The organism is Pseudobutyrivibrio ruminis DSM 9787 (assembly GCF_900218035.1).
GTDB classification, from domain to species: Bacteria; Bacillota; Clostridia; order Lachnospirales; family Lachnospiraceae; genus Pseudobutyrivibrio; species Pseudobutyrivibrio ruminis.
Genome location: NZ_OBMR01000002.1, coordinates 230,685 through 288,355, shown reverse-complemented (window position 1 = coordinate 288,355; position 57,671 = coordinate 230,685). Strand labels below are relative to the sequence as shown.

Genomic DNA, 57,671 nt, shown 5'->3' with positions numbered 1-57,671 from the left:
TAGAATCTATCGATGATAGAGCATCAGAATTTCTTTCAATGCTCAATGATGCAGATAGCATTATTTCGGATTTCAACAGAGAGCTTTCAAGCTACATGTCTGATGCATCCTTTGATGCTGGTAGATTCAACGAGGTGGAGCTTCGTCTCAATGAAATCAACAGACTCAAGGACAAATACGGTACCACAATCGAGGCTGTATTAGAGGAGCTTGCTGCTCGTCAGGAAAAGAAAGCAAAATTCGAATCCTTTGACGAGTATCTTGCAGAATTAAAGAAGAAGGTTGATGTTGCTACAAAGGAGCTTGATGATCTTTGCCAGAAGCTTTCTGATATTCGAAGAAAGAGCGCAACAGATCTTTCTAAAAAGATGCAGGAAGCCATGAGCGATTTGAACTTCCTCAATTCCGAATTCGAAATGCATCTTACAAAGCTTGATCACTACACAGCAGATGGTTTTGATAGTGGTGAGTTTATGATTTGCACAAACCCAGGTGAGCCACTTCGTCCGCTTAAGGATATTGCTTCAGGCGGTGAAATGAGCCGTATCATGCTTGCAATCAAGACTGTTCTTGCTTCAGGAGGCGGAATCGATACTCTTATTTTCGATGAGATTGATGCGGGTATTTCAGGAAGAACAGCTCAGGCTGTTTCTGAGAAGCTTTCTACTGTAGCAGACAAGCATCAGGTTATTTGTATCACTCATTTGCCACAGATTGCGGCAATGGCAGATACGCATTTCCTCATTGAAAAGAACGTCGAGCAGGGCCATACCATTTCCGGTATTAAAAAGCTCTACGACAACGACACTATCGAAGAGCTTGCTAGAATGCTTGGTGGTAGCGCTATTACAGAGGCTGTGCTTACAAACGCCAGGGAAATGAAAGAGTTGGCAAACAGCTATAAAAATAAAGCTTGATTTTAAAAATGAATCTTGATATATTAGTATCCGCATGGAAACATGCGGATCATTTTTTCTTTATTTAAATCCCAATACTTTTTATATCATTTAAATATGATTACTGAAAAAATTAATATTGAACGAATTGATTTTGCCCTTATGTTTAAGGATATTGAGGAGGCTAAAACTCGTATTATATATAAGCTCATGAACAAGGAGAAAAATCAGGAGCTTTTAGAAACTGTACCGCACGTGGAATATCTGGACTTGGCTATTGTTTTTTATTATTTATTTCCAAGTGACAATGAGGATCAGTTTAAGGGGTTCATGCTTAATAATGAGCACATGCTTATGCTTGGTCTTAGTGTTACTGATTTGATGAATGCTGCCAGTGCAAATACTCAGCGTATCTTAGGTCTTAAATATCAGGGGATTTTCTCTACAATTGCAGAGATTACAGGAGCAGAAGATATGTATGATGCTGCCGCAATAGAGGATGGTTTCATTCCACTCCAGGTGTTATCTAATCGTTTGGGGACCTATGGTGCATCAGCGATTTTATACAAGGATGTGATTAAAGATATTGCAGAAAAAATGAATTCAAATCTATTTATAATTCCATGCTCAATTCATGAAGTGTTGATTTATAGAGAAATGAAAAACTGCCAGATAGGAATTGATGACCTAAAGGAAATGATTTCGATGGTTAATCAAAATGAAGTTCCTGAAGGAGATATTCTATCTGACAGTTTGTATTATTATTCTTTAGAGAACAACGCTATTTGCATAATCTAATATGCCTTAAGCTTTTTCCAAAGAGTAGTGGTGTAGTCTAATGTTTCGTCATCGTAGGCGTTGTACAAATCGCAGCGTTCCAGTGTTTCTTTTGTAGGGAATACTGTTTCATCTGCAAGTGTTTCAGCGTCTTCGTTGCCGGCTACTGTGAGATTAGGGGTAGCATACCAAACATATTCAAAGTTTTCAGTGGCTGCCTCTTCCTCACACATGAAATCTATCCATTTCATTGCTGCATCGTAGTGCTTGCAGGTACGTGGAACGAACCATGAATCAATCCAAAGGTTGCCACCTTCTTTTGGAACGGTGTAAGCAAGCTTGTCATTGTATTCCATACCCATAGCAGCTTCACCAGAGTAGCATACAGCCATTGCAGCATCTTCTGAAACCATACATTCGTATGTCTCATCCATTAGATAAGCGTAAACATACTGCTTTTCTTTGCAAAGCATATCGAATGCTTCGTCAAGCTCAGCCTTGCTAGTGGTGTTGATGTTGTACTGAAGAAGCTTAAGTGGAACCATAAATGCATCACGCTGTGAGTTAATCATAACGATTTGATTTTTGTATGCTGGGTCCCAAAGACAATTCCAACTGCTAACTGTTTCTTCATCAACCTTTTCAGTGTTGTAAAGAATACCTACCGTACCGTAGAAGTAAGGGACAGTGTATTTGTGAGTTGGGTCGAAAGCTTCTGATGCTTCGATGATGGTTGGGTCAATGTTTTCGTAGTATTCAAGAGAGTTGTAATCGATTGGGATAAGCTCACCTTCCTTACGAAGTGTCTCAATCATGTAATCGGAAGTGCAGATTACATCGTAATTGATTGAGCCGGCCTTGTATTTAGCGTACATATCCTCAACTGATTCGTATTCTTCATATTTAACAGTGATTCCTGTTTCCTTCTGGAAACGCTTCAAAACATCAGCCTCAATGTATTTACCGTAATTTAAAACAACTAATGTGTCATCGCTGGCTGCATCATTGCCACAAGCTGTAAATGAAAAGCAACTTGTAAAAGTGAGACACAGGAGGCTACAGATAATAATAAGCTTTTTCTTCATCGTCTAGCTGATACCTCCTTTTTAGAACCTTTAAAGTTTGTTGCTATAAGCATAACAAATGCCAAAAGGAAGAGGAGAGTTGAAAGGGCGTAAAGCTCTGGCTGAATACCTTTTCTAAGCTCTGTGTAAAGCATAGTTGAAAGGGTGTTGACTCCGGCTCCCTTTGTGAAGTATGTGATTGTGAAATCATCAAGCGACATTGTAAATGCCATCAAAAATCCTGAAAGCACTCCAGGGAAGATTTCTGGCCAAATTACTTTACAAAATGCATACCAAGGTGTAGCTCCTAAGTCCATAGCAGCTTCGTAGCAGGCATCAGACATAGATTGAAGCTTTGGCAAAACGTTGAAAATAACGTATGGAACTGAAAATGCTATATGAGCAAGTACAACTGAAAACTCTCCAAGTGATGAAAATCGTGTAAACAGAAGCATAAGTGAAATACCTGTAACGATATCTGCATTTAAAAGAGGTATATTTGTAGCTCCAAGCATAATAGCCGCATGACGCTTTTTCATTCGGTTGATACCGATGGCTGCTGATGTACCAAGGACAGTAGCAAGGATGCTGGAAGAAAGTGTGATTCTAAGTGTAGTAAATAAGGCATCCATGATAGTGTCGTTAGAAGGAAGATTAAGGTACCACTGAATGGTAAATCCTCCCCATACTGTTCGCGACATAGAATTATTAAATGATAAAACTATGAGAACAAGTATTGGTGCATATAAGAATAAAAATATTAATGCTAAGTATAGAGTAGAGGCGCCTTTTTTGATTTTTTTCATAGAAGCATACCTCCATTCTCGGAATCATCAAGCTTGTTCATGATGCTCATTGATGCAAGAACGAAAAGCATAAGGATGATTGATAATCCCGATCCTAAGTTCCAGTTTCTAGCTAGAGTGAATTCCTGCTCAATTACATTTCCGATTAATAATACCTTTCCTCCACCAAGTAAGTTGGAAACAACGAAAGATGAGAGGGCTGGTACGAATACCATAATAATTCCTGATATAATTCCGTCTCGTGAGAGAGGGACTGTGATTTTGATAAATGTGTTTAACCAGTTTGAACCAAGGTCGGCAGCTGCTTCAATAACATCATCACTGATTTTTGAAAGTGAGTTGTAAATTGGCAAAATCATGTATGGTAAAAAGTCGTATACCATACCAAGGATAACTGCGGCCTTTGTATAAAGGATGTGGACTGTTGGAAGCCCAAGTGCTGTAAGTATGCTGTTTAGAATTCCGTTGTTTGAAAGGATGTTTTGCCATGCAAGAATACGAAGCATGAAATTCATCCACATTGGAAGAATAAACAAAAATACGATGAATCCTTTATTAGTGATTTTTAGGTTGTGAAGTATCAAAGCTACTGGATAGGCCATAATGAGACAAATCACTGTAGTGATAAACGCAACCTGAATAGACAGACCAAGTGACTTTAAGTGGACTGGATCTGCTATAGCAGTAAGGTTATAAATTGTTAAGCCTCCATCGCCATTTGTGATGGCATAGCCAAGGATGTAAAACAAAGGAAGGATGGTGCAAATCAACACCCATATTGCATAAGGCATGGCGAGAAAGCTAGTGCGTAGCTTATTAATCATCCTCCTTAAGTACCTCCTCATCCTCAGACTCAGGCTTGTTCATGATTTGAATGTTGAATGGAATAACATTTAATGAAACATGCTGGCCAACTTCAAAGTATTTTGTAGTGTGAACTAACCATTCGTACTGGCCACACTGCACATCTAATTCGTAGTGAACGCCCTTGAAGAGGCAATCTGTGATGACGCCATCCATGAATCCTTCGCCTGGCTTGCCAAGCTCAACATCCTCTGGACGGATTACAACATCGACAGGCTTCATTGTTCCGAATCCCTTATCAACGCAAGGAACCTGAACTCCAAGGAATGAAACAAGCTCATCCTTGATCATGATTCCTTCTATAATATTACTTTCTCCGATGAAGTCAGCAACGAATGCGTTTTCTGGCTCGTTGTAGATATCTTCTGGAGTGCCAATCTGCTGGATGTAGCCCTGGTTCATAACAACGATCGTATCTGACATTGTAAGGGCTTCTTCCTGGTCGTGTGTTACATATATGAAAGTGATACCAAGCTCCTGCTTGATTTTCATAAGCTCGTACTGCATACTCTGGCGGAGTTTTAAATCGAGAGCACCAAGTGGCTCATCTAATAGAAGAACCTTTGGTTCGTTAACGATAGCTCGTGCAATGGCAATACGTTGTTGCTGACCACCAGAAAGAGAATCAATTGAACGATTTTCAAATCCATCAAGGTTAACAAGCTTTAATGCATACTTGATTTTGTCGTCGATATATTCTTTTGATTTCTTTTGGATTTTCAATCCGAAGGCAATGTTTTCCTCAATAGTCATATGAGGGAAGAGTGCGTACTTCTGGAAAACCGTGTTGATTGGACGAAGGTTTGCTGGAAGTGCAGTGATATCATTACCATTTAAATAGATTTTGCCTGAATCAGGCTTTTCAAAACCACCTAATAGACGAAGAGTGGTTGTTTTACCGCAGCCAGATGGACCTAAAAGAGTGACGAAAGAGTTCTCTTTAACGTAGAGGTCTAGCTCATCAAGAACCAGCTGCTTACCGTAGCTTTTTGATACGTGATCGAATTGAATAAATTCCAATTAATCATCCTCCTTATACATTCATAACATTTACTTTACCCATAGTTGTGTAGGTAAAATAAAAGCTCCGAATCAGACTCGAACTGACGACCCCCTCATTACGAGTGAGGTGCTCTACCAACTGAGCTATCGGAGCTTATGAAAAAAGCCTATATAGCCTTAATCCATGCGAAATTAAGTGTAATATAATGGTTGCAAAAAATCAATTAAAAACTCAATTAAAATGTTGAGAAAATCAATATGTTTTATTATAATGACACATGTACCAAAATTTATTATTAGTGGGGATTTAAAATGGAAACTAAAAAGAAAAATTTACCTGCATTTAACATTAAGGAGTTCTTCACAAAAGAAAATCTTCCTTTAATTACACTTATAGCCCTTGGAATATTCGCAATTGTTGCTATCGTAGTTTCAATCGTTGCTTTCAAAATCAACGTGGTAGTAGCTTGCGTGATGGTTATTTTGGAGGCTGGTCTTGCTGCTTGCCTCAATAAAATTCCTATTTGGATTCATGGACTTGTCATCATTGCTCAGATTGTCTGCGGCATCATGGCATCTCAGGTACCTTTCATGATCCTTATGGCATGTGTTTATATATTTGCAATTGTTTTTTTATATATTTGGTCAAGTTATGATTCGTCAAAATTATCAAAATAAGCTAGATAAATTAATAGAGAACTTAGAAAAAGAAGGCCAAGTGCCTTCTTTATTGTTACATAGCTGTTGTGGGCCTTGTAGTAGCTATTGCATTGAGTATCTTTCACAGTATTTCGATGTTACTGTCTTTTACTACAACCCAAACATTTATCCAGATGAAGAGTATTATCATCGTGTAAAGGAGCAACAGCGTTTTATCAACGAATTTCCTACTAAGCATCCAGTTGCTTTTATCGAGGGTGATTACGACAAGGACAGCTTCTACGAAATCGCCAAAGGCCTTGAAAATGAGCCGGAAAAAGGTGCTAGATGCCACAAGTGTTATGATCTTCGTTTGAGACGTACTGCAATGGTTGCAAAAGAAAAAGGCTTTGACTTTTTCACAACAACGCTTACAATATCACCAATGAAAGATTCCCAGGTGCTTAATGAAATCGGCATGAAAATTGCTGAAGAGCTTGAGATACCTTGGCTTCCAAGTGATTTTAAAAAGAGGGAAGGGTATAAGCGAAGCACTGAGCTTTCAAAGGAATACGACATGTATAGGCAGGATTACTGCGGATGCGTCTATTCCTATAGAGACAGACAGTTACAGAAACAACAGGCAAGTATGGAGGATTAGTTATGGCGCAGTTATGGGGTGGAAGATTCACCAAGGCTACAGATCAAATTGTTTACGATTTCAATGCTTCTATCAATTTTGATAAAAAGCTTTTTGAGCAGGATGTAAGAGGCAGCAGAGCACATGTTACTATGTTGGCTTCTGTTGGTGTTATCACATATGATGAGAAAAATCAGATTCTTGCTGGTCTTGATGGAATCGAAGCTGATGTTAAGTCTGGTGCACTTCAGATAACATCTGAGTACGAGGATGTACACAGTTTTGTTGAAGCAAATCTGATTGATAGAATCGGAGATGCTGGAAAGAAGCTCCATACTGGACGTTCCAGAAATGACCAGGTTGCACTTGATATGAAGCTCTACACAAGAGAGCAGGTCAACTCTACAGCCAAAGCTTTGGAACACCTTTTAAATACAATTCTTGGCATCATGGAAGAAAACATTGACACTATCATGCCAGGCTTCACGCATCTTCAAAAGGCTCAGCCAATTACAGTTGCCCATCATATGGGAGCCTATTTCGAGATGTTTAAAAGAGATGTTATGCGCTTAGCTTTCATCAACTCATCAATGTACACTTGTCCATTGGGCTCTGGAGCCTTGGCGGGCACCACATATCCTCTTGATAGAGATATGACTGCAAAGCTCCTTGGTTTTGAAATCCCTACACTTAATTCGATGGACGGTGTTTCTGACAGAGATTATCTTATCGAGTTTTTATCAGCACTTTGTACTATCCAGATGCATCTTTCTCGTTTTTCAGAGGAAATCATTATCTGGAATAGTAATGAATATCGATTCATCGAAATCGACGATGCCTTCTCTACAGGAAGCTCTATCATGCCTCAGAAGAAGAACCCTGATATTGCTGAGCTTGTACGTGGAAAGACAGGTCGTGTTTATGGCGCTTTGATGTCCCTTCTTACTACAATGAAGGGCATACCTCTTGCTTACAACAAGGACATGCAGGAGGACAAGGAAATGTCCTTCGACGCTATGAAGACAGTTCAGGATTGCATAATACTTTTCGATGGTATGCTTTCTACAATCAAGTTCAATAAGGACGTGATGGCGAAGAGCGCTAGAAACGGCTTTACAAATGCCACAGATGCGGCAGATTACCTTGTAAATAAGGGCGTACCTTTCAGAGATGCCCACGGCATAATCGGTCAAATCGTTTTGGCTTGCATCGACAAAGGGATTGCCATTGATGATATGTCTTTAGAGGAGCTTAGAAGCTATTCTGAAGCTTTCGATGAAGATATTTTCGATGCGATTTCTATGGAGACTTGCGTAAATAAGCGCCTTACAGTTGGTGCTCCAGGTCATGATGTTATGCTAGATGAAATCCAGTTATGTAAGGATTTTATGAAGAATATTCCAGAACATTTTAGTTTTGAGTAATAATTATGCAAGGAGTTGTTAAATTTGTTTAATTTCTCCTTGCATTTATTATATAGTTTGATTATAATCTAGTCTAATGACGGACATTTGTCCGCGACACAAATACAAAAGTAAGGAGAAGTTTGAAATGAGCGAGAAATTAAGAGTCGGAATTCTTGGTGGTACTGGTATGGTTGGTCAGAGATTTATTTCTCTACTTGAGAATCATCCATGGTTCGAGGTTACAACTATTGCAGCTTCACCACGTTCTGCGGGACAGCGTTATGAGGATGCAGTAGGCGGTAGATGGAAGATGGATACTCCAATGCCTGCAGCTGTAAAGGACATCATTGTAAAGAACGTTAATGAGGTTGAAGAAGTAGCTAAAGAAGTAGACTTCGTATTCTCTGCAGTTGATATGTCTAAGGATGAAATCAAGGCAATCGAAGAAGCTTACGCTAAAACTGAGACTCCAGTAGTTTCAAACAACTCAGCACATAGATGGACTCCAGATGTACCTATGGTTGTTCCAGAAATTAATCCTCAGCACATGGATGTTATCAAGTATCAGAGACAGAGACTTGGTACAACTAGAGGATTCGTTGCAGTTAAGCCTAACTGCTCAATTCAGTCATATGCTCCAGTTCTTACAGCTTGGAAGGAATTTGAGCCATATGAGGTAGTTGTTACAACATATCAGGCTATTTCCGGTGCAGGTAAGACTTTCAAGGATTGGCCAGAGATGGAGCACAACATCATCCCATTTATCTCAGGAGAGGAAGAGAAGTCTGAGAAGGAGCCACTTAGAATTTGGGGCGAAATCAAGGACGGCGTTATCGTTCCAGCTGACGATGTAAAGATTACTAGCCAATGTATCCGTGTTCCAGTTCTTAACGGACATACAGCAGCTGTATTTGTTAAATTCAAGAAACAGCCTACAAAGCAGCAGCTTATTGATGCAATCAACAACTTCTCTGGTGTTCCACAGGAGCTCAAGCTTCCATCAGCACCAAAGCAGTTCATCCGTTACATGGAAGAGGACAACAGACCTCAGGTAGCACTTGATGTAGATTACGAAAATGGTATGGGCATCAATGTTGGCCGTCTTCGTGAGGATAGCATCTATGATTGGAAGTTCGTTGGATTGTCACACAACACAGTACGTGGTGCTGCAGGTGGTGCAGTTCTTTGTGCAGAGCTTCTTAAGGCACAGGGCTATATCACAGCTAAATAAGAAAATCCTGATTTTAAGGTAAGCGCAGTAGGTTGTGCTTACCTTTTTTATTGCTATAAATATATTTTATAAATTAAATTCAAATAAAATACTTTTTTAGTGTAGTCTGCTAAAGTGAATTGTGTTATTATAGTACTCGTACTTAGTGAATTGACGTTTTTTTGGGAGAATAATATGACACGAACCAACGAACTTAAGAAGCTAGAAACTATTTACCAAGAGAATAAAAGCAACATTGTGCTTTTATATGGCAGACGTGGCTGCGGCTGTGAGTCCGTTCTAGACGAATTCACCACTGGCAAGGATTATCTTTATTACCGTAGTCGTCAATGCTCAGACAACAAGCAGCTAAAGTATCTTAATGATCAGATGGCATCTGCTTATGATAAAAAGATGGAATCTGAATCTTTTGACGAGTGTTTCAAGAACTTCAAATCTAAAGATGGCTCAAAGCTTGTATTTATTATTGATGAAGCTCAGTTTGCTATCAAGAAGAATAACGATTTGCTTTCAAGCCTTGTTTCTTTAAAGAATAGAAAGCTTTATCCAGGCAAGATTATGATTATTATTGCTAGTTCTTCGATAGTATGGTCTGAAAACACGTTTGTAGAATTCGCTGGAAATTCCATTAATGAAATCGATGAGACTATCAAGCTTGAGAATCATTCATTCCTTGATATTGTAAGGGCATTTCCTAATTACACTGTTGCTCAGTGCGTTAGCACATACGGTATCATCGGTGGTGTTTCTGATTACCTTGACAGATGGAATGGTAAAAAGAGCATTAAGGCAAATGTCTGTGAAAATATATTATCTCCAACAGGATTTCTTTACTCGGAGGCTGAGGGGTATATTTCTTCAGAGCTTAGAGAATTATCTTGCTACAACACAATCTTAGGCTCAATTGCGGCAGGCAATGAAAAGCTTAATGATTTGTTTGAGGATACAGGATATTCAAGAGCAAAGATTTCTGTATATATGAAAAATCTGGCAGCATTTGATGTTATAGATAAGGTTGTTTCCTTTGAGACAGGCGGATGGGACAACACTAAAAAGGGTATTTATAGAATTGTTGAGCCTTACACAAATTTCTGGTTCACATTTGTATATCCTCATTTATCAGAGCTGATTTCACACACACCGGAAGCTTTCTATGACAAGTTCATTGCTCCAAGCCTGGATGAATACTTACAGAATTACTTCGTGGATGTATGTAGAGAATATTTACATCTATTAAATATGGTAGGGCAGCTACCAATCAAGCTTGTAAAAATTGGTACATGGCTTGGTAAAGAAGGAACAATTGATGTAATCGGACAAAGTACTAACCGAGAAAATGTGGTTGGTATTTGCAACTGGACAGAGAAGACTATGGGATACGAAACATACGAAAAGCTTCTCGATTCTATGAAGCAAGCTCGTATCACTGCAAACACCATATTCCTTTTCTCAGCAACTAAGTTTGACAACAAATTAGTTGAGCTTTCAAAAGAAAATAAATCTGTTGTGTTGGTGGACATGACGGAGCTATAAAGTTATAATATTTAGAGCCCCTTGCCTATGGCTAGGGGCTCTAAATATTATTAAAACTAAAATTAATTTTTACAAGGGAGTAATAAGTTTGGGCAAAAAATTGATTATCACTGAGAAACCATCTGTTGCAAGAGACTTTGCAAGAGTGCTGAAGGTTTCCGGAAATCAAAACGGATTTATTGAGAATAATGAATATGTCATTAGCTGGTGCTATGGCCATTTGGTTCAGATGGTTTATCCAGAGGAGTATGACATTAAATATAAAAACTGGAATCTTGAGGATTTGCCATTTTTGCCTACTGAGTACAAGTACGGTGTTGTTGAATCTGCAAAGGACCAATACAAAGTAGTTAATGGCCTTTTGCACAGAGAGGATATTGATACTGTATATTGGGCAGGTGACTCGGGAAAAGAAGGACAGACAATCGAGGAAAACATCCGTAATTATGGTGGAGTTCGTGATGGCATGACAGAGCTTCGTGTTTGGATTGATTCACAGACTGATGATGAAATCCTGCGCGGCATTAATGAAGCAAAGCCAATGAGCGATTATGCAAAGCTCGGAGCTTCTGGTATTATGCGTACCATCGAGGATTATAGTCTTGGTATTAATTTTTCCCGTGCATTATCTGTTAAATACGGCCGTTTGATAAACGATGCGGCAGCTACCACAAGCTATGCAGCAATTGCTATTGGTCGAGTTATGACTTGTGTGCTTGGTATGGTAGTTGAGAGAGAAAGAGAGATTCGTAATTTCAACGAGGATCCTTTCTTCAAAGTAGTTGGTAAGTTCTCAGATGTTAATTTCCCGGCTGAGTGGAAAGCTGTTGACGGATCCAAGTATTTTGAATCTCCTTTGTTGTATGGCGACAAAGGTAACGGCTTTAAAACAAAGGATAGCGCTCAAAAGTTAATAGACGATTTAACAAATTCGGAAGCCCAGGTTTCAGATAAGGAAACAGGTATTTCAAAGAAAAAAGCACCTTTGCTTTTCAACCTGGCTGAGCTTCAATCGGAGTGCTCTAAGCGTTTCAAGATTTCTCCGGCTCAAACCCTTGATATTATTCAGGAACTTTACGAGAAAAAGTACACCACATATCCTCGTACAGACGCCAGAGTCCTTACAACAGCAGTTGCAAAGGAAATCAATAAAAACCTTAACAAGCTTCAGTCTTACGGACCTACTGCAAAGTATGTTCATGAGATTCTTGCAGATAGAAAATACATCGGCATTGAAAAGACCAGCTATACAGACGATAGCAAGGTTACTGACCACTATGCGATTATTCCTACCGGTCAATGCAATGGAATAGAAAACCTTTCTCCTCTTAGTCAAAAGGTTTACGAGCTTATTGTTCGTCGTTTCCTTTCTATTTTCTATCCACCTGCAGAATACAAAAATGTAAAAATCACAGTTAAGATAGATTCTGAATGCTTCTTTGCAGGAGCAAAGCTGTTAGTAAAGCCAGGATACCTTGAAATCGCTGGCATCCCTAAGAATAAAAAGGATGATACAGGAGAATCTGATGATGAAAACGAAGATGCAGAGGATGATTTTTCTAAGGAGAAGTTTGCTGCATTTGTAGAGCAGGTCAATATTGGTGATGCTATTAATGTAAATGGCTTCGAATTAAAAGAGGGAAAAACATCACCTCCAAAGAGATATACATCTGGTTCTTTGATTCTTGCAATGGAAAATGCAGGAAAGCTTATTGAGGACGAGGAGCTTCGAGAACAGATTAAGACTACTGGTATTGGAACATCTGCTACACGAGGCGAAATACTTGAAAAGCTGGTTCGAATCGGATATCTCAATCAAAATAACAAAACTCAGGTCATTACGCCAGAGCGACTTGGCGAGATGATTTACGAGGTAGTTCTTTTGACTACACCATCTCTTTTAAAGCCAGAGCAGACAGCTAACTGGGAAAAGGGATTGGAAGGAATTATCAATGGTTCGGTAGAGTTTGATGATTACCGCAAAGAACTAGAGGATTACATTCGCACAGAGACAAAGAGCATGATAGATTCCGACCTGACTCAGACTATCGCTCTTAATATTAATCAGTTCACTGGTAAGGATTCTAAAGGTCTTGCTACAAGAAAGCCTCTTGGAATTAATTGTCCAGCATGTGGTGGCGAGCTTACCACTACATCCTTTGGATATGGCTGCAGTAACTACACTAACGATGAAATTAAATGTAGATTTAGTATCGGCCAGATTGCTGGAGTAGACTTACCAGAAGAGCAGTTTAGAAAGCTCATCCTTGAGGGTAAGACAGATTTAATAGAAGGATTTAAGAGTAAATCTAACAAGCCTTTTAAATCTGTGCTTAAGCTAGGCAAAAACGAAGATGGTGAATTCAACGTTAGCTTCGATTTCTCTGAAACACCTACTGAGTATGTTGAGGATTTGAAATGTCCTGTTTGTGGTGGAAGAATCGCAAAGACTGGTTATGGATTTGCATGTGAGCATCGTTTCCAGGAGGAAAATCAGTGCTATTTCTCTGTTGGTGAAATCGCTGGCAGAAAAATCTCATTAGAAGAGCTTGCCGCACTTCTTAATAATGGAATCACTGATGTGCTCACTGGCTTCAAATCAAAGACTAACCAGAAGTTCAGCGCCAAGATTCAATTAAAAGAAAACGAAGAGGGCAAGAAGGTTCTTAGCTTCAACTTCGATGGCATTGAGGCGGAAAAACTTCCAGATGTTAAATGCCCTGATTGTGGCGGAGATATTCTTGTCCGTCCTAGTGGATATGGCTGTGCTAATTTTAACGCACAGGATGAAAACTCCTGCAAGTTTTATATAGGTAAGACAATTGCAGGAAAGAATATCAGCCCGCAGGTTGTTACTGAAATTCTTAAAGAAGGAAAGTCAGATACACTTAGAGGTTTTAAAGGCAAGACTGGAAAGAAGTTTGATGCAAGGCTTGTTCTTAAAAAGAACGAAGAAACAGGTCGTACAGAGCTTGTATTTGATTTCGATGATGTGGCTCCTAACTATTTGGCAGATGTGGTTTGTCCTGATTGCGGCAATAAAATCATAAAGACAAACTTCGGTTTTGCTTGTGAAAAATACTTTGATAAAGAGAATAAATGTAATTTTGTTATAGGAGAGATCGCTTCTAAAAAGATTGGCGATGGTGATGTGAAAGAGCTTCTTACAGAAGGACACACCAAAACTATTCGTGGTTTCAAAGGCAAATCAGGTAAAAAGTTTGATGCCTGCCTTGTCCTTAAGAAAAACGAAGAAGGCAAATCAGAGATAACCTTCGATTTTGACAATGTAGAGGCCAAGGATATTAAGGACGTGGTTTGCCCTGTATGTGGTGGCAAAGTTGTTGTTACTCCATTTGGTTATGGATGCAGCAATTACAAAAAGGATGATCCTGAGAATTCTTGCGGATTTAATATTGGCCAGATTGCAGGAGTTAAGCTTAAAGAAGCGCAAGTAAAAGAACTTTTAAAGGATGGTATCACATCTACAATATCCGGATTTAAGTCTAAGAAGGGAACAAAGTTTGATGCAAAGCTTGCTTTGAACAAAGATGAGACTGGCAAGGTATCAGGAATAAAGTTTGTTTTTGAAGACGAAGAAAAGGTTATGGAAGGCTTGAAGTGCCCTAAATGTGGAGAGCCTATTTTAAAGAATCACTTTGGCTACAGATGTAAGAATAACATAAGGGACAATGTAGATAGCTGTCAGTTCTATGTAGGCAAGGTTGCTGGCGTGGACATTCCGGAGGACCAATTCAGAAAGCTTATCCTTGAAAAGAAAACTGATGTTATATCTGGCTTTTTAAGTAAAAAAGGTTTATTCTTTGATGCGAGACTTAAGCTCAATGATGAATGTAGAACAGAGTTTGAGTTCGATAATTATTCAGATGCAAAGTAATTTACATAAAGAAAGGGAACATTATGGAACAGACAAAAATTAAATCTATGTATAATTTGGACGAAACTATCGCTAAAGACTTGTTTGATGGAAAGGAATATCCATGGGAGGTTCTTCCAGAGATTTCTGAGTTTATCAAAAAGCTTGGCCCAACACTTGATCCTGAAAAGTTCGAGAAAAGAGGAGAGGATGTTTGGGTAGCCAAGTCAGCTAAGATTTTTGATTCTGCATATTTAAACGGACCTCTTATCATTGATGAGGATGCTGAGGTTCGTCAGTGTGCTTTTATCAGAGGTTCAGCTATTGTTGGAAAGAACTGCGTAGTTGGTAACTCTACAGAGCTTAAAAATGTTGTTCTTTTTAACAACGTACAGGTACCTCATTACAACTATGTTGGTGATTCAGTTCTTGGTTACAAGTCTCATATGGGTGCTGGTTCAATCACATCAAATGTAAAGCAGGACAAGACTCTTGTTGTTGTAAAATCACGCGATGGAGAAAATATTGAAACAGGATTAAAGAAATTCGGAGCTATGCTTGGAGACAATGTAGAGGTTGGATGTAACTCAGTTCTCAACCCTGGCACAGTAGTTTGCCCTCGTTCAAATGTTTATCCACTTTCTTCTGTAAGAGGAGTGGTTGAGGCAGATAGCATTTTTAAGAGCCAGGACAACATCGTTAAGAAAAACTAAAAAAGTTAAATTTTTTAAGACCCGTTCTTTAAAGAATGGGTCTTTTTTGTTAAACTAAATAAAGATTATTTTTATTAGGGAGGATTTATAAAAATGGGACTTATTCAAGCAGTTAAAGGCTCAGTGTCTGGTGAACTTGCAAATCAGTGGAAAGAATTATTCGTATCTGATTCAATGGCATCAGATGTACTTGTTAAAAGAGCTGTTCACAAGATGACTGGCCGCGGTACAAACACTCAGGGAGATGTTGATGTTATTTCACATGGCTCTGCAATCATTGTAAACGAAGGTCAATGTGCTCTTTTAGTTGATAGCGGAAGAATTATCGATGTTGCTGCAGAGGCAGGTGCATATGAATGGGAGGATAATGGTTCTGCTTCTATTTTTGCAGGTGACTTTATCGATGTATTTAAGGAATTCGGACGTAGATTTACATTCGCCGGCGAGAAGCCAGTTCAGCAGAGAGTGTATTTCGTTAATACAAAGGATATTGTTGGTTTGAAGTTCGGCACACCATCACCAATTCCTTTCAGAATTCTTGATAACAACATTGGATTAGATTTAGATACAACACTTAAGCTTAACGGTAACTACAGCATGAGAGTATCTGATCCTACTCAGCTTTATGTTAACCTTGCAGGTAACGTAAAGAACGAATACACAGTTGATGATATTCAGGATCAGCTTCGTGCTACATTTATCCAGGCTCTTCAGCCAGCACTTGGCAAGCTTACAGCGCTTGGCGTTAGACCTTCAGGTATTCCAGCTTATACAAAGGAAATATCTGAGGCTATGAGCGATGAGCTTGATCAGGAGTGGACTGATAAGTACGGTCTTGCAATTACATCTGTTCAGATTCTTACAACAGTTATTCCTGATAAGGACGCTGATTTACTTAGAGAACTTCAGAAGTCTGGTGCACTTCGCTCACAGGCTATGGCAGGTGCAACACTTGTACAGGCTCAGGCAGAGGCAATGAAGACAGCAGCTGGCAATGCAAACGGTGCAGCTATGGGATTCTTTGGCATGAACATGGCTATGCAGGCTGGTGGTGCAAACGCAGCTGATTTATTAAATGCAGGTGCTGCAGGTATGGCAGCAGGTCAGCAGTTTGCTGGACAGCCAGGTCAGCCAGTACAGCCTCAGGCTGCTCCAGTTCAGGACGCAGCTGCAGCACAGCCAGGTAGATGGTTCTGTCCAAATTGTGGTAATGAAAACTACGGCAATTTCTGCGTAAATTGCGGAACTAAGAGACCATAGGAAGGAAGTTAAAAAATGGCTACAATGTTCCCTTGCCCAAGTTGTGGAGGGCAACTGAAGTTTTCGCCAGAACGTATGCAAATGCTTTGTAGCTCTTGCGGTCAGTATACAGATCCAAGAGCATACAAAGGTAATGATATTGAAAATGAGGCAGGTATAAATACTACAATTTATACCTGTCCTAATTGTGCTGGGGAAATTCAGGTAATAGATAACGATGGTATGGAATTTTGTCCATACTGTGGTACTCAGACTACCATGCAGGAACACTTTTCTAAAAGTGGTGTTCCTAAATATATTCTTCCTTTTAATCTCACAAAAAAGGAAGCTCGTGAAAAATATCTAGAGGAAGTTAAACATATTCATTTTGTCCCTGATGGATTAAATATCGATGACAATATTGATAAGCTTGTTGGACTTTATACTCCATATTATCTCTATGATTATTCGTCAGATGGTGATGTTTCATTTGTTGGTAAACAGACATCTACAAGTGGAGATTATGAGGTTACAAAAGAAACCCAGTTTAATGTTAGGGTTGACGTGGATGATATGAAGGTTCCATTTGATGCATCACAGACATTCGACGACAATGTTTCTGGCTCAATCAATCCATTTCCGCTTAATGAATTGGAAAAGTTTAATCCAAACTTTTTAGCAGGATTTTTCGTTGAAAATTCTACTGTTGATAAGGAAATCTATGTTGAGGACGCATTAGAGGAAGCTAAGAACTCACTTTGTAACAAAGTTAAAGCTAAAGCGGATGGATATGATTTGACTAGCAGAGAAGATGAAAGAATTCATAATGATGTTGCTTCGAAGCTACAGTATAAGGGATGCGAAGGAGCATATCTTCCTGTCTATTTCATGACTACACGTAATTACGATAGAGTTTCATATTCTGTAATCAATGGCGCTTCAGGTGCTGTTTATTCTGATATGCCTATCGATAAAAGAAAGATGTATGCCACGGCAATTGCTGCTTCTATTGTTATATTTTTAGTTCTTTTTGTTTTGAGCTTAACTTTTAGCTTTACTTATCGCATAAAGAATCTTTGTGGGTTTGCTGCACTTGTTTCTTCATTTATAGCTTACTATGGTGCAAAGATTGCAGATGGTGTCTATAGACGTGACAATCATCTTGATGATAAGGGGTATTTTAAGAGCAAGGATGTTGTTACTAGCAATAATATAAAGCCAATCAAAAAGAAAGCTAAGAAGAAGATTAATAAAAAATCTACAAAGGCAGCTCTTTCTGGTGCTGGAGCAGTTGTTTTATTTTTGCTTTTAAAGGGCGGATATGCATTTATCATAGCAGGTATACTTTATGTTATTGAGAATGGTAGAGTTGTTGCAAATGTTCTTAATGTTATTTTGATGTTAGCTATGTATATTTTTAGTTTTGCATTCATTATTACAGGCTTTAATGCAGTTAAAAAGGGACAGAAGACAGTTCTTTTGCTAGGCACATTTGGATGGATTGCCGCAATTCTCATAAGAATAATCAACCTTCCAAACGACATAATCTATTACATAGCTTTAGCTATCGTGTTTGCGATTATCGTCTTTACTATTGACTGTACTGTTAGAGAGTACAACAGACTTGCAACACGCCCATCACCACAGTTTATGAAGAAGGGAGGAAAGCTAGAAAATGCGAAAGGCTAAATATTTCATTTTCTTATTTTTAGTATGTTTGCTACTTCCTATTCGTGCTGAAGCTAAATCAAATGTAACTATTATCGATGATGCTTATTTGCTTAGCGATGATGAATATGATGAGCTTGAAGAATATCTGGATTCTTTGGATAGCAGCTATAATTATGTGGTTGCTACTACAGATGAGTCTAATTATGGGCAAGATGAAGATTCTATTCTTTTTGATTTCTATACTGAAAATTACAACTCAAGAGAGGATGGAGTCGCTTTCTTGATTGATATGTACCATCGAGAGTTGTACTTATCAGGATATGGAAAGGCCCAATACGAGATAAAAAATGCAGATGCATATGATATTACAGATAATGTTTATAGATATGCGTCAGATGGAGAGTACTACGAATGTATTTATTCTGTTTTTGAGCAGTGCAATACATTGATTAATGATGGAATAATCCTTAGACCAATGAGACTTATAGTTACAGCTCTAGTTTCTATAATTCTCGGATTCTTACTTGTATTCTTAAAAGCAGTAAGAGAGAGAGCAAGGGTTCAGACATTTACTCCTGCAGAATTGCTTCTAATTGGAGCTTCCATTGCAGGAACATCTACAGTACTAAATACAACTCGTAGAAAAATCGCATCAGCTGGAAGTTCATACCACGGTGGTGGCGGTGGATTCTCTGGTGGCGGCGGATTTTCCGGCGGTGGCGGCGGTGGCCATTCAGGCGGAGGTCACAGCTTCTAAATATTTAGATAATTTTTTAACGAAAATACAAAAGAATACTTTACTAAAGCCACAGAAAGTGAGAAAATGTAATCAATAACGCGTTTCTATGCGTTTATATAATTAGGTCATTAATGTAGGTAGCAGTATATTAATGGAATTATAGAAAGGAGTTCTACAATGATTTACACAAAAGAAGTAGAAAACATGTGTCCTGTAGCAAAGGGCGCAAAGCATGAACCAGCTCCTATCCCTGAAGAGGGAAAATGGGTACACGCTAAGCAGATTTCTGATATTAGCGGTTTCACACACGGTGTTGGCTGGTGTGCTCCACAGCAGGGTGCCTGCAAATTATCTTTAAATGTTAAGAATGGTGTTATTGAGGAAGCACTTGTTGAGACAATTGGTTGCTCAGGTATGACACATTCAGCAGCTATGGCTGCAGAGATTCTTCAGGGAAAGACAATCCTTGAGGCTCTTAATACAGACCTTGTTTGCGACGCTATCAACACAGCTATGAGAGAGCTTTTCCTTCAGATCGTTTACGGACGTACACAGTCTGCATTCTCTGATGACGGACTTGCAATCGGTGCTGGTCTTGAGGATCTTGGAAAGGGTCTTCGTTCACAGGTTGGTACAATGTACGCAACAAAGGAAAAGGGTGTTCGTTACCTTGAAATGGCTGAAGGCTATGTAACAGGTATCGCACTTGATGATGATAACGAAGTTATCGGATATCAGTTTGTTTCTCTTGGAAAGATGACAGACTTCATTAAGAAGGGTGATGATCCTAACACAGCATGGGAAAAGGCAAAGGGCCAGTACGGTCGTGTTGACGATGCTGCTAAGATTATCGATCCACGTCAGGAATAATATAGGAAAGGAGAAACAAAAATGGCTTTATTTGAATCATATGAGAGAAGAATTGATCAGATTAACGCAGTTCTTAATAAGTATGGTATCAGCTCAATCGAAGAAGCTGAGAAGATTACTAAGGACGCAGGTCTTGATGTATACGAGCAGGTAAAGAAGATTCAGCCTATCTGCTTCGAGAACGCTTGCTGGGCTTACACTGTAGGTGCTGCAATCGCTATTAAGAAGAATTGCCGCAAGGCTGCTGATGCAGCTGCAGCAATCGGAGAGGGACTTCAGTCTTTCTGTATTCCAGGTTCTGTTGCTGATCACCGTAAGGTAGGTCTTGGACATGGTAACCTTGGAAAGATGCTCCTTGAGGAGGAGACAGAGTGCTTCTGTTTCTTAGCAGGTCACGAGTCATTCGCTGCTGCTGAAGGTGCTATCGGTATCGCTGAGAAGGCTAACAAGGTTCGTCAGAAGCCTCTTAGAGTAATCCTTAACGGTCTTGGAAAGGATGCTGCTCAGATTATTTCTCGTATCAATGGTTTCACATTTGTTGAGACAAAGTACGATTACAAGGAAGCTAAGCTTAACATCGTATCAGAGAAGGCATACTCAAACGGTCTTCGTGCTACAGTTAAGTGCTATGGCGCTGATGATGTTCAGGAAGGTGTTGCTATCATGCATCATGAGAACGTAGGTGTATCTATCACAGGTAACTCTACAAACCCAACACGTTTCCAGCATCCAGTAGCTGGTACATACAAGAAGGAGTGCGTTGACCTCGGCAAGAAGTACTTCTCAGTTGCTTCAGGCGGTGGTACAGGACGTACACTTCACCCAGATAACATGGCAGCAGGTCCTGCTTCATACGGTATGACAGATACTCTTGGACGTATGCACTCAGATGCTCAGTTCGCTGGTTCATCTTCAGTTCCTGCACACGTTGAGATGATGGGTCTTATCGGTATGGGTAACAACCCAATGGTAGGTGCAACAGTTGCTGTTGCTGTTTCTGTTGAGGAAGCTGCTACTGCTGGTAAGTTTTAATTAAATCGAGCGTAGCGTTATATTAAAGAGCTCTTAGGTTTTGCCTAAGGGCTCTTTTTTGATGAATATTTTAAAATAATATGTTTTTTTTGTGCATTGTATTACACATTATAAAATTCATACTATAATATTTTAAGAGAATTAATGGACGTTTATTTATATAGGGGGTAGTTCTATGGGCAGAGAAGAAAGAAAAGAGGCTATTAGAGAGAGATTAGACCAAAATCTTTCAGAAGAGCAAAAGGAAAACATTGCAGGAGTAGTAAAGATTGCGGAACACAATAAAGGCAATTTTTTCCAATCAATTACATTTCAAAATATTATTGTTAATGTAGTAATATTAGTTGCATTTATCGTATATGCGATAATATCAAATACTGCAATGCAAAGTGTGAAGTCACAAGCTTTAGTGGCAAGTGAGAATGAGTTGATATGTGCTGAGGAATCAGCTCAATTAAGACAGGATATTATACACATATCTGCAGAAATAAATCGCACTTTAGGTCAATGTGAAGCAGGTACTATAATGAGTGCTTCAGAATTTGATGATATGAACTCATATATAGATGACTTAGAAAATCATCTTACTTATATGGAATCATCAATAATAGTTAGCAATGTATCAGATGGTGAGCAAATAGTTGCGGATTTAAGAACAAATACAGAAGCTTTTGCATCATCTGCTGAAACATTAAAGGGATATATAGCAGCTTCGGATATGGCTGGAGCTATTGGATATGTTTCAACTGAATATGGTACCAATCTGGAGGCTGCTTATGCATCACTTGATGCTGTAGATGCTGCTATTACTTCATTGAGTGAAGGTTTTTCAGGGTATTTAGATAGCTACATTTCGCAAGTATCAATGAAGGGCTACTTTGTAATGGGAATAGTTGTGGTTCTTATTATAGTTAGCTTCCTGCTTTCATTTATTAGAATTAACAAAACTATTCTTGGTATTTCTTATGAATTACAATCAATTATAAATAATATTAATAGAGGAAAAGGAGACCTTACAGCTCGTATTAATACGAAGACAAAAACTGAACTAGCTATGATATCTGATGGAATCAATGAGTTTCTTGGAACACTTCAAGGTGTTATTAAGGATGTTAAAGAGGGCGCTAGCGTTCTTAGTACATCTTCAGACAGTATGGTTGTTAAGATTCAAAGTGCATCTGATAATGTCACTAATACTTCAGCAGCAATGGAAGAGTTGGCAGCGTCAATGGAGAATGTTTCTACTACAGCAATTGATTTAAATGACAAGGTATTTGAAGTTAGAGAGGCTACGAATGCTATAGATGCCGAGGCAAAAGAAGGCGCTTCTAAAGCAAATGAGATCAAAATGGCAGCTGATGAAATCAAGAAAGAAGCAACTGAGAAGAAGGATAACACTGGAGCTAAGATGGAAGAGTTATCTAGAGTTCTCGAGGTTTCTGTAAAAGAATCTGAGCAGGTCAACCAAATTGGTGATTTGACAAACGAGATTCTTGACATTGCCAGCCAGACAAACTTGCTTGCTCTTAATGCATCTATCGAAGCTGCCAGAGCTGGTGAGGCTGGAAAGGGATTCGCTGTTGTAGCTGATGAGATTAGTAAACTTGCAGCAAACTCAAGAGATACAGCTGGAAATATTCAGGAAATTTCTGCTAAGGTTACAGCGGCTGTTAAAACACTTTCAGATAATGCGGTTCAAGTTATTGAATTCATCAATGAAAATGTTTTGGCTGATTATGATGCCTTCGTAGAAACTGGATCTAAATTTGAAGATACAGCTATAATGATTGATGAAATGTTGGCTACATTCTCAGACAAGGCAGATAATCTAAACAATGTAATGAATGAGATGGCTGATAGAATTGAGACAATTTCTAATTCTGTAAATGAAAGCTCTAATGCTATTGGTATGAGCGCTCAGGCTGCTACGGAAATCGTTGGTGAAATCCAGGGCATCAATGAAGCTATGGATCAAAATAATGATGTTACAAAGCAATTAAATTCAAGTACTCAAAAATTTGAGATAGTTTAGGCTTTTAGAATTTAATATTAGAGCTCTATAGATGTAATCTATAGGGCTCTTTTTATATCTTAAAAAAATACTATAAAACCCAATATATTTATTGTGCTGCTAGTTCCATAATTCTGAATAATGGTGTAGAATACGATTGCTGTGCAAAAATATAATTACTAAAAGGATGAAGGCAATATGAAAAAGAAAAAAGAACTAATGGGTGAGAATTATTCTTCTGAAGGAAGAAAGGAAGGGGGCAGTAAATTCTTTTATTCAATTAAGTTTCAAAATGTCGTTTTGAATCTATTGATTCTTCTAGCATTCATGCTATATGTATTTACTTCAATTGGCGCACTGTACAAATTAAAAAATTACGCAGTTACAACAGGCAATAGTCAGTTGGAGTGTGCTAGAGAAGCCTATGAATTAAAGGCAGATGTAATTCATATTTCAGCAGAACTCAATAGATACATGGGACAGGCTGAATCGGGGACAGTTATTACTACATCAGATTTTGAGGTTATGGATTCGTATATTTCTGATATAGATTCACATTTGAATTATTTGGATAATTGCTTATTAGTTAGTGATTTGGAAGATGGCGCACAGCTTGTATCAACAAACAGAGAAAATGTTGAGGTTTATTTATCAGCAGTAGATAACATCAGAAGTTGTATTCTTAAGGGAGATGTTGCTGGTGCTGTAAAGTATGTATTTGGTGATTATGGTACATACCTGGACAATATCAATGAATCAATGGATGCGTTAAATAACGGCGTAAATGATTTACAATCAGGTTTTGGAACTTATCTTAGTTCATACGTTTTTGACGTTTCTATTGGCGCGTATATTGTTATGGGCATAGTAATTGCACTTATTGTGGTTTCTTTTGTTCTTACTTACGTAAGAGTGAACAAGAAAATTATTAGCATGTCTAATGAGCTTCAAGAAATCATTAATAGTATAGAAGATGGTAGAGGAGATTTGACTACACGTCTTAATACAAATACAAAGACTGAGCTTAGTCTTATTTCTGACAATATTAACCAGTTTATGGAGACATTACAGAATGTAATTAAGGATGTAAAATTTGGAGCAAATGTTTTGAAGACTTCTGCAGATAGCATGGTTGGAAAGCTTCAGAGTGCTAGCAACAATGTTACAAATACTTCTGCAGCAATGGAAGAATTGGTTGCTTCTATGGAAACAATTACATTCTCAACTGTAGATTTAGAGGACAAACTTAAGATCGCTAAGAAAGCTACTGCAGCTATCAGTGAGGAATCACAAACAGGCTCAGAGAAAGCTAATGAGATTAAGCTTCAGGCTGATGAAATCAAAAAAGAAGCTAATAGCAAGAAAGCTAATACGGGCAGCAAAATTGAAGAGCTTTCATGTGTCCTTGAAGAATCTGTTAAAGAATCAGAGCAGGTTAATCAGATTAGCGATTTGACTAATGATATTCTTGATATTGCTAGTCAGACAAACTTACTTGCACTTAATGCTTCTATTGAAGCTGCTCGTGCTGGTGAAGCTGGTAGAGGTTTTGCGGTAGTAGCAGACGAAATCAGTAAGCTGGCTGCAAACTCTAGAGACACAGCTGGAAATATCCAGGAAATCTCTGAGAAAGTTACTACAGCAGTTCAAGCATTGTCAGACAATGCAGTTCAGGTTATCCAGTTTATTAATGAAAATGTTTTACGTGATTATGATGCATTTGTAGAGACTGGTGATAAGTTTGAAAACACAGCCACTATGATTGAAGAAATGCTTGCTGCATTTTCTGATAAGACAAATAATCTTAACGAAGTTATGGATGAAATGTCTGCAAAGATTCTTACAATTGGAGATTCTATTCAGGAAAGCTCAATGGCGATAAATATGTCTGCTACAGCAGCTACTGATATTGTTAGTGAAATCCAGGGCATTAATGATGATATGGATAAAAACAGTATTGTTACTAAGCAGCTTAATGAAAGCGCTATGAAATTCGAAGTAGTATAATTATTTGCCTATTGCGGAGATAATCTGCAATAGGCTTGTTTTTTTGGTCAGATACGTTTATAATTTACTTTACTACTTTTAATCACTAAAGTAACTGGAGGATGGACAGATGAAAAAGGAAATTTCAAAGCTTTTAGAAGTAAGAGAAAGCGTTAGGGTAGTAGATGCTACACTTCGTGATGGAGGTCTTGTAAATGATTTTTATTTTACAGACGAATTTGCAAAGGCTCTTTATCTTACAAATGTAAAGGCTGGAGTTGACTATATGGAAATGGGTTATCGAGCTGACAAAGAACAGTTTGATGAGAATTCTTTTGGCCCATGGAAGTTTTCATCTGATGATTATATTAGAAAGATTGTTGGCGATAACAATACTGATTTGAAGCTTGCAATTATGGCAGATGTTGGTCGTTGTAATTACAAGGAGGATATTCATCCAAAGGCAGAAAGCCCTGTGGATCTTATTCGTGTTGCTACATATCTTCATCAGCTTCCTGGAGCGGTTCAGATGATTGAGGATGCTTATAAGAAAGGTTACGAGACTACTTGTAATATTATGGCTATTTCTACAGCCTCAATGGAGGATATAAAGTCAGCCCTTGATATTGTTTGCCAGACACCTATTTCATGCATTTATATCGTAGATAGCTACGGCTCTCTATATCCAGAACAGACAGAACGTATTGCTGATATGTACTATGAAATTGCGTCTAAGTATGACAAAAAGGTGGGAATGCATGCACATGATAATCAAAAGCTTGCGTTCGCAAATACGATAGAGGCTGTTGGTGACAATGTAGATTATTTGGACGCTACATATTGTAGTATGGGCCGTGGAGCAGGAAACTGTGCTATGGAGCTTCTTCTTGGCTTTCTTAAGAATCCAAAATATAAGGAGAGATATGCTATCAAGTTTGTAGAGGACTATATGATGCCATTAAAGGAACAGGGCGTTGTATGGGGATATGATATGCAATACCTTACAACTGGTCTTTTAAATCAGCACCCAAGAACAGCTATCCAATTTACAAAAGAAGGTAGAAAGGATTACTTCGCTTTCTACCAGGAAATGCTTAATTTAGATTAAAGATTAGTTAAAATTAATTTTGCAATATTAGCCCAGGTGTGATTCGCATTTGCGATATTAAATCCGCCTTGGGCTATTTTTTTTAGCTCATCAGGCTTATCCAAATGACTATCTACCATAGAAGAAATTTCATCCATATGATTCAAATCATAGAATAGTATATTTTGGTCATGCTGATATTCTGAAAGCAGCAAAGTAGTAGGGTCGGTGAGAGAAACGGCTCCATTTAGCTGGCCTGAGAATACTCGGTCGTGGCTACCTGCTTTGAAATTTGGCATGATATTTACAGATATTTTAGCCTTAGAAAAAACTGTAAATGTAAGATTGAATGGAATCTCGCGATGGAGAGTGGCATGCTTTAAATCTAATTCTTCCCAAAGTGCGCCAAAAATATGGAAGTTGTGACTGCATTTATCCAGCTCTAACACAAGATTCTTTCTGTTTATGCAGCGCACATAAGCATCTGCCAGATAGAAAGATTGTGTATGTAAAGGAAGGTCGGAATTAATGTAGTCGTAGATTTCGTTTCTTGCCAGAGTTTCAACAGCATCCTCTATTGTAAGGCTACTGTCTGCAAGCATCATATCAATCAATTCGTATACGTTTTGTGCAAGGAAATCTGGAATCTTATGGATGGCAGCTTCAAGTCTGGTAGGGTCCGTATAAGTGCCGGATAAAAGAATATCGTATGGGCGCTCATTATAACCATCCCAGTTGATGGCGTCGTTTCCGAAGGCTAATTCGCCAGTCATTGGTGTGACAGTAACTGATTTGATATGAGGATAGTATTTTAGAATGTAGTCTCGGTGCTTTGCATCTAGGCAAACTACATTGAAATTGCTAAGCTTATGCTTCAATGAATCATGATGATATAGAGGGTGGTCTAGAATAACATCAAAAAAAGGCGCATCTACATGATCTAGAAAATATGAATCGTCATCCATAAGTGCACGAGGCAAATCGGAATTGAAATCGATAAGTGCATCGTATTTTGCTCCTACATAGTTTTCTAAATCGTCTAAGGCGTCTTCGTCTACTTTAAAATATTCTACTGTATGTCCCATATCGGTGAGAGCTTTGCCTAAAGCGTCCCCGAAGTAAAGATAGGAATTATAGCATACAGTTTTCATCTCAAAAATTAAGAATTTCATATAGCCCCCTATAAGAATAGTTCACAAATATTTTATCATATTTAATTTTCACTATGTTATACTTTATGTAAACGTTAAAGGGGGAGAATATGATTAAAGCAGCAGCATATAATTGTGAGCCATTACAAAATCCGTTCATATTTGATGAAGTGTACAGCATGATCAGTCCCCAAAGACGAGAACATGTTGACGAGGCTAAGACCTTAAAGGGCAAATGTGAGAGATTAGGCGCTGCCCATCTTTTAGAAAAACTTCTATGGGAAAATCACATTGAAAGACCATATGTCTATTCATCAACTTCTCAAGGAAAACCCATTTTTATACAGCCGAAAAACGTAGATTTTAGTATTTCGCATTCTAATTTTTTTGCAGTAGCGGCAATTTCAGATAAGCCTGTTGGAATTGATGTTGAGCGAATTCGTCCATACGATAGAGATTTAGTTGAACGCTTTTTTACAAAGGCTGATTTAGAGTACTTGGAATCATTAAAGAAAACCGAGGTAAACAAAAAATTTACTGAGGTTTGGACATTTAAAGAGGCTACCTGCAAGATGATGGACCGACCACTAATGCAGGTCCTTCAGTGGATTGATTTCAGTGAGTACTGTGATTTTGAAAAGGGAAGTACTTACTGGACAAAACAGGGATTTGAATTCAGAGATTTTTATATTACTTTGTGTTACGAAGATAAGAGACAGCCAATTCAAATGGGACTCTATAACCCATATGATGGAAAGTATTACTAAATTTACTAAATTCTGAAATCTTTTTGGTTGACATATAAATTGTTTGTGATAGAATTTGTAATAGTTTCGTACTTCAAAGCATTAAAGTGCAAACGAGATTATATTTTTAGGAGAGCATTATGGAGTCTAAAAAAGTTCTTTCTATTTTAGTAGAAAACACACCAGGTCTTACAAGCCGCATTTCAGGCTTATTTTCAAGAAGAGGATACAATATCGACAGTTTCTCAGCGGGTGTCACTGCTGATCCTAGATATACACGTGTGACTATTGTTACACATGGCGATGAAATGATATTGGAACAGATTGAAAAGCAGGTGTCAAAACTTACAGAGGTTGTTGATCTCAAGGTTTTGGAGCATGGTAGCTCAGTAAAAAGAGAGCTTATGCTTGTTAAGATTTCTGTTAGAAATGACGAGAGACAGGATGTTCTCACAATCGTTGAGATTTTCAAGGGAAAGGTTGTAGATGTTACTCATGATTCTATGATTCTTGAACTAACAGGCAACCAGGACAAATTGGAAGCATTTTTAGATATGCTTGGAGACTACGACATCTTAGAGCTTGCTCGTACCGGTCTTACTGGTCTTAGCCGCGGCTCAGAGGATGTAGTTATATTATAAGGAGGATAAAAGAATGTCACAGGAAGCAAAGATTTATTACCAAGAAGATTGTAATCTCTCATTATTGAAGGGTAAGACAATAGCTATTATTGGTTATGGTAGCCAGGGTCACGCACACGCTCTTAACCTTAAGGAAAGCGGATGCGACGTCATTATTGGTCTTTACGAAGGTTCAAAGTCTTGGGCAAAGGCTGAGAAGCAGGGCCTTACAGTATATACAGCAGCAGAGGCTGCAAAGAAAGCTGATATCATTATGATTCTTATCAACGATGAGAAGCAGGCTGATATGTACAAGGCTGACATCGAGCCAAACCTTGAGGCTGGCAACATGCTTATGTTTGCTCATGGTTTCAACATTCACTTTGGTTGCATCAAGCCACCAGCAGATGTTGATGTTACTATGATTGCACCTAAGGCTCCAGGTCACACAGTACGTTCTGAGTACCAGGCAGGTAAGGGAACTCCTTGTCTTGTTGCTGTATATCAGGATGCTACAGGAAAGGCTCTTGATCTTGCACTTGCTTATGGTGCTGGTATCGGTGGAGCTCGTGCTGGTATTCTTGAGACAACATTCAGAACAGAGACAGAGACAGACCTCTTTGGTGAGCAGGCAGTACTTTGTGGTGGTGTTTGTGCTCTTATGCAGGCTGGTTTCGAGACTCTTGTTGAGGCTGGATACGATCCAAGAAATGCATACTTTGAGTGTGTACACGAAATGAAGCTTATCGTTGATCTTATCTACCAGTCAGGCTTTGCTGGAATGAGATATTCTATTTCAAATACAGCTGAGTACGGTGATTACATCACTGGACCAAAGATTGTTACAGAAGATACAAAGAAGGCAATGAAGCAGATCCTTTCCGATATTCAGGATGGTACATTTGCTAAGGAATTCCTTCTTGATATGTCACCAGCTGGTCGTCAGGTTCACTTCCAGGCAATGAGAAAGCTTGCTGCTGAGCATCCAGCAGAAAAAGTTGGTGAGCAGATTCGTAGCCTTTACTCATGGAACAATGAGGAAGACAAGTTCATCAACAACTAATATAAAAAATAAACCGCGAGGCCTAAGCCTCGCGGAAGTTTTTATTATGAAAGAATTTATACAGATGAGATGATATCTTGATTTCGGTGTAGATGTCGGCATATTCACGAGGGGAATATTCAGATATAAAGTTGGTAGGAAAAGCTTTTTTCATACCGCGGGCTTTACATAAATCTACTGCCTTGTTGTAAGCTATAGCAGCTTTTGCTTCGCTATTATAACGGCCGACTATAAAATCACCATTAAGATGAATCTTAGCTGCATAGATTACCTTTCCAGCCTTTTCCTCACGGTATACGCCGTGATATTTATTTACAACTATAATGTTTGAATATCTGAAATCAGTTTCGTCGCCATTGGCGAAGAGAAAGTCCTTACCTTTTACGCTGTAAGGTTTGATGCCATAACGGCCAAGAATGTTGTATTGCATTCCGTAATCACTGACAAACATGTGGCCTCCGCGATACTGAATCTTATGACTTGAATAGTAGAAGAGGTCATCATTGTCGAATTTCAAGATAGTTGTTTTATCTAAATAGTATTGAAAATAATTTCTCTGAAGATATATTGGAGTTTTAATATAAATATGGTTGTCTCTAAAATTTATTAGAGTGATGCACTTATCAAATGGAAGCTCTTTGATTTTGCTTTGCAAATTTAAGATAGTGATATCTTCATTTTTGATAATGCTCCAAGCCTCATTGTAAGCTTTGTTGCATTTAGCTTCTGTAGAAAAGCTACCTATGCTGATGTGTTTTCCATTGTAAGTGATATTGCCACGATAATAGACCGTTCCGTCTTTTTTAGTGGCCTGATATACGCCAGGTTTCATATAGAATCCTCCTATGCATATTATTTTACACTTTTGAGAAGAAAAATGTTTAAAAAATTGGTGAAATAAAGGAATAAAATGAATTTGAAAAAAACTAATTCTAATTTAACAGTTTTTAGAGAAGGAGTAAGAGATGGGGTTCCTATTGGATTAGGATATTTTGCTGTTGCATTTTCTCTTGGAATTCTGGCTAGAACAGCACATTTTACTCCATTGCAGGGTTTTATTAATTCCTTTTTAAATAGAGCTAGCGCAGGTGAATATGCCGTATATACTGTAGTGGCTGCTGGAGCTGGTTTTGTAGAAATGGCAATTATGACTTTGGTTGTAAATGCTAGATATCTACTGATGTCTACGGCCTTAAGTCAAAAATTTGATCCTAAAACCCCTTTGATTCATAGAATGCTAGTGGGATTTAGTGTTACTGATGAAATATTTGCCATAACCATTAACAGGCCTGGTTTTATCAATCCTATATATAATTATGGAGCTTGTGCTATAGCAGTTCCTTGCTGGGCTCTTGGAACTTCATGTGGAATTGTGGCAGGAGAGCTGATGCCTCTTAGAGTTGTGAGTGCATTTTCTGTTGCTTTGTATGGAATGTTTTTAGCTTGCATTATGCCGGAAGCTAGAAAGCATAGAATAGTGGCAGTGTTAATTATAATAAGCTTTGTTCTTAGCTATTTAGCATCTAGATTAGATGTTTTTGCATCCATATCAGCTGGAACGAAAACTATTATTCTTACTGTTGTAATTGCTGCTGTAGCTGCAATACTATTTCCACATCCTATGGAGGAAGACGATGACTAGGACTTATATTTATATATTGGTGGCAGCACTTGTCAGTACGTTTATACGTATTTTGCCGGTCACTGTTTTTAGAAAGCAAATAAAGAATCGATTTATTCGTTCGTTTTTATATTACGTTCCATATGTAACTCTTGCAGTTATGACATTTCCCGCTATCATTGATGCAACACAGGTGAAGCTTGCTGGAATAATTGCATTGATTGTGGGAGTTGTAGCAGCTTGGTTTAATCAAAGCCTATTTAAAGTAGCAGCACTTTGTTGCGTGGTTGTATTTATAGCGGAATTGGTTTTGATATGATGTTTAACTTGCAATAATCACAAAAAAGACTCTTAGGAGTCTTTTTTTATTGTGTAGAATTTTGATATTTTTAAATAGAATTTTATATTTTAAACAAAAAAGTGAACTGTTATTATTTATTCATAGTTAAAAACGACAACAAAGTTGTCAAGAAAACACAGGAGGAGAAGGTAAAATGAAAAAACGTGTTCTAGGTTTAATGATGACAGCCGCTCTTGCAATGGGGTTATTTGCAGGATGTGGCCCTGCAGACACAGGCGCTGATCCAGCTGCTACAACTGACACAGCAACAGAATCTTCTGATTCTTCTGCACCAGCAGCTTCAAACGGAAAGAGAGTTGCAGTTGCAATGCCTACTCAGTCTTCAGAGAGATGGATTAACGATGGTAGCAACATGAAAGAGAAGCTTGAGGCTCTCGGATATGAAGTTGATCTTCAGTATGCTGAGGATGACGTTCAGGCTCAGGTATCTCAGATTGAGAACATGATCGCTGCTGGCGCTGATTGCTTAGTAATCGCTGCAGTTGACTCATCAGCTCTTGTAAACGTAGAAGAGCAGGCTAAGGAAGCTGGTATTCCTATCATCGCTTATGACCGACTTCTTATGGATACAGACGCTGTAAGCTACTATGCAACATTCGATAACAAGGGTGTTGGTACAGCAATTGGTAAGTACATCGAAGAGTCAAAGGATTTGGCTAACACAGATGAGACTTACACAATCGAGTTCTTCATGGGATCTCCAGATGATAACAACGCTGTAATGCTTTACAACGGACTTATGGAAGTTCTTCAGCCATACCTTGATGATGGTACATTAGTATGTAAGTCAGGTAGAACATCATTTGATGATACATGTATCCTCAGATGGTCTCAGGAAACAGCACAGCAGAACTGTGAAAACTACTTAACAGGTTTCTATGCTGATGAAAAGCTTGATATCTGTGCAACAGCTTTTGATGGTTTTGCATATGGATGTAAGGCAGCTCTTGAAGGAGCAGGCTACACAGTTGGCGAAGATTGGCCACTTATCACAGGTCAGGATGCTGAGCTTATGGCTACAAAGAACATCATCGCTGGATCACAGACAATGTCAATCTACAAAGACACACGTCTTCTTGCTGACAAGTGCGTAACAATGGTTCAAGCAGTTCTTGAAGGTTCAGAGCCAGAAATCAACGACACAGAGCAGTACAACAATGGAAAGATTACAGTTCCTTCATACCTTTGCACACCAGTTGCAGTAGATAAGGACAACTACAAAGAAATCATTGTTGACGGTGGCTACTACACAGAGGAGCAGTTAGCTGAATAGTAATTAATGTATTAATTGTAGTGGCGGCTTAGTCTTAAGTCGCCATTACTTTTAAGAAGGAGAAGAATATGTCAGATTACATCTTGGAAATGAAGCATATTGTAAAAGAGTTTTCTGGAGTTAGAGCCCTTGATGATGTTAATCTGCAGGTTAAAAAGGGAGAGATTCATGCTCTTTGTGGGGAAAATGGTGCTGGAAAATCTACTCTGATGAATGTTTTATCAGGAGTTTATCCATACGGCTCATATGAGGGAGATGTTGAATATCACGGCGAAATCTGCAAATTCCATAACTTAAGAGATTCAGAGGCGAAAGGAATCGTTATTATCCATCAGGAGCTTGCTCTTAGCCCACTTCTTTCAATTGCTGAAAATGTTTTTCTAGGTAACGAACAGCTTAAAATGAAGGGCGTAATTGATTGGACAAAGACAAGACAAAAAGCCCAGGAAATGTTATCTAGAGTTGGTCTTGAAAATGAAAATGTCAATGCCCCTGTTAATTCACTTGGTGTTGGTAAACAGCAGCTTATTGAAATTGCAAAGGCAATGGCAAAAAAGGTTGAGCTTCTTATTTTGGACGAACCTACAGCGGCTTTGAATGATGAGGAGTCAAAGAAGCTTCTTGATATCATGTTTGAATTAAAGAAGCAGGGTATTACATGTATTATTATTTCTCACAAATTGAACGAGATTAGCTATGTTGCTGATGCCGTTACAATTATCAGAGATGGTAAGACAATCGAAACACTTGTTAAGGGTGTAGATGATTTCTCTGAAGATAGAGTAATTAAGGCAATGGTTGGTCGTGAAATGACTAATCGTTATCCTGAAAGAGAAGGTGTCACTATTGGTGATACAATCTTTGAGGTTAAGAATTGGAATGTATATCATCCTGATGATCCAGATCGTCAGGTACTTAAGGACATTAATATCGAAGTTAAAGCTGGTGAGGTTGTTGGCCTGGCTGGTCTGATGGGAGCAGGCCGTACCGAATTTGCCATGAGTGTATTCGGTCATAGCTATGGTCAGAAAATCTCAGGAACTGTAAAGATAAATGGCAAAGAAGTCCATTTAAATACAGTCAAGGATGCTATTGATAACAAGCTTGCGTATGTAACTGAGGATAGAAAGACAAATGGTCTTATTCTTATTGGCGATATCAAGGAGAATATGACACTTGCTGCTCGTCCTAAGTTCTTCTCAAAGCATGGTGTTATTAATGGGAACGAGGAAATCCTTGCGGCTGAAGAATATAAAAAGAAGATTAACGTAAAATCGAATTCCATCAATCAGGTTGTTGGATCACTTTCAGGTGGTAACCAGCAGAAGGTTGTCCTTGCTAAATGGATGCTTACACAACCGGATGTATTGATTTTGGATGAGCCAACTCGTGGTATCGATGTTGGTGCTAAATACGAAATTTACTGTATTATCAACGATTTAGCAAAGGCTGGAAAAGCAGTCATTGTTATTTCTTCTGAAATGCCTGAAATCATTGGTACCTGTGACCGTATTTACGTTATCAATGAGGGCGAGATTGCGGGAGAGCTTTCTAGTGCAGAAGTATCTCAAGAAAAAATCATGCAGTGTGTAATGGCACATAATAGAAAGGATGATGGAAATGAAAAATAAAAAAGCTAGTCTTGATATGAAACAATACGGCATGTTCATTGCCCTTATTGTTATTTATTTGATATTTGCCATTCTTACTGGTGGCAAAAACCTTACACCAATGAACATCAACAACCTTGTTATGCAAAATGGTTACGTTGTTATCCTTGCAATCGGTATGTTGCTTTGCGTATTAACAGGTAACGTTGACCTTGGTGTTGGTTCTGTAGTTGCATTGTGTGGTGCCACAGCCGGTATCATGATGATGGACTACAAAATGAATATGTGGGTTGCAATTATTGCAGCACTTGCTATCGGCCTTTTAGTTGGTATGTTTGCTGGATTCTTTATAGCATATTTGAGTATCCCACCATTCGTAGTTACCCTTGCTACAATGCTTATGGGTAGAGGATTAACATACACACTTTTACAGGCTCAGACAAAAGGTCCTCTTCCTTCAAACTACAACTTCATCGGTGCAGGCTTCCTTCCTACATACAAAATATTCTTTGGTGATGGTATTCTTGATTTAGTTTCAATTGCTGTTGCACTTATTGCATCTGTAGCTCTTATTTGGAACGAAATCAGAGGAATCAAGACAAAGAAGAAATATAACTTTGTACTTACTCCTACATGGCAGACAGTCACAAAGCTTGTAATCGAGCTGTTTATCATTTGGTTCTTCTTCTACAAGCTTGCTCGTTATAACGGACTTCCATTTGTACTTCTTATTATGGTTGTGCTTATCGGAATATATGCATTTGTTACAACAAAGACTGTTGCAGGTCGCCAGATTTATGCATTAGGTGGCAACAGAAAAGCAGCTAACCTTTCAGGTATTGATACAAATAAGGTTTTCTTCTGGGTATACACAAACATGGGCGTTCTTGCAGCTATCGCAGGTATCGTTCTTTCAGCTAGAAACGGATCATCAACTCCAAAGGCTGGTGATGGTTTCGAGATGGATGCTATTGCATCTTGCTACATCGGTGGTGCTGCCGTAGCTGGTGGTTCTGGTTCTATTCTTGGTGCAGTTGTTGGTGCCTTCGTTATGGGTGTTCTTAACAACGGTATGTCACTTTTTGGATGGTCAACAGATATCCAGAAAATCGTAAAGGGTGCTGTACTTCTTGGCGCTGTTACTGTAGACGTTCTTTCAAAGCGTAAAAAGAACTAAACATTAAATATAAGCTACAAAAGGGATGCCCTAGGGCATCCTTTTTTGTTATAATCATAGATAACGATGGGGGTCGTTATTTATAGGGAGAGGTTTTTATGTATAATGTTATGCTTGTAGACGATGAGGAGGAAGTCCGCATCGCCATTGAAAAAAAGATTAATTGGCAGGATTTGGGGTTTAATGTTGTTGCAACTGCTGAAAACGGTCAGGATGCTTTGGAGAGAGCGCTTGAGGCTCAGCCGGATGTGGTTATGACCGATATTAACATGCCTTTCATGAATGGCCTTGAGTTTTCAAAGCAGTTAAAGGCGGAGCTTCCTGCAACAAAATTCGTTATTTTCTCTGGCTATGATGAGTTCGAATATGCCAAGGAAGCAATCGAGCTATCAGCCGAGGAATATATTTTAAAGCCTATTGATGCAGATGAGCTGCATTCTATTTTTACTCGTCTCAAACACACCTTGGACGAGGAGTTTGACAAGAGACGCAATCTTCAAAATCTTGAAAAGTACTATCAGGAGAGCTTCCCATTTTTTAGGGAACAGTTTCTTATTGGCCTTATTGAGGGGCATATTGAGGTCGATAGGATAGCTGAGATAGCGTCTGATTACGGAGAAGATATTAAGGGGAATTTCTATGCCGTCGGCATAATCAAATTATCCTTTGAAAACAGTGAACAATTTAATACAACCGATAGAAAGCTTTTTTCTGTTTCCCTGAATCAGCTTGCAAAGGAAACATTAAAGGATTACGGAAATTATCATTGCTTAAATTACCTGGGTAATGTTATTGTGCTGGGCTGCTTTGAGAAAGAAGATGAGTACGAGGAGTTTGTATCTAATCTGGATATGATTTGTAAGCTCTCAGCCAAGCTTATAGAGGTGCCTACTACTGCAGGTGTAGGAATGATGGTTAACGATTTGAAGGATTTGTTTAGTTCATTCAAATCAGCCAGGGAGGCCACTGCCTATAGAAAGCTTTTTGATGAAAACCAGGCATTTTCAATTATGGATGTGGAGCCGGACAAGACAGAAATCAATCTTTTTGAAAATGATAACGTAAATACGATACTTAAGCTTATCAAGATTGGCTCTACTGATGAATTGAATGGAGCTATTCATGAATTCTTTTCTAACTTTAGTGAAAAAGGAATTGGCTTGTACCAGATGAAGATTTCTATTTTGGAGGCTTATTTTGAGGTCCTTAAGCTTGCAAAGAATTATGATATTTCAGGCTCATCAATTGATGGTAATGATGGAGATATTTTTGAGTTTTTGGACAACATCGATTCAATACAGGATGTAGAAAAGTGGTTTTTAGATAAGTGTTTCTTCATACAAAAGGAAATCAAAAAGAGTCGAATGGACTCCACGGAAGTGCTTGTAGATAAAGCGAAGGAATATATCAAGGAGCATTTTAAGGATTCAGATTTGTCGGTAGATAAAGTTTGCTCAAATCTTAATGTAAGCGCTAATTATTTTTCTGCTGTATTTAAGAAAAACACAGGGGAAAGCTTTGTATCATATCTAACTGATATTAGGTTGAAAAAGGCAGTAGAGCTGCTTGAAACTACAGATGAAAAGGCCTATGTAATTGCAGGTCTTGTTGGCTACGATGAGCCAAATTATTTCAGCTATGTATTTAAAAAGGCTTATGGCATATCACCATCAAAGTATAGACAGCAAAGGGAAAGCTAATGAAACTTTTTGATTTTCAAAATCAATTTCATAGATTGCGTCGTGCTTCCAAGCGAAGAAGTATTCAGCTTGTTATTTCTATTTCCTTCACCTTGGTTGCCATAATCAGTATGAGCTTTATGGCCATGGCCTTTTATACAAACTATATCAATACATCTAGACAGAATGCTATTGATAACGATGAGAAGATAGTAGAGCAGATAAGTTGGAATCTTAATTCGTATTTACGTAATATGATGGGCGTTTCAAATAGTATGTACTACAGCGTAATCAAGAATCTGGATTTGACTAGCGATAGTATGACTAAAGAAATGGATATCCTGTACGAGGCGAATAAGGATGATCTTATCAGCATCGCCTGCATTTCCCAGGATGGGGCCCTTATTTCTGCTGCGCCAATTGCCACCAGAAAAAATGGGGTGGATTTTACGGAGCAGTCCTGGTTTAGCGATACTGAAGAAGAGAAAGTGGAGAATTTTCATTTTTCTGCTCCACATGTACAAAACATGTTTGAAAGCGACAATTATCGATATTATTGGGTAGTTTCTCTCACTCGTAGTATCGACTTGAATTACATGGGCTACATCAGGCGAGGAATCCTTTTGGTAGACATGAACTATTCTGCTATAGAGCAGATGTTTATGAAAGCAAATGAGTCAGGTGAGGGCTATGTCTATCTGATAGATTCAAATGGAGAAATAATATATCATCCTGCTCAGAAGGCTATATATTCAGGTCTTGCAAACGAAAATAATATTGTGGCATCCGGCTATGATGATGGAAACTATATCGAGACATTTGAAGGCAATGAGAGAGCTGTTATCGTGAAAACGGTAGGCTATACAGGGTGGAAAATAGTATCAGTAACACCTGTTAAGGAGCTGATAGGTGAAAGCTTCCAGCTGCGTGTATTCATGCTTATTATTCTTACAATAACTATTTTTATGATTCTTTTTGGAAACCTTTTCATTGCAAGAGTGGTTACTGATCCAATAAAGAAGCTTGAAGATTCCATTGGCGTTATTGATGCAGGTATGCTTGATGAAGATGTGATTTTTATCGGTGGTACTCATGAAATCAGACATTTGGGCCGCACCATCAAATCTTTGGTAGTCCAGATGAGGACAATGATGGAAGAAAGCGTTGCGGAGCAAAAAGAAAAACGTAAATCCGAATTGAATGCCCTGCAGGCCCAGATAAATCCACATTTCCTTTATAATACCTTGGATTCTGTTGTTTGGATGATTGAATCGGAGAAATATCCAGAGGCTATTTCTATGATTACAAGCCTGGCATCACTGTTTAGAATCAGTCTTAGCAAGGGCAACAACATCATTACAATCAGAGATGAGATTACCCATGCAAAGAATTATTTAGCCATCCAGAAGGTGCGCTATAAAAATAAATTTGAAGCCAATATCGACGTTGATCCTGCGATAGAGGATTGCATTACTATCAAGCTTATTATTCAGCCTCTTATCGAAAATGCCATTTATCATGCTGTGGGGGATTTGTATGATGAAGGCGTAATAGATATAAAGGGCTATGAAAAAGACGGAGATATTTATATCGAGGTTAAGGATAATGGAATGGGAATTCCTCCGGAGAAACTGAAGGATTTGCTTAAGGAAAAGGGCAAATCTCAAGGCAAAGGCTCTGGTATCGGATTGTGGAATATCAATCAGCGTATCAACCTGTATTTTAAGGAGGACTATGGACTGAAAATTGAAAGCGAATTGGATGTAGGAACTACTGCCATAATTCATTTGCCAAAGATTTCCTACCAGGAATATATGGGAGGTGATGGAAATGAGAAGAAATAGATTCTTTATCGGTATGTTCCTTGTACTTATCCTATTGATCATTGTTGAGTTTTATGTTTACGCCAACTCTAGTGTATTTGAGGGAGAGGATGAGCGTATTTCATTTGTTGTTACAGGAGACAATCTGGACGACTGGGAAACATTAAAATCTGGTGCTGAAACAGCTGCGCTAGACAACAAGTGTCAGGTTACATTTTTGAATAGCCCTGTATCTGCTGGAGTGGAAGGCGAAATAGAGCTAATCAATAGACAGATATACGAGGGGGCTGAATATGTTTATGTGGCATCTGGCTACTATGACGAGCTCTACGAATATATAAAAGAACAAGGCCTGAAAAGCAAAGTCAGGTTTGTAAAAAATGGTAGCTGTGGGGATGATAAATATTCAATCATTGCTGATGACTATTCTATGGGAAAAGATTACGGTAAATATATAATCGACGATGGCTTTTCAGGTTCCTTGTATGTTATGTATAGTTCGGATTCTGTAAATAATCTGAATTTTATCAAGGGACTTGAGGAAGCTGTAGATGGTTCGGATGTCTATTTAAAGAGAGAATATGTCACCATGGATGATAGCTCCCTAATAAACCATATTTATAACATATACAAATCTGGATTGTATAACGGAATGATTTTGTTGGATGCCAATGTGCTTGATTGTGCAATGTCATTGGGGGTTGATCAAAAATCAGGCTTTGCAATTTATGGAGTTGATGATAGACAGGCTGCAGTTTATTACCTTGATAGTGGTTCTATTCAAGCTCTTGCCTGTAAGGATGATTATACAATAGGGTATTTGGCGGTAAAGGCTGTGCTTAATAATGGAGATAAGGTTTCTGATGAAGGCGTGCCTCTTTATTACATAATCAATAAAGAACAGATTTATTCAGAGGAGTATGAAAAAATCCTATTTCCATTTGTTAAATAAGAGGATGTAATGAGTAAGAGAAGGTTATTTTTGTGTGGAATAGCATTAATTGCTGTGGCTGGCGGTATTTTTGGCGGCTACCATATGGTTCAATCCAAGGAAAAGACTGAACCTCAGGTAATAAGAATTGGTATTACTATGTACAATCAGTATGATCCTTTTACAGAAGAAATCAGGCATAATATTGAAGATTATCTAGCGCTATATGGTACGGAAAATGATATTGAAGTTGATAGTACTGTTGTATATTCTGGCAAGAATCAGTTGGTACAAAACGACCAGGTTATTGATTTTATCGAAAAAAACTATGACGTCATATGTGTGAATCTGGTTGATAGAACAGATCCTTCTGTAATAATTGAGGCCGCCAAATCAGCCGATGTTCCAATTATTTTCTTTAATCGCGAGCTTGTAGAAGATGATTTGAAACGATTTAACAAGCTTTATTATGTTGGCGCCAGACCTGAGGATAGTGGCCAGATGCAGGGGCAGATTGTGATAGATGAGTTAAATGAACGATTTGATGAGATTGATGTTAATGGGGACGGCATCATCCAATATGTTCTTTTAGAGGGGGAAGCTGGCCACCAGGATGCCATCCTTCGAAGTCGTGTTTCTGTGGAAACAATAAAATCTGCGGGATACGAGATGGAAATGTTGGGAGATGAAATAGCAAATTGGGATAGAAAACAGGCCCAAACAAAAATGACATCTCTTTTGGCAGGCTACCCTAGGCAGATAGAATTGGTTCTGGCTAATGATGATAATATGGCTATTGGTGCACTTGATGCATTGACTGAATTTGGTGTGCAAACCTATCCTTTAATTGTAGGAGTTAATGGTCAGGAAGAAACTATCGAAGCAGTGAAGGAAGGGCTAATCGCTGGTACGGTTTACAATAATGCCAAAAAGAAGGGGGAGATTATAGCTCATATATCATATAGTCTTGCAGTTGATGGGCATATTCCTTCGGATATTGAACTGGAGAATAATAAGTATTATTATGTCCCTTATGAGATAATAACTAGGGAGAATGCTGAAAATTATGACACAGATTGAACATGACTATAGCGAAGAAATAATTGCAAAAATTAAGGCCGACTATAGAGGAAATAATCTTCCTGATATTGAGATGTTTGGTAGAAATAATGCTGAAAGTTATTTGTACTTTGACAATGAAAGTATTCGAGAGGTTATAAAAAATGAATCGGGACTTTTTAAAGATATTACAGTTTCTTTAGATGAAATCTCTAAGGTTATTTGTAAAGGCGATTTTATGTATTTGGAATCAAAGGATTACACATTTGCTGTGGATTTAAGAAAGGCAAATCCGATAGTTATTGATTCGTTAAAAAAGGATATTAAAGATAGCAAAAAGAATAGTAACAGATTTCAAGTAAAGAATGCTTCCGATGTAAATAATGAAGCTGCGAAGTCATATTTCAAGGAAGCTAGGAAGAAAACTAATCGTCATGGGAGAATACCGCTTAAGCAAAGATTCAAAATTCCTTTGGCTTTTGGCGTGGCAGGAATTGTTTTTAGTTTAATCGATATGCTAGATCCTTTGTATGGTGCAGCCTTTTCTCCTAATTTTGGTATTGGAAGTTTTGTTTCCTGCTTAATTTCTGGCTTAGAGTTTTTTGTTTTTGGCTTTTTCTTTATTTTTTTTAGTATATGGTTTAGAAATTTAGATGAAAACAAGAAAATCTGGGCTATTGTTTGTTTTCCAGTGACAATCACTGCATTTGCAATAATTGGTGTGCTAGGAGCCATTCCTTATATTATTCATTTATTGATATTAGGAGATGAAAGCTATATGCTTCCTAAAATTATCGATGTGGCAGCAAAAATCACTATTGTTATTGTGTCTATTTTATTTGTTGCTTTGATAGGACTTATTGTGGTTATATTTTAAATAACAGTTGCTAATATAGGCTTTAAAGGGGTATAATCTTTAAAGTCTATATTTATGTCTAAAAGACTAAATGGAGGTTTATTTTGCTAAATAAATTAGAGAAAAAATTCGGTAAATATGCAATTAGAAACCTGACACTTTATTTACTGTTAGGTTACGCTGTTGGATATTGTCTTTTGTTTGGTGAAAAATATACAGGGGTTCCTTATATTTCTTATCTTACATTAGAACCTTATTATATTATCCATGACTTGCAGATATGGAGATTATTTACATGGGTTCTTATTCCACCTAGAATTAGCATTATATGGGCAGTTTTTATGTTCATTCTTTATTATCAATTAGGTGGGGTGTTAGAAAACACATGGGGTACATTTCGTTTTAATGTATATATTTTCGGAGGAATTCTCTTTACTATTATTGGTGCATTCCTTACCTATTTTATCAACGGCGATCCATATGCTAGTATTGGCGGTGTTGTAAGCACATATTACATTAATCTGTCCATATTTTTGGCGTTTTCAATGTATTTTCCAGATATGCAGTTGTTGCTTTACTTTGTTATTCCTGTAAAGATGAAATGGCTTTCAATCTTTTATGTAGTAATTATCGGTTATGAAGTGTTAGCAAATCTGCTTACAGGTAATTGGGCTGCAGCTGTTCCAATTATTGCATCCCTTTTGAACTTCGTCATATTCTATTTTTCTACTAAAAATATGACACGATTCAATCCAAAGGATATCCATAGACGAAACGAGTTTAAACGACAGGCAACACCACCACGTACTCAGTACCGTGATGGCACACCTATTGCAAGACATAAATGTGCTGTGTGTGGGCGCACAGAGCTTACAAACCCAGGTTTGGAGTTCAGATTCTGTAGTAAATGTAATGGTAATTATGAATATTGCAGTGATCATTTGTTTACACACAATCACATTAGATAAATCTAAAATATAATTATTGAAGGGACAATAAATAGATAATGAGTGAAGAAGTAGTTAGCAAAAATTTTATCGAGCTTGAAATTGACAAGGATTTAAAGGAGGGCGTTTACGACCATGTTTGTACACGTTTCCCACCTGAGCCAAATGGTTACTTACACATTGGCCATGCAAAGTCAATCATTTTAAACTATGGTCTCGCTGAGAAGTACAACGGTGAGTTCCATATGAGATTCGACGACACAAACCCTACAAAGGAAAAGGTAGAGTTCGTTGATTCAATTAAGGCAGATATTCAGTGGTTAGGAGCTGATTGGGGAGAGCATCTCTATTTCGCTTCAAACTACTTTGATAGAATGTACGAAGTAGCAGTTGACCTTATCAAAAAGGGTCTTGCTTATGTTTCTGATCTTACAGCTGATGAGATGAGAGAGTACCGTGGTGACTTCGAGCATCCAGGTAAGGAAGATCCAAATAGAAACCGTTCTATCGAGGAAAACCTTGCTATGTTTGAAGACATGAAGGCTGGCAAGTATGAGGATGGTAGCCATACACTTAGAGCTAAAATCGATATGGCTTCACCTAACATCAATATGAGAGATCCAATTCTTTACAGAGTTGCTCACATGACACATCACAACACAGGTGATAAATGGTGCATCTACCCAATGTACGATTTTGCACATCCACTTGAGGATGCATTTGAAGGTATCACACATTCAATCTGTACATTAGAGTTTGAGGACCACAGACCTCTTTATGATTGGGTTGTTAAGTCAGCAGGCTTCCCAAATCCACCACGTCAGATTGAGTTTGCAAAGATGTATCTTACAAATGTTGTTACAGGAAAGAGATATATCAAGAAGCTCGTTGAGGATGGAATTGTAGACGGTTGGGATGACCCACGTCTTGTATCAATTGCAGCTCTTAGACGTCGTGGTTTTACACCTTCATCAATCAGAAAATTTGTTGAGCTTTCTGGTGTTTCAAAGGCTAATTCTTCATCTGATTATGCAATGCTTGAGTACTGTATCAGAGAGGACTTAAAGACTAGCCGTGGCCGTGTTATGGCTGTTCTTGACCCAGTTAAGCTTGTTATTGATAATTACGAGAGTGATGATGTTGAATGGCTTGATGCTCCAAACAACTTAGAGAATCCTGAGCTTGGAAGCAGACAGGTTCCTTTTGGCAAGGAATTATACATCGATAGAGAGGATTTCATGATTGAGCCTCCTAAGAAGTATTTCAGACTTTACCCAGGCAACGAAGTACGTTTAATGAATGCATACTTTGTTACATGCACAAGCTATGAAACAGATGAAAACGGCAAGGTTACTTGCATTCACTGTACATACGACCCAGCTACAAAGGGTGGAGATGCACCTGATGGACGTAAGGTTAAGGGAACAATTCACTGGGTAGCTGCTAAGACAGCTCTTAAGGCAGAGGTTCGTCTCTATGAAAACATTGTAGATGAAGAAAAAGGAGTGTATAATGAGGATGGTAGTTTAAATCTTAATCCAAACTCACTTACAGTTCTTAAAGATTGTCTTGTTGAGCCATCCCTTAAGGATGCCAAGGCTTATGATAGTTTCCAATTTGTTAGACAAGGCTTCTTCTGCGTTGATTCTAAGGACTCAAAGCCAGATGCATTAGTGTTTAATAGAATTGTTTCTTTAAAGAGCTCATTTAAATTGCCTACAAATAACTAAGTTATAGATTTAGTAATCTATTTAGAAAAGGATTGCAAAATGAATTTATTATCTGGAATGGAAAAATTTGGCTTCTCTATGGACGGAGAGCTTGATATTTTGGCGGATGACAAGCCAAAGAAGGATGCTGCGCAAAAGACAGCAGCAGCACCTGTCGTTAAAACTGAGAAGGATTTTATCATTGATAAAAAGGTTAGATGTCCAGTTTGCGATAAGGATTTTCCTATCAAGGCTGTACTTGCTACAAAGCTTAAGAGATTAGAGCCTGATTTCGATTTAAGACCTAATTACGAGCACGTTGACAAGTGCAAATACGACTTTATGTCATGTCCAAACTGTGGTTATTCTGCTCTTGATACTACATTTGCTAAGATTGACACAGCCCGTGTTAAGCTTATCAGAGCTGAGTTCTGCCCAAGCTTTAAGCCACAGAAGGAGACAGCACTTCCTGAGACATATTCATATGAATATTCAATCGAAAAGTTTAAGCTTGCATTGATTTGTACAATGAAAAAGCGTGCAAAGATGTCTGAGAAAGCTTACGTTTGCCTTAAGATAGCTTGGCTTCGTAGAGCACAGCTTAAAGAGCTTGAGGGAAACAAGGATGCTGATTCAAAGATTGTAGATATGATTCAAAAAGAATACGAAGGTTTCTACTCACAGGCATATGAAGGCTTTATGAAGGCTGTTTCATCAGAAACTCCTCCATATTGCGGAATGGCATCAGAGGCAGTTGAATATATGCTTGCTAATATGTCAGTTCACTATAAAAAATACGATGCAGCTATGAAGCTTATCGCAAGACTTATTCAGTCACCTAGTACTTCCAGAAAGCTTAAGGATAAGTGCTTAGAGCTTAAGGAAGATATTGTTGCAAAACAAGGAGCAAAGTAGAATTGACACATATCAGATTATTCTGATATGTGTTTTTTTGAGGTAATTATGAATTGGATTAAATATTCTATAAATACAACAACAGAGGCAGAGGATTTTGTTAGCGCAATGCTGATGGAACTAGATATTGTCTCTATTGAAATTGAAAATAATGTACCAGTTTCTGGAGAAAAGCAGGGCGGAGAATTCAAAGAGCTTCAGCCTGATTTACCTGATGATGATGGTACATCTCGAGTATGCTTTTATTTAGGAGAGGACGAGGATCATGAGTCAAAGCTTTCCGAGGTAAAGGCTGGCTTAGCAGAGCTTAAGGATATGATGGATATCGGTGAAGGAACAATCGATACATCTATTACAAAGCAGGAAGATTGGGTTAACAATTGGAAGGAATTCTTCAAGGCCTTCTATATCGAAGATATTCTTATTAAGCCTACATGGGAGGAAATCCCAGCAGATGCAAAGGACAATCTGGTTGTTGAAATTGATCCTGGCGTTTCTTTTGGAACAGGAAAGCACGAGACTACTCAGCTTTGCATTAGACAGCTTAAGAAATACCTTAAGGAAGGCGACGAGATTCTTGATATAGGATGTGGTAGCGGTATTCTTTCTATCATTGCTAATAAGCTTTTAGATGGTAAGTGTCATATCGTTGGTACAGATATCGATGAGGATTGTATCGAGTCTACCTATGAGAATTTCGAAGTAAATCATATTTCCAAGGACGCAGGCGATTTCTTTGTTGGAAATCTTACTGAGGACAAGGATTTACAGGATAAAGTGGGCTATGAAAAATATGATGTAGTTGTTGCTAATATTTTGGCAGACATCATTATTGGTATGGCTCCAGCCATTTATCCAACATTAAAGAAGGGAGCTTACTTTATTTCTTCTGGAATTATCAATTTCAAGGAAAATGAAGTAAAAGAGGCTCTTGAGGCAGTTGGACTTACTATAGTAGAGATTAATTATCAGGGTGAGTGGGTAAATATTACCGCTCGTAAATAATAATATGCAGCAAATATTTGTTAATGAAGAGCCAATAGAAGGAAGATTTACTGTCACAGGTGATGATATGCATCACCTGGTGCGTGTTGTGCGCATTAAAAAGGGCGAAATCATCCGAGTTTCTACTGCAGCTGGCAATAATTACCTTTGTGCAGTTAGCGACATTTTGGATAAAGAGCTTTTAGTTGATGTCACTGAGCAGGTCAACTCTACTGAGCTTTCAAACAAGATTTATCTTTTCCAGGCCATTCCTAAAGGGGATAAAATGGAAACCATCATTGAAAAGACCGTAGAGCTTGGAGTATTCGAAATCATTCCTGTTCAGATGAAAAACTGTATAGTAAAGCTTGATGATAAAAAGAAAAAGAATAAGCTTTCACGATATCAGACTGTTGCCCTTACAGCGGCTAAACAATCAAAACGTTCAATTGTGCCTGCTATTCATGATGTCCTTTCTTTCAAGGAAGCTATGGAATACGCAGCAAATCTTGATTTGCTTTTGCTTCCTTATGAAAGCAAAAATGGCATGAAAGATACTTATGATGTTATAAATGGTTTGCAAAAGGGACAGAGTGTTGGTATATTTATTGGGCCTGAAGGTGGATTTGATGAATCCGAAATTGAGCTTGTAAAAGACAAATGCAAGCTTATATCTTTAGGTAGAAGAATACTTAGAACTGAAACTGCAGCGATTTGTTCACTCAGTATGTTTATGCTAAAAAGCGAGGAATTAGAACTACAATGATATACTTTGATAATTCAGCCACCACAAGATGTTCTGATGGTGCGCTTAAAATAATGCAGGAAGCCTTACAGGTAAACTTTGGAAATCCTTCATCTTTGCACAACATGGGTTACAAAGGAAAGGATTACCTCAAAACATCCAGAGAGATTATTGCCGGCATTTTAAAGTGCCAGCCTAAGGAAATCTATTTTACCTCAGGCGGTACAGAAGGAAACAATCTTGCTATTAAAGGTGGCGTAGAGGCAAGAAAGCGTCTTGGTAATCACATCATTACTACCAAGATTGAGCACGCAAGTGTTTTGAATCCTGTTAAAGCCCTTGAAAAGCAAGGCTTTGATGTTACTTATCTTGGTACTGACGAATATGGCGTTATCGATTTAGAGGAGCTTAAGGCTGCAATCAGACCAGATACAATTTTTGTATCTATCATGATGGTTAATAATGAAATTGGTAGTCTTCAGCCAATAGAAGAAGCTGCTAAAATTATCAAGGCTGCCAATCCAGAAATTATTTTCCATGTGGATGCTATTCAGGCATTCGGCAAAATGAATATTATTCCAAAGAAGATGGGAATGGATATTCTTACAGTTAGCGGTCATAAGATTCATGGACCAAAGGGTTCTGGATTTATATATATCAAAGATAAAGTACGAGTTGTTCCTCAGATTCTTGGTGGAGGACACGAAAACGGCATGCGATCTGGTACAGAAAATGTTCCAGCTATTGCTGCACTTGGTGTTGCTGCGAAGGAAGCATATGACAATCTCGAAGCTTCTAGAAAGCACATGTATGAAATGAAGTTCAGACTGATAGAAGGCCTTACTGCAATAGACGGTGTTACAGTTAATGGACATCACGATGAAAACAGTGCGCCTCAGATTGTTAGCGTTTCTATAAAGGGAAATCGTACAAGAGCGCAGGTTATGCTTAATGCTCTTCAGGATACTTATGGCATTTATGTTTCTGCTGGTTCGGCATGTTCATCTAATAAGCCTGCAATCAGTGAGACATTAAAATCTATTGGCTTGGAAAAGGATTTACTGGAGCGTACTATTCGTTTTAGTTTCTGCCCTGAAAATACAATGGAAGAAATTGAGGAAGCAATTAAGGCTATGACTGAATTGGTTCCTATGATGGTTTTATAAATATAATCTAAAGGAGATTATTAATGACATATCAAGCATTTTTGATTAAATATTCAGAGATTGGTGTCAAAGGCAAGAATCGTTATGTATTCGAGGATGCCTTAGTTCATCAGATTAAAAGAGCACTTTATGGTGTTGATGGGCACTTTGTGGTTAAGAAGCAGAGCGGTCGTATTTTAGTTTCTGTAGAAGGTGAATACGATTATGATGATGCAGTCGCAACTTTACAGCATGTATTTGGTATCAGCGCTATTTGTCCTACAGTTGTAGTACCTGATGAAGGCTTCGATAAAATGGCGGAAGCTGTTATCAAGTATGTTGATGAGGAATTTGCAGATAAGAACTTCTCATTCAAGGTAATGGGTAGAAGAGCAAACAAGCAGTATCCTATGACTTCTATGGAAGTTGCTGCTGAAATTGGTGCAAGACTTCTTGATGCTTTCCCTGAGATGCATGTTGATGTTCATCATCCAGACAGAATCATTTACGTAGAGGTAAGAGAGAATATTGCTATCTATTCTACAGAGATTCCTGGACCTTGCGGTATGCCAGTTGGTACAGCAGGGAAAGCAATGCTTCTCTTATCAGGCGGTATTGATTCACCAGTTGCCGGATATATGATTGCAAAGCGTGGTGTTACACTTTCAGCCACATATTTCCATGCGCCACCATACACTTCAGAGCAGGCAAAGCAAAAGGTAGTAGATTTAGCAAAGCTTGTTGCTAAGTATTCAGGCCCAATTGATTTACATATTGTAAACTTTACAGATATCCAGCTATACATTTATCAGCAGTGTGCTCACGAAGAGCTTACAATCATTATGCGTCGTTACATGATGAGAATAGCGGAGCACTTTGCTAAGGAAAATGATTGCCTTGGTCTTGTTACAGGCGAGTCTATTGGACAGGTTGCCAGCCAGACTATGCAGTCATTAAACTGCACAAATGCTGTATGTACACTTCCAGTTTACAGACCACTTATTGCATTTGATAAGCAGGATATTGTAGATATTTCAGAGAAAATCGATACATACGAGACTTCAATATTGCCTTACGAGGATTGCTGTACAATTTTCGTTGCAAAGCATCCTGTTACAAAGCCAAAGCTTGAGGCTATTGAAAAGCATGAGCATAATCTTGATGAGAAGATAGATGAGCTTATGAAGCAGGCTATAGATACAGTTGAGGTTATTAAAGTTAGATAAAAAATATGAGCTTTGCTAATATAGCAAAGCTCATAATATTTAACACATTGATTTAAAGAATTAAACGATGTAATCCTTTAATGTAGACATTACGTCTTCTGCATCACCCTCAGCGTGTACAGTAAGGTCGATTGGCTTAGATAAATCAAGGGAGAAAATACCCATGATAGACTTGGCGTCGATTACATAACGTCCGCTAACAAGATCAAAATCATAGTCAAACTGTGAAATAGTATTAACGAATGACTTAACCTTGTCGATTGAGTTAAGAGAAATTTGAACTGTTTTCATCCTGCTTGCCTCCTCTAATAGTTTTAAAATATAAATTTATACTAAAACAATGGTACCTAAAAGTCAATAAAGTATTGCACTTTTAACAAAAATAGAAAGGTTTTTAATCTAATGAAAAAAGCTGCTTTACATAACCTTGGTTGCAAGGTTAATGCATATGAAACTGAAGCAATGGAAGAGCTCCTCAAAAAAGACGGTTTTACAATCGTAGGATTCGATGAGAGCGCTGATGTTTATGTAATAAATACATGTTCCGTAACGAATATTGCTGACAGAAAATCTCGTCAGATGATTCATAAATGTAAAAAGTTAAATCCAGATGCATGCGTTGTGGCTGCCGGCTGTTATGTGCAGAATTTTGGAAAAGATATTGCAGATGAGCTTGGCGCAGATATTATTCTTGGCAACAATAAAAAGAATGAATTGGTAGCAAAGGTTCATGAATTCTTCGAGAAACGTGATTCTTTAGAAGGTCCAATTCTTGAGTGCGTTGATATAAATGATGGCAACGTTGCATATGAAAATATGATTATCGAAAAGGACTCTGAACATACACGAGCTTTTGTAAAGGTTCAGGACGGCTGTAATCAATTCTGCAGTTATTGCATCATTCCTTTTGCAAGAGGTCGTATTAGAAGTAGAGATATCGATGACGTAATCAAGGAAGTTACTGGCCTTGCTCAAGCTGGATACAAAGAGGTTGTTATTACAGGAATACATCTTTCATCTTATGGTAATGGTAAGGATTACGACTTAGCTGATTTGCTTGAAGCTGTTCATAAAATAGATGGAATTGAACGTATTCGTATGGGTTCACTTGAGCCACAGATAGTGACAGAAGATTTTGCAAAGAGAGTTTCTGCCCTTGAAAAGATGTGTCCTCATTTCCATCTTTCTCTTCAGTCAGGTTGCGATACAGTTCTTAAAAGAATGAACAGAAAATACACAATTGAGGAGTATACTAAAGGAGTTAACATCCTTAGAAAGTATTTTTCAAATCCAGCAATCACTACTGACATAATCGTAGGTTTTCCTGGTGAAACAGAAGAAGAGTTTAATGAGACTGTTGCATATGTTGATGAAATCGCATTTGCAGAGCTTCATGTATTTGCGTATTCAAAGCGTGCTGGCACAAAGGCTGCTACTATGCCAAATCAGATTATAAATGCAGTCAAAAAAGAGAGAAGCGCTAAGCTCATCGAAGCAGGAAATATCCAGACAAAAGCTTACAGACAAAACCACATTGGTCAGGAGCTTGATATTCTTTTTGAAGAAGAAGCGCAGATTGATGGTGAAAATTACTTCGTAGGATTTTCAAAGGAATATATAAAATGTGCGATTAAGTCAAACGGAGAATCATTATCTAATGTGATTGTTAAGGCAACAGCTGTTTCCATCACAAAAGATAATGAGTACTTGATTGTTGAAATTTAGCCATTTGTATATTAATATTATTGTAATAGATTTTTAGTGTGGGATATTTTTATTAATACGAGGTAGATATGGCAGATTTAAGTAACACACAATATTTTAAAGTTCAAAAAGAAAATCCTGTTGGGGTAAAAGAAGTTTTAGAACAGGTTTATGGAGCATTATCGGAAAAAGGCTACAATCCTGTTAACCAGATTGTAGGATATATCATGTCAGGTGATCCTACATATATTACAAGTCATAACAATGCACGAAGCCTTATTATGAAGGTTGAGCGTGATGAGCTTGTAGAGGAGCTACTCAAGGAATACATCATCAACGAGAGTTGGAGCAAGTAATGAGTGGCAGAATTCTTGGTCTAGATTATGGAACCAAAACAGTGGGGGTCGCGATTAGTGACCCCTTACTTTTGACTGCACAGGAATTAGAAACTATTACTCGTGATAGAGCTAGTAAACTACGTCATACTTTAGTTCGTATCAAAGAATTATGCGATGAATATCAAGTGTCTACAATCGTCCTTGGTTATCCTTTAAATATGGATGATACCGAAGGCTTTCGATGTGAAGACACTATTAAGTTCAAGGAACTTTTAGAAAAGCGTGTTGATATACCTATAGTCCTCATTGATGAGAGACTCACTACCATGTATGCAGACGAGATTCTTGAAGAATCTGGTGTTGATAAAAAAGACAGAAAGAAATTTATTGATCAAATTGCAGCTGCAATTATATTACAGGACTATCTCGACAATCATCGAGATAAATAAGGAGTTTTATGGAACAGATTATTTTATCAGGAGCTGACGGAGAAGATTTACCAGTATATGTTATCGAAGAGACACAGTTATCAGGTGTAAAATATCTTCTTGTATGCGACAGCCAGGATGAAAATGAAGACGCTGATGCATTTATTCTCAAAGAGGTATCGGAAGACAACGGTGAAGTTATTTACGATGTTGTTGAGGACGATGTTGAGTTTGATGCAGTAGCAAAATTATTTGAAGAATTAGTTGGCGACGATGCTGACATTGATTATTAATTGATTACAATTAGGAGGTTTATTTTTGAAGAAGAAAACTGAACAGAAGGCTGAAAGGCTAAAGATTATTCCACTTGGAGGTCTTGAGCAGATCGGCATGAATATTACTGCTTTCGAGTATGGAGACAGTATTATTGTTGTGGATTGCGGACTTTCATTTCCTGAGGATGATATGTTGGGCGTAGATCTGGTTATTCCAGATATAACATATCTGAAGGAGAACCAGGACAAGCTTAAAGGCTTTTTTATCACCCATGGTCACGAGGATCATATAGGTGCTATTCCTTATGTATTTAAGGATCTTAATGTTTGTCCTATTTATTCGACAAAGCTCACAAACGGCTTGATTGAACACAAGCTTGAGGAGCACAAAATGCTTACTAAGGTTAAGCGTAAGGTAGTTAAATATGGTACACATATCAACGCAGGTGAATTTAGAGTAGAGTTCATTCGTACAAATCATAGTATTCAGGATGCGGCTGCACTTGCGATTTATTCACCAGCTGGTATCGTTGTCCATACAGGCGATTTTAAAGTTGATTACACACCTGTTTATGGTGATCCAATCGATTTACAGCGCCTTGGTGAAATCGGTAAAAAGGGTGTACTTGCGCTTATGTGCGATTCTACAAATGCTGAGCGCCCTGGTTTTACTGCGTCTGAAAAGACAGTAGGAAAGACTATCGATTCCATCTTTGCTGATAATGATTCATCTAGAATTATTATTGCTACATTTGCATCAAATGTTGACCGTGTTCAGCAGATTATCAACTCTGCAGATAAATACGGACGTAAGGTATGTGTAGAAGGTCGCTCAATGGTCAACACTATTGAGACAGCTTCAAAGCTTGGATACCTACAGATTCCAGACAATACACTTATCGATATTGAGTCACTTAAGTCTTACCCAGATGAAAAGGTAGTACTTGTTACTACAGGTTCTCAGGGCGAGTCTATGGCAGCACTTTCTCGTATGGCTAATGGAACTCATAAAAAGGTTCAGATTAAGCCAGGAGATATGATTGTATTTTCTTCTCACCCAATTCCTGGAAATGAGAAGGCCGTTTCAAATGTAATTAACGATTTGACAATGCGTGGTGCAGAAATTGTTATGCAGGATGTACACGTATCAGGACATGCTTGTGCTGAGGAGATTAAGCTTATTTATTCTCTTGTACGTCCACAGTTCGCTATTCCTGTTCATGGTGAATACAAGCACCTTACAGCTCAGGCACGTATTGCAGAGTCTTTAGGATGGGATCATGACCATATCAAAATCATTCGTTCAGGCGATGTATTAGAGCTTGGTGATAATTATGCCAAGGTTTCAGGTCATGTTCACACTGGTGCTATCATGGTTGATGGTATCGGTGTTGGTGATGTTGGAAACATCGTTCTTAGAGATAGACAAAAGCTTGCTGAGGATGGAATTATTATTGTAGTTCTTACCCTTGACAGTGCTTCAGGTACAGTATTAGCTGGTCCTGATATTGTATCCCGTGGTTTCGTATATGTTAGAGATTCAGAAGACCTTATGGAAAGCGCTCGAGCAGTCCTTACAGAAACTATGGAAGTTCTTGAGGAGAAGAATATTACAGATTGGAATAAGATTAAGGCAGATATCAGGGACAATCTTTCTGATTTCGTATGGCATGAGACTCAGAGACGTCCTATGATTATTCCAATTATCATGGAAGTTTAAAATGATTGTAGACGAAAGATATACCACATACTTAAACAGTCTTTATCCTGAGCTAAGCCCGGTGCTTTCAGAAATCAGGAAAGAGGCGTTGGATACATATGTGCCTATTATTCGCACAGAGACAATAAATCTTTTACAGACACTTATAAAGCTTCACCAGCCTAAGAAGATTCTTGAGGTTGGTGCGGCTGTTGGCTTTTCAGCTTGCCTCATGGCAGAGACAGCTGGTGAGGATGCAGTCATCACCACAATAGAAAACTATGAGCCTCGCATTCCTATTGCAAACAACAATTTTGTAAGAGCAGGTAAGGATGGGCAAATAACTCTTTTAGAAGGTGATGCCATGGAGATTCTTCCTACATTGGAAGGACCATATGATTTTATTTTCATGGATGCAGCCAAAGGTCAGTACATTAATTTCTGGCCTCAGATCAAGCGTCTCATTAGAGATGGAGGAGTGGTTGTAACAGACAATGTCCTTCAGGATGGCGATATAATCGAATCCAGATATGCAATCACAAGACGTAATCGTACTATTCATAAACGTATGCGCGATTACTTATTTGAACTTACCCATGATGGAGAATTTAACACAACTATTTTGCCATTGGGGGATGGAGTTAGTATTAGTGTGAAAGGAACAAAATGAGAGATACAGAATTACTAGTTCCAGCAAGCAGCCTTGAAGTTCTTAAGGTTGCTGTAATATATGGAGCTGATGCAGTTTATATTGGTGGAGAAGTTTATGGACTTCGTGCTAAGGCTAAAAACTTTTCTAAAGAGGATATGATTGAGGGTATCAAGTTTGCTCACGAGCATGGTGTAAAGGTTTATGTTACATCAAATATCCTTGCTCACAACGAAGACCTCGAAGGCGTAAAAGAATATTTTAGAGAGCTTAATGAGATTAAGCCAGATGCTCTTATTATTGCTGACCCTGCAGTATTTATGTTGGCAAAGGAAATCTGCCCAGATATCGAGCGTCACATAAGCACACAGGCAAACAACACAAATTATGGTACATATAAGTTCTGGTATGAACTTGGTGCGAAGCGTGTTGTTTCAGCTAGAGAGCTCTCTCTTAAAGAAATCAAAGAAATCAGAGCAAATATTCCGGATGATTTAGAAATCGAGACATTTATTCATGGTGCTATGTGCATTTCATATTCTGGTAGATGTCTTCTTTCAAACTACTTTACAGGTAGAGATGCTAATCACGGCGAGTGCACACATCCATGTCGCTGGAAGTATGCAGTTGTTGAGGAGCAGCGTCCAGGAGAGTATCTCCCAGTATACGAAAATGAGCGTGGTACATACATTTTCAATTCAAAAGATTTGTGCATGATTGAGCATGTTCCTGATCTTTTAGATTCTGGTATCGATAGCTTTAAAATCGAAGGACGTATGAAGACAGCTCTTTATGTAGCAACTGTTGCACGTACATACCGCAAGGCTATTGATGACTGCAAGGAATCCGAAGAAAAATATCTTGCTAACCTTGATTGGTACAAGGAGCAGATTTCTGCATGTACTTATCGTCAGTTCACTACTGGATTCTTCTATGGAAAGCCATCTGAGGAATCACAGATATATGATAACAACACATATAATATAGGTTATACATACCTTGGTATTACAGGTAAGCTAAATTCAGAGGGATACTTTGAGATTGAGCAGCGTAATAAATTTTCAGTTGGTGAAACTATTGAAATTATGAAGCCAAATGGAGATAATATAGAGGTAGAAGTTCTTGGAATCAAAAACGAAGAGGGAGAAGATATGGAGTCATGTCCACATCCAAAGCAGAAGCTTTTCATTAAGCTTAGCGTTACTCCTGATGAGTTCGACATTTTAAGAAGAAAAGAAGCATAAGTTAGTTACGAGGAGAATATAATGGCAGAGAGCAAATATGTGGCTTATGTGGGAACCTATACACATGAGACTAGCGTTGGTATTTATGTTTATGATGTTGATCCTGACACAGGAAAGATGGTTGAACAGAGCGTAGCTCCTATCAACAATCCATCAGACATCATTAATTCAAAGGATAACAAATATCTTTATTCTATTGCAGATGAAGGTGTTGCTTCCTTCAAGATTCTTGAAAATGGTGATCTTGAAAAGATGAACCAGGAATGGGTTGGCGGTATGAGAGGTTGTAACCTTTGCGTTGACTCACAGAACAGATATCTTTTTGTAGCAGGTTATCATGATGGTCGTGTTTCAATGATGAAACTCAACGAGGATGGAAGCATAGGCGGTATTGCTGATGGTATTTTCCATCAGGGAATTGGTAAATCAGTAGCAGATCGTCCTTTGTATCCACATTGCACATGTGTTGAACTTACTCCAGATGAGAGATTCCTTTGTGCTGTAGAAAATGGTCTTCATCAGATTAAGATTTACGAAGTAGACTATGAAATGGGCAAGCTTCATCTTGTTGATATTGTTCGTTGCGCAATGGGTTCAGCTCCACTTAAAATGAAGTTTTCTCCAGATGGAAAATATGCATATGTAATTACTGAAATGTCTAATGAGATTTTAGTTTACGATTATCATATTATCGAGGATCATCCTGATTTCGAAAACATCCAGACAGTATCACTTCTTGTTGGTGTTGATGAGGAAATCAGTACAGGAACAAACATTAAATTTGGCGAGGATGGCAAGTTCGTATATGCCAGTGTTGATGGATTAAATGCTATCTGCATGTATGAGCGTGATGCTAGATCAGGAAAGATTAAGTATTTCTCACACAGTTTCATCAGTGGAGATTATCCAAAGAGCTTTGCTGTTTTGCCTAAGGATAAGTATTATGTTTCACTAAATCATGATACAAATGAAATTCGAAGCTTTACTATTGATAAGAAGACAGGACATTCTTTAATGCAGAATGCACCTATCAAAATTGCTAAGCCTAATAGTATTGTTGTTGTAAAGATAAAATAAATTATCGTATGTATTATCTAAGGGCTGCAAGGCGCAGCCCTTTTTTCATAGGAGGAGAATATGGCAGGGTCTACATTTGGCAATAGAATTTCAGTGACAACTTGGGGAGAATCTCATGGCAAAGCCCTTGGCGTTGTTATAGATGGTTTTCCTGCTGGCTTAAAGCTTTCAGAAGAAGATATTCAACCATATCTTGATAGAAGAAAGCCTGGACAGTCTAAGTATACGACTGCCAGAGCAGAAGGAGATGAGGTTGTTATTCTTTCTGGTGTGTTTGAGGGTGATACTACTGGTACACCAATATCTTTGATGATTGAAAACAAGGATCAGCACTCGAAGGATTATGGGAATATTGCCACTACTTTTAGGCCTGGCCATGCTGATTACGGCTTCATTGAAAAGTTTGGGCTTAGAGACTACCGTGGTGGTGGGCGTTCATCTGGAAGAGAAACTATCGGCCGTGTAGCAGCTGGTGCTATTTGCGCCAAGCTTTTAAATGAGGTTGGAATTACCGTTTGCGCCTATACTAAGTC

General features: G+C 38.2%; 53 protein-coding genes and 1 tRNA gene (2 of these 54 cut by a window edge). 46 read left to right on the top strand and 8 right to left on the bottom strand.

All coding sequences use genetic code 11. From position 1 onward, the window contains the following. Positions 1–917, top strand: the 3' portion of a protein-coding gene (gene recN, locus CRN97_RS01405; protein WP_097075571.1) for a DNA repair protein RecN. The gene continues 763 nt to the left of window position 1, outside the view; only the last 917 of its 1,680 coding nucleotides appear in the window; the start codon falls outside the window, past its left edge; its stop codon occupies positions 915–917. 96 nt (positions 918–1,013) lie between these two features. Next, positions 1,014–1,694 (top strand): DUF5688 family protein, encoded by a 681-nt coding sequence (locus CRN97_RS01400; protein ID WP_143063532.1) that lies wholly within the window; start codon positions 1,014–1,016, stop codon positions 1,692–1,694. Here the strand turns inward: CRN97_RS01400 and CRN97_RS01395 are convergent. From CRN97_RS01395 to CRN97_RS01375, 5 genes are all read right to left on the bottom strand, one after another. Further along, a complete protein-coding gene (locus tag CRN97_RS01395; RefSeq protein WP_097075570.1) occupies positions 1,691–2,758 on the bottom strand; it encodes an ABC transporter substrate-binding protein in 1,068 nt (355 codons plus the stop codon). The two genes, CRN97_RS01400 and CRN97_RS01395, sit on opposite strands and share 4 nt — an antisense overlap. Continuing rightward, complete coding sequence (locus CRN97_RS01390) at positions 2,755–3,543, bottom strand: ABC transporter permease (protein ID WP_097075569.1); 789 nt, start codon at positions 3,541–3,543, stop codon at positions 2,755–2,757. The genes CRN97_RS01395 and CRN97_RS01390 overlap by 4 nt, the downstream gene beginning before the upstream one ends. Beyond that, a complete protein-coding gene (locus CRN97_RS01385; protein ID WP_097075568.1) occupies positions 3,540–4,367 on the bottom strand; it encodes an ABC transporter permease in 828 nt (275 codons plus the stop codon). Before CRN97_RS01385 ends, CRN97_RS01390 begins: the two co-directional genes overlap by 4 nt. Continuing rightward, positions 4,360–5,427 (bottom strand): ABC transporter ATP-binding protein, encoded by a 1,068-nt coding sequence (locus tag CRN97_RS01380; RefSeq protein ID WP_090393849.1) that lies wholly within the window; start codon positions 5,425–5,427, stop codon positions 4,360–4,362. The genes CRN97_RS01385 and CRN97_RS01380 overlap by 8 nt, the downstream gene beginning before the upstream one ends. A 63-nt stretch (positions 5,428–5,490) precedes the next feature. Beyond that, positions 5,491–5,563, bottom strand: a tRNA-Thr gene (locus CRN97_RS01375). 158 nt (positions 5,564–5,721) lie between these two features. Between CRN97_RS01375 and CRN97_RS01370 the strand changes: the two genes are divergently transcribed. From CRN97_RS01370 to CRN97_RS01300, 15 genes are all read left to right on the top strand, one after another. Next, the gene (locus tag CRN97_RS01370) at positions 5,722–6,087 is read left to right on the top strand and encodes a hypothetical protein (RefSeq protein WP_097075567.1); all 366 of its coding nucleotides are present in this window, start codon (positions 5,722–5,724) and stop codon (positions 6,085–6,087) included. Continuing rightward, complete coding sequence (locus CRN97_RS01365; protein ID WP_097075566.1) at positions 6,062–6,709, top strand: epoxyqueuosine reductase QueH; 648 nt, start codon at positions 6,062–6,064, stop codon at positions 6,707–6,709. The genes CRN97_RS01370 and CRN97_RS01365 overlap by 26 nt, the downstream gene beginning before the upstream one ends. Before the next feature lie 2 nt (positions 6,710–6,711). Next, the gene (gene argH / locus CRN97_RS01360; protein ID WP_097075565.1) at positions 6,712–8,112 is read left to right on the top strand and encodes an argininosuccinate lyase; all 1,401 of its coding nucleotides are present in this window, start codon (positions 6,712–6,714) and stop codon (positions 8,110–8,112) included. A gap of 127 nt (positions 8,113–8,239) precedes the next feature. Next, positions 8,240–9,325 (top strand): aspartate-semialdehyde dehydrogenase, encoded by a 1,086-nt coding sequence (asd, locus tag CRN97_RS01355; RefSeq protein WP_097075564.1) that lies wholly within the window; start codon positions 8,240–8,242, stop codon positions 9,323–9,325. Positions 9,326–9,499: 174 nt separating this feature from the next. After that, positions 9,500–10,858 carry an ATP-binding protein gene (locus CRN97_RS01350; RefSeq protein ID WP_097075563.1) on the top strand — a complete coding sequence of 453 codons (1,359 nt, stop codon included), beginning with the start codon at positions 9,500–9,502 and terminating at the stop codon, positions 10,856–10,858. Positions 10,859–10,946: 88 nt separating this feature from the next. Beyond that, on the top strand, positions 10,947–14,756 hold the full coding sequence (locus CRN97_RS01345; RefSeq protein ID WP_097075562.1) for a DNA topoisomerase III: 3,810 nt from the start codon (positions 10,947–10,949) through the stop codon (positions 14,754–14,756). Between the two features lie 23 nt (positions 14,757–14,779). Further along, complete coding sequence (locus CRN97_RS01340) at positions 14,780–15,448, top strand: LbetaH domain-containing protein (RefSeq protein WP_097075561.1); 669 nt, start codon at positions 14,780–14,782, stop codon at positions 15,446–15,448. A 93-nt stretch (positions 15,449–15,541) separates the two neighbouring features. Beyond that, positions 15,542–16,708, top strand: a complete 1,167-nt coding sequence (locus CRN97_RS01335) for an SPFH domain-containing protein (RefSeq protein ID WP_097075560.1) — start codon at positions 15,542–15,544, stop codon at positions 16,706–16,708. A 15-nt stretch (positions 16,709–16,723) separates the two neighbouring features. Beyond that, positions 16,724–18,376, top strand: coding sequence for a hypothetical protein (locus CRN97_RS01330; RefSeq protein WP_143483224.1), 1,653 nt, complete (start codon positions 16,724–16,726; stop codon positions 18,374–18,376). Beyond that, positions 18,363–19,115 (top strand): TPM domain-containing protein, encoded by a 753-nt coding sequence (locus tag CRN97_RS01325; protein WP_097075558.1) that lies wholly within the window; start codon positions 18,363–18,365, stop codon positions 19,113–19,115. The genes CRN97_RS01330 and CRN97_RS01325 overlap by 14 nt, the downstream gene beginning before the upstream one ends. A 159-nt stretch (positions 19,116–19,274) precedes the next feature. Continuing rightward, positions 19,275–19,967, top strand: coding sequence for an iron-sulfur cluster assembly scaffold protein (locus CRN97_RS01320; protein ID WP_033154250.1), 693 nt, complete (start codon positions 19,275–19,277; stop codon positions 19,965–19,967). A gap of 21 nt (positions 19,968–19,988) precedes the next feature. Continuing rightward, complete coding sequence (locus tag CRN97_RS01315) at positions 19,989–20,999, top strand: GGGtGRT protein (protein WP_074789019.1); 1,011 nt, start codon at positions 19,989–19,991, stop codon at positions 20,997–20,999. Between the two features lie 175 nt (positions 21,000–21,174). Continuing rightward, a complete protein-coding gene (locus CRN97_RS01310; RefSeq protein ID WP_097075557.1) occupies positions 21,175–23,031 on the top strand; it encodes a methyl-accepting chemotaxis protein in 1,857 nt (618 codons plus the stop codon). Positions 23,032–23,208: 177 nt separating this feature from the next. Continuing rightward, positions 23,209–25,017: a methyl-accepting chemotaxis protein gene (locus CRN97_RS01305; protein WP_097075556.1), complete on the top strand. Its 1,809-nt coding sequence runs from the start codon at positions 23,209–23,211 to the stop codon at positions 25,015–25,017. Between the two features lie 109 nt (positions 25,018–25,126). Then, a complete protein-coding gene (locus tag CRN97_RS01300; protein WP_097075555.1) occupies positions 25,127–26,104 on the top strand; it encodes an aldolase catalytic domain-containing protein in 978 nt (325 codons plus the stop codon). Here the strand turns inward: CRN97_RS01300 and CRN97_RS01295 are convergent. Beyond that, positions 26,101–27,255, bottom strand: coding sequence for a glycosyltransferase (locus CRN97_RS01295; RefSeq protein WP_097075554.1), 1,155 nt, complete (start codon positions 27,253–27,255; stop codon positions 26,101–26,103). The two genes, CRN97_RS01300 and CRN97_RS01295, sit on opposite strands and share 4 nt — an antisense overlap. An 89-nt stretch (positions 27,256–27,344) precedes the next feature. On the opposite strand from CRN97_RS01295, the gene CRN97_RS01290 reads away from it, so the two are divergent. The 3 genes from CRN97_RS01290 to ilvC all read left to right on the top strand — a co-directional run bounded on the left by CRN97_RS01290 (position 27,345) and on the right by ilvC (position 29,663). Continuing rightward, complete coding sequence (locus CRN97_RS01290) at positions 27,345–28,001, top strand: 4'-phosphopantetheinyl transferase family protein (RefSeq protein WP_097075553.1); 657 nt, start codon at positions 27,345–27,347, stop codon at positions 27,999–28,001. 119 nt (positions 28,002–28,120) lie between these two features. After that, positions 28,121–28,621 (top strand): acetolactate synthase small subunit, encoded by a 501-nt coding sequence (ilvN, locus tag CRN97_RS01285; protein WP_044934754.1) that lies wholly within the window; start codon positions 28,121–28,123, stop codon positions 28,619–28,621. A 13-nt stretch (positions 28,622–28,634) separates the two neighbouring features. Next, positions 28,635–29,663: a ketol-acid reductoisomerase gene (gene ilvC, locus CRN97_RS01280; protein ID WP_028236037.1), complete on the top strand. Its 1,029-nt coding sequence runs from the start codon at positions 28,635–28,637 to the stop codon at positions 29,661–29,663. Positions 29,664–29,685: 22 nt separating this feature from the next. Here the strand turns inward: ilvC and CRN97_RS01275 are convergent, their stop codons facing one another. Beyond that, positions 29,686–30,495: a hypothetical protein gene (locus CRN97_RS01275; protein ID WP_097075552.1), complete on the bottom strand. Its 810-nt coding sequence runs from the start codon at positions 30,493–30,495 to the stop codon at positions 29,686–29,688. A gap of 78 nt (positions 30,496–30,573) precedes the next feature. Here CRN97_RS01275 and CRN97_RS01270 point away from each other — a divergent pair, with 78 nt between their 5' ends. The 17 genes from CRN97_RS01270 to thiI all read left to right on the top strand — a co-directional run bounded on the left by CRN97_RS01270 (position 30,574) and on the right by thiI (position 49,724). Continuing rightward, complete coding sequence (locus CRN97_RS01270) at positions 30,574–31,305, top strand: AzlC family ABC transporter permease (RefSeq protein ID WP_097075551.1); 732 nt, start codon at positions 30,574–30,576, stop codon at positions 31,303–31,305. Continuing rightward, positions 31,298–31,603 carry an AzlD domain-containing protein gene (locus CRN97_RS01265; RefSeq protein ID WP_074789012.1) on the top strand — a complete coding sequence of 102 codons (306 nt, stop codon included), beginning with the start codon at positions 31,298–31,300 and terminating at the stop codon, positions 31,601–31,603. The genes CRN97_RS01270 and CRN97_RS01265 overlap by 8 nt, the downstream gene beginning before the upstream one ends. Before the next feature lie 175 nt (positions 31,604–31,778). Beyond that, positions 31,779–32,918, top strand: a complete 1,140-nt coding sequence (gene chvE, locus CRN97_RS01260; protein WP_097075550.1) for a multiple monosaccharide ABC transporter substrate-binding protein — start codon at positions 31,779–31,781, stop codon at positions 32,916–32,918. Between the two features lie 68 nt (positions 32,919–32,986). Continuing rightward, positions 32,987–34,549, top strand: coding sequence for a multiple monosaccharide ABC transporter ATP-binding protein (gene mmsA / locus CRN97_RS01255; protein WP_097075549.1), 1,563 nt, complete (start codon positions 32,987–32,989; stop codon positions 34,547–34,549). Beyond that, positions 34,539–35,705, top strand: a complete 1,167-nt coding sequence (mmsB, locus tag CRN97_RS01250) for a multiple monosaccharide ABC transporter permease (protein ID WP_081821942.1) — start codon at positions 34,539–34,541, stop codon at positions 35,703–35,705. The genes mmsA and mmsB overlap by 11 nt, the downstream gene beginning before the upstream one ends. A 98-nt stretch (positions 35,706–35,803) precedes the next feature. Continuing rightward, a complete protein-coding gene (locus CRN97_RS01245; protein ID WP_097075548.1) occupies positions 35,804–37,405 on the top strand; it encodes a response regulator transcription factor in 1,602 nt (533 codons plus the stop codon). Further along, positions 37,405–39,228, top strand: coding sequence for a sensor histidine kinase (locus tag CRN97_RS01240; RefSeq protein ID WP_097075547.1), 1,824 nt, complete (start codon positions 37,405–37,407; stop codon positions 39,226–39,228). The genes CRN97_RS01245 and CRN97_RS01240 overlap by 1 nt, the downstream gene beginning before the upstream one ends. Continuing rightward, complete coding sequence (locus CRN97_RS01235) at positions 39,215–40,159, top strand: substrate-binding domain-containing protein (protein WP_179670636.1); 945 nt, start codon at positions 39,215–39,217, stop codon at positions 40,157–40,159. The genes CRN97_RS01240 and CRN97_RS01235 overlap by 14 nt, the downstream gene beginning before the upstream one ends. Before the next feature lie 9 nt (positions 40,160–40,168). After that, positions 40,169–41,218 (top strand): galactose ABC transporter substrate-binding protein, encoded by a 1,050-nt coding sequence (locus CRN97_RS01230; RefSeq protein WP_097075545.1) that lies wholly within the window; start codon positions 40,169–40,171, stop codon positions 41,216–41,218. After that, entirely contained in the window at positions 41,205–42,074 is an 870-nt protein-coding gene (locus tag CRN97_RS01225) for a hypothetical protein (protein ID WP_097075544.1), read from the top strand. The genes CRN97_RS01230 and CRN97_RS01225 overlap by 14 nt, the downstream gene beginning before the upstream one ends. 83 nt (positions 42,075–42,157) lie before the next feature. Beyond that, positions 42,158–43,021 carry a rhomboid family intramembrane serine protease gene (locus CRN97_RS01220; protein WP_242961981.1) on the top strand — a complete coding sequence of 288 codons (864 nt, stop codon included), beginning with the start codon at positions 42,158–42,160 and terminating at the stop codon, positions 43,019–43,021. 38 nt (positions 43,022–43,059) lie between these two features. Further along, the gene (locus tag CRN97_RS01215) at positions 43,060–44,730 is read left to right on the top strand and encodes a glutamine--tRNA ligase/YqeY domain fusion protein (RefSeq protein ID WP_044934728.1); all 1,671 of its coding nucleotides are present in this window, start codon (positions 43,060–43,062) and stop codon (positions 44,728–44,730) included. 39 nt (positions 44,731–44,769) lie between these two features. Then, positions 44,770–45,624, top strand: coding sequence for a DUF2225 domain-containing protein (locus CRN97_RS01210; protein ID WP_097075542.1), 855 nt, complete (start codon positions 44,770–44,772; stop codon positions 45,622–45,624). A 48-nt stretch (positions 45,625–45,672) separates the two neighbouring features. Beyond that, positions 45,673–46,629: a 50S ribosomal protein L11 methyltransferase gene (prmA, locus tag CRN97_RS01205; RefSeq protein ID WP_044935046.1), complete on the top strand. Its 957-nt coding sequence runs from the start codon at positions 45,673–45,675 to the stop codon at positions 46,627–46,629. Positions 46,630–46,633: 4 nt separating this feature from the next. Beyond that, the gene (locus tag CRN97_RS01200) at positions 46,634–47,374 is read left to right on the top strand and encodes an RsmE family RNA methyltransferase (protein WP_097075541.1); all 741 of its coding nucleotides are present in this window, start codon (positions 46,634–46,636) and stop codon (positions 47,372–47,374) included. After that, on the top strand, positions 47,371–48,519 hold the full coding sequence (locus CRN97_RS01195; RefSeq protein WP_090478701.1) for a cysteine desulfurase family protein: 1,149 nt from the start codon (positions 47,371–47,373) through the stop codon (positions 48,517–48,519). Before CRN97_RS01200 ends, CRN97_RS01195 begins: the two co-directional genes overlap by 4 nt. Positions 48,520–48,542: 23 nt before the next feature. Beyond that, complete coding sequence (gene thiI / locus CRN97_RS01190; RefSeq protein ID WP_097075540.1) at positions 48,543–49,724, top strand: tRNA uracil 4-sulfurtransferase ThiI; 1,182 nt, start codon at positions 48,543–48,545, stop codon at positions 49,722–49,724. A 60-nt stretch (positions 49,725–49,784) separates the two neighbouring features. On the opposite strand, the gene CRN97_RS01185 is transcribed toward thiI, so the two are convergent. Beyond that, a complete protein-coding gene (locus CRN97_RS01185) occupies positions 49,785–50,015 on the bottom strand; it encodes an HPr family phosphocarrier protein (protein WP_028243612.1) in 231 nt (76 codons plus the stop codon). Between the two features lie 111 nt (positions 50,016–50,126). On the opposite strand from CRN97_RS01185, the gene mtaB reads away from it, so the two are divergent. From mtaB to aroC, 9 genes are all read left to right on the top strand, one after another. Beyond that, complete coding sequence (gene mtaB, locus CRN97_RS01180) at positions 50,127–51,449, top strand: tRNA (N(6)-L-threonylcarbamoyladenosine(37)-C(2))-methylthiotransferase MtaB (protein WP_097075539.1); 1,323 nt, start codon at positions 50,127–50,129, stop codon at positions 51,447–51,449. Between the two features lie 68 nt (positions 51,450–51,517). Further along, complete coding sequence (locus CRN97_RS01175; protein WP_044934710.1) at positions 51,518–51,784, top strand: IreB family regulatory phosphoprotein; 267 nt, start codon at positions 51,518–51,520, stop codon at positions 51,782–51,784. Continuing rightward, positions 51,784–52,215, top strand: a complete 432-nt coding sequence (ruvX, locus tag CRN97_RS01170; RefSeq protein WP_044934709.1) for a Holliday junction resolvase RuvX — start codon at positions 51,784–51,786, stop codon at positions 52,213–52,215. The genes CRN97_RS01175 and ruvX overlap by 1 nt, the downstream gene beginning before the upstream one ends. An 8-nt stretch (positions 52,216–52,223) precedes the next feature. Further along, positions 52,224–52,487 (top strand): DUF1292 domain-containing protein, encoded by a 264-nt coding sequence (locus CRN97_RS01165; protein ID WP_044934707.1) that lies wholly within the window; start codon positions 52,224–52,226, stop codon positions 52,485–52,487. A gap of 25 nt (positions 52,488–52,512) precedes the next feature. Continuing rightward, positions 52,513–54,189 (top strand): ribonuclease J, encoded by a 1,677-nt coding sequence (locus tag CRN97_RS01160; RefSeq protein ID WP_044934705.1) that lies wholly within the window; start codon positions 52,513–52,515, stop codon positions 54,187–54,189. Between the two features lies 1 nt (position 54,190). Then, entirely contained in the window at positions 54,191–54,838 is a 648-nt protein-coding gene (locus tag CRN97_RS01155; protein ID WP_044934702.1) for an O-methyltransferase, read from the top strand. Beyond that, complete coding sequence (locus tag CRN97_RS01150; RefSeq protein ID WP_097075538.1) at positions 54,835–56,061, top strand: peptidase U32 family protein; 1,227 nt, start codon at positions 54,835–54,837, stop codon at positions 56,059–56,061. The genes CRN97_RS01155 and CRN97_RS01150 overlap by 4 nt, the downstream gene beginning before the upstream one ends. Positions 56,062–56,082: 21 nt before the next feature. Beyond that, positions 56,083–57,138, top strand: a complete 1,056-nt coding sequence (locus CRN97_RS01145) for a lactonase family protein (RefSeq protein ID WP_097075537.1) — start codon at positions 56,083–56,085, stop codon at positions 57,136–57,138. Positions 57,139–57,198: 60 nt separating this feature from the next. Beyond that, positions 57,199–57,671, top strand: partial view of a chorismate synthase gene (gene aroC, locus CRN97_RS01140; protein WP_097075536.1) — the 5' end (the start) only. 622 nt of this gene lie beyond the right edge of the window; 473 of the gene's 1,095 nt are visible here — the first part of the coding sequence; its start codon is at positions 57,199–57,201; its stop codon lies off the right edge, out of view.

Bases quoted from the DNA above. Each gene is read 5' to 3' on its own strand.
- CRN97_RS01215 (WP_044934728.1), top strand. From the start codon at position 43,060: ATGAGTGAAGAAGTAGTTAGCAAAAATTTTATCGAGCTTGAAATTGAC.
- CRN97_RS01195 (WP_090478701.1), top strand. From the start codon at position 47,371: ATGATATACTTTGATAATTCAGCCACCACAAGATGTTCTGATGGTGCG.
- ruvX (WP_044934709.1), top strand. From the start codon at position 51,784: ATGAGTGGCAGAATTCTTGGTCTAGATTATGGAACCAAAACAGTGGGG.
- CRN97_RS01240 (WP_097075547.1), top strand. From the start codon at position 37,405: ATGAAACTTTTTGATTTTCAAAATCAATTTCATAGATTGCGTCGTGCT.
- CRN97_RS01265 (WP_074789012.1), top strand. From the start codon at position 31,298: ATGACTAGGACTTATATTTATATATTGGTGGCAGCACTTGTCAGTACG.
- CRN97_RS01385 (WP_097075568.1), bottom strand. From the start codon at position 4,367: ATGATTAATAAGCTACGCACTAGCTTTCTCGCCATGCCTTATGCAATA.
- mtaB (WP_097075539.1), top strand. From the start codon at position 50,127: ATGAAAAAAGCTGCTTTACATAACCTTGGTTGCAAGGTTAATGCATAT.
- chvE (WP_097075550.1), top strand. From the start codon at position 31,779: ATGAAAAAACGTGTTCTAGGTTTAATGATGACAGCCGCTCTTGCAATG.
- CRN97_RS01320 (WP_033154250.1), top strand. From the start codon at position 19,275: ATGATTTACACAAAAGAAGTAGAAAACATGTGTCCTGTAGCAAAGGGC.
- CRN97_RS01235 (WP_179670636.1), top strand. From the start codon at position 39,215: ATGAGAAGAAATAGATTCTTTATCGGTATGTTCCTTGTACTTATCCTA.
- CRN97_RS01210 (WP_097075542.1), top strand. From the start codon at position 44,770: ATGAATTTATTATCTGGAATGGAAAAATTTGGCTTCTCTATGGACGGA.
- CRN97_RS01225 (WP_097075544.1), top strand. From the start codon at position 41,205: ATGACACAGATTGAACATGACTATAGCGAAGAAATAATTGCAAAAATT.
- CRN97_RS01340 (WP_097075561.1), top strand. From the start codon at position 14,780: ATGGAACAGACAAAAATTAAATCTATGTATAATTTGGACGAAACTATC.
- CRN97_RS01315 (WP_074789019.1), top strand. From the start codon at position 19,989: ATGGCTTTATTTGAATCATATGAGAGAAGAATTGATCAGATTAACGCA.
- CRN97_RS01165 (WP_044934707.1), top strand. From the start codon at position 52,224: ATGGAACAGATTATTTTATCAGGAGCTGACGGAGAAGATTTACCAGTA.
- CRN97_RS01270 (WP_097075551.1), top strand. From the start codon at position 30,574: ATGAATTTGAAAAAAACTAATTCTAATTTAACAGTTTTTAGAGAAGGA.
- CRN97_RS01310 (WP_097075557.1), top strand. From the start codon at position 21,175: ATGGGCAGAGAAGAAAGAAAAGAGGCTATTAGAGAGAGATTAGACCAA.
- CRN97_RS01245 (WP_097075548.1), top strand. From the start codon at position 35,804: ATGTATAATGTTATGCTTGTAGACGATGAGGAGGAAGTCCGCATCGCC.
- CRN97_RS01155 (WP_044934702.1), top strand. From the start codon at position 54,191: ATGATTGTAGACGAAAGATATACCACATACTTAAACAGTCTTTATCCT.
- CRN97_RS01330 (WP_143483224.1), top strand. From the start codon at position 16,724: ATGGCTACAATGTTCCCTTGCCCAAGTTGTGGAGGGCAACTGAAGTTT.
- mmsB (WP_081821942.1), top strand. From the start codon at position 34,539: ATGAAAAATAAAAAAGCTAGTCTTGATATGAAACAATACGGCATGTTC.
- CRN97_RS01395 (WP_097075570.1), bottom strand. From the start codon at position 2,758: ATGAAGAAAAAGCTTATTATTATCTGTAGCCTCCTGTGTCTCACTTTT.
- CRN97_RS01295 (WP_097075554.1), bottom strand. From the start codon at position 27,255: ATGAAATTCTTAATTTTTGAGATGAAAACTGTATGCTATAATTCCTAT.
- CRN97_RS01350 (WP_097075563.1), top strand. From the start codon at position 9,500: ATGACACGAACCAACGAACTTAAGAAGCTAGAAACTATTTACCAAGAG.
- CRN97_RS01175 (WP_044934710.1), top strand. From the start codon at position 51,518: ATGGCAGATTTAAGTAACACACAATATTTTAAAGTTCAAAAAGAAAAT.
- argH (WP_097075565.1), top strand. From the start codon at position 6,712: ATGGCGCAGTTATGGGGTGGAAGATTCACCAAGGCTACAGATCAAATT.
- CRN97_RS01305 (WP_097075556.1), top strand. From the start codon at position 23,209: ATGAAAAAGAAAAAAGAACTAATGGGTGAGAATTATTCTTCTGAAGGA.
- mmsA (WP_097075549.1), top strand. From the start codon at position 32,987: ATGTCAGATTACATCTTGGAAATGAAGCATATTGTAAAAGAGTTTTCT.
- CRN97_RS01185 (WP_028243612.1), bottom strand. From the start codon at position 50,015: ATGAAAACAGTTCAAATTTCTCTTAACTCAATCGACAAGGTTAAGTCA.
- CRN97_RS01300 (WP_097075555.1), top strand. From the start codon at position 25,127: ATGAAAAAGGAAATTTCAAAGCTTTTAGAAGTAAGAGAAAGCGTTAGG.
- CRN97_RS01365 (WP_097075566.1), top strand. From the start codon at position 6,062: ATGATTCGTCAAAATTATCAAAATAAGCTAGATAAATTAATAGAGAAC.
- CRN97_RS01200 (WP_097075541.1), top strand. From the start codon at position 46,634: ATGCAGCAAATATTTGTTAATGAAGAGCCAATAGAAGGAAGATTTACT.
- CRN97_RS01275 (WP_097075552.1), bottom strand. From the start codon at position 30,495: ATGAAACCTGGCGTATATCAGGCCACTAAAAAAGACGGAACGGTCTAT.
- prmA (WP_044935046.1), top strand. From the start codon at position 45,673: ATGAATTGGATTAAATATTCTATAAATACAACAACAGAGGCAGAGGAT.
- CRN97_RS01325 (WP_097075558.1), top strand. From the start codon at position 18,363: ATGCGAAAGGCTAAATATTTCATTTTCTTATTTTTAGTATGTTTGCTA.
- CRN97_RS01150 (WP_097075538.1), top strand. From the start codon at position 54,835: ATGAGAGATACAGAATTACTAGTTCCAGCAAGCAGCCTTGAAGTTCTT.
- asd (WP_097075564.1), top strand. From the start codon at position 8,240: ATGAGCGAGAAATTAAGAGTCGGAATTCTTGGTGGTACTGGTATGGTT.
- CRN97_RS01145 (WP_097075537.1), top strand. From the start codon at position 56,083: ATGGCAGAGAGCAAATATGTGGCTTATGTGGGAACCTATACACATGAG.
- CRN97_RS01400 (WP_143063532.1), top strand. From the start codon at position 1,014: ATGATTACTGAAAAAATTAATATTGAACGAATTGATTTTGCCCTTATG.
- CRN97_RS01335 (WP_097075560.1), top strand. From the start codon at position 15,542: ATGGGACTTATTCAAGCAGTTAAAGGCTCAGTGTCTGGTGAACTTGCA.
- CRN97_RS01390 (WP_097075569.1), bottom strand. From the start codon at position 3,543: ATGAAAAAAATCAAAAAAGGCGCCTCTACTCTATACTTAGCATTAATA.
- ilvN (WP_044934754.1), top strand. From the start codon at position 28,121: ATGGAGTCTAAAAAAGTTCTTTCTATTTTAGTAGAAAACACACCAGGT.
- CRN97_RS01230 (WP_097075545.1), top strand. From the start codon at position 40,169: ATGAGTAAGAGAAGGTTATTTTTGTGTGGAATAGCATTAATTGCTGTG.
- CRN97_RS01290 (WP_097075553.1), top strand. From the start codon at position 27,345: ATGATTAAAGCAGCAGCATATAATTGTGAGCCATTACAAAATCCGTTC.
- ilvC (WP_028236037.1), top strand. From the start codon at position 28,635: ATGTCACAGGAAGCAAAGATTTATTACCAAGAAGATTGTAATCTCTCA.
- thiI (WP_097075540.1), top strand. From the start codon at position 48,543: ATGACATATCAAGCATTTTTGATTAAATATTCAGAGATTGGTGTCAAA.
- CRN97_RS01370 (WP_097075567.1), top strand. From the start codon at position 5,722: ATGGAAACTAAAAAGAAAAATTTACCTGCATTTAACATTAAGGAGTTC.